Origin of the sequence: Parasphingorhabdus sp. JC815 (assembly GCF_040717415.1) — a bacterium.
Lineage (GTDB): Bacteria > Pseudomonadota > Alphaproteobacteria > Sphingomonadales > Sphingomonadaceae > Parasphingorhabdus.
The window spans coordinates 470,048-515,645 of record NZ_JBFEFM010000002.1 but is presented as its reverse complement, the minus strand read 5'-3'; the positions used below and the strand labels follow the sequence as shown (position 1 = coordinate 515,645).

Genomic DNA, 45,598 nt, shown 5'->3' with positions numbered 1-45,598 from the left:
AATGCATGACGCCGCAGACTGGCTATTGGGCGAAGCCAAAACGCATGGTGGCCGGATGCTGCCGATGCATATCACGCCTTATATCATGGGGCTGCCTTACCGGATTGCGGCTTTTGAGAAACTGATCGCTGATTTTGCTGGTCGCGCTGATATTGCTTTTGCGCGCGGTGATGAAATCCTCGATACATGGAAGGAACAGCAATGAAAGTCGTCAACCCCCGCACCGAGAAAGCATTCGTATAATGAACATGAAAAATTATAACAAACAGGTGCCTGAACATTGCGTCCGGATAGACATTAAGCACCTTTCATTGGAAAGAAAGGCGAGAAAACACGCGGCTACCCATTGATTTAACATATCCAAAGTTGGAGAATGAAAGGTCCACGCAAAAATCATGAGATAATGCTTGCCCTGCCTCATAAAGCGTAAGGGGTTTCTTGGTTATTGTATAAGCAAGGCAATAGGAAGGCCAACAGGGCCCGCTACCAAAACCATTATTGCTCGATATATCTCATCATGGTTCAAACTCTTGCAAACTGATTTGTACTAGATATAAGACTATTGACTTCTCGTAGTTGCATATTGCAATAATGGCAACGCGAGACCGGCAAGCATATAACTGCGGATGATTGCGCTTAAGAGGAGAGATCACGGTGAGTAATAAAGACGCATCTTCCGAGCACAAAAATTCGGCTATTCCGGATATTGAGGCTTTGCCTAAGCCAACCGTTGAAGAGCGAGGAAGACAACGTTTCTGTAGCGCACTTCGCAGTTTCGCCATCCAGGATATGTCCGAAATGGTCAGCAAGGATTTTAGCGAACGTGTCGCGCCAGCGCTCATGGAAAGCGGAGCGACCATTGAAGATGCAGATGCTATTGAGAGTGTGATGAAAGGGGAGGCTTCGTACAGGCTTTATAGCACCCTTCGTTACAATGCGCAGGAAATGTGTTTTCAATCAGTACAGCAGCCGATTGAGCGCGCACTGCACGACATGATCGAAGTCGCCAAGTCTGCGATTGAGCGCAATCCGGCGGGGGGGACTTTAAGGCTCGACCCGGAGCTTTCTATTCCCTCTTATGTGTCTGATCTTGATGTCCATTTGACGCCGGGCTGTTTCCACAAGGAATGGGTCGAGGACGATGTGGCTCAGGGAGCGGTTGTCGCTCTTGGCGCTCGTGTATTCTCTGCCACAATGAGTCATAGAAGTTGGGGCGGTGTAGCACAAGTAATAAGCCGCTGGCTCAAGCATGAGCGTCCGGATTTTAATCCAGAGCGAATGCTTGATATCGGGACATCTTCAGGTAAAAATTTAATGCCTTATGTGCGGGTGTTCCCAAGTGTTGAGGCACATGGTGTGGATATCGCTGCCCCGCTGTTGCGATATGGTCATGCTGTAGCAGAGCATGAAGATATAGCTCTCCATCTCTCTCAGCAAAATGCAGAATCTCTCAAATTTCCTGATCAGCATTTCGATCTGATTGTGTCGAGTTTTTTCTTCCACGAGATTACTGTTGAGGCAACGCGGAAAGTGTTGAAAGAATGTAGGCGGCTTTTGCGTCCGGGAGGTATTATGGTTCATCAGGAGCTGCCTGCGACAAGCTTGGTCGATCCGTGGGAGGATTTTTTCTGGAATTGGGACACTGAGCATAATAATGAACCGAATTACACTGATTTTCGGGCACAAGACCCATTTGATTTGCTTCTAGAAGCAGGCTTTGAACTAGATCGAAGTTTTGCGCACTTACTGCCGGATGCTGGCACATATCCTGATCGCACTAAAGCCTTTGACTGGGACGAGCCTGGTCGCCCGCGTCACGGAAAAGGTGCATGGTATGTTTTTGGTAGCAGTCTCCCGAACTGACCCAATTCTCATATACAAATGAAACGCGCTGATGCGCCCTTAAGTTAGGAATACCGTGTGAAAATTAACAAAGACAGTGTCTGGTATCGCTGGTATGTCGTTACGCTCCTCCTTTTTGTTTTCATTTTATCTTATTTTGATCGTTTTATCCTTTCACTAGTAGTTGACCCGATCAAAGAGTCTATGGGGCTCAGTGATTTCCAGATCGGTTTGCTGCTCGGTCCAGCTTTCTCAATATTCCATGTCGCTGTCAGTATACCGTTGGGTCTGCTTGCCGACCGATGGAACCGCAAATGGCTACTGATTGCGGGTATAGTGATCTGGTGCATGATGACGACAATGACCGGATTTGCCATGTCGTTTATTCCACTTTTAATTTTCAGGCTTGGACTCGGTTTAGGCGAAGCGGTGGTTAGCCCCTGCTCGGTTTCTATCATAAGCGATTACTTCAAAAGGGATGATCGTGCCCGCGCGATTAGTCTTTATATGGCGGGTCCGTATCTTGGTGCTGGCCTCGCTTTCCTTGTGGGCGGTATAATGTTCTCAATGTTGGAAGAGATAGGGCATGTTGATCTTTTTGGTCATAGCTTCGCCCCTTGGCAGATGATGTTCCTAGTCGTTGGTGCCCCAGGAATACTTTTTGCACTACTGATGCTGACAGTGAAAGAGCCACCGAAGACGGACACGATTAGTGTCAGTGTAGAGGATCAATCGAAGATAAGCGCTATTCGTTATATGCTTGACCGCTGGAAAGGGTACTCTGTCCTTTTTATTGGTTCGACGTGTAATTTTGCCATGGCTACATTAGCATTTTGGAATGTACCGTTGTTCTCGCGTGTTTGGGGCTGGGACGTTCTTACAACCGGCGCTGTCACCGGCATATTCTACTTCACAGCAGGCCCGATAGGGACTGCTATAGCATTATGGACAAGTAAACGGTTCGGGAAAGATAGCGATCTTGGTGGCATATACACGCTGATTCTTGGCCTCTGTATTACAGTTCCTATGAGTGCATTATATCCCGTAATGCCAACAGCCGAGCTAGCTATCGTGGGAATGTTTTTCGCTTTTATTGGGAAATCTGCGGCGACCGCTGGTGGCCCGGCGGCGCTTCAAATGATTACTCCGGGTGAAATTCGTAGTCGTTCTGTTGCTATTTTTAATACGGTAATCACTGTGGTAGGCCCATTGCTCGGCCCCCCATTGATTGGCGCAGCGACGGACTGGTCAGGAGATCCCGCGTCACTGGGAATTGTTTTGTGTGGTTTTGTTATCTGCGTCGGCTTGCCGACACTTGTTGTGATGATTTTTGGCTTCAAACATTATCGCCAACTTGTCAGGGAAATGGCTAGTTTAACGGCTGAGAGCAACAATCGAGTGACTGAGGTTGCTGCGCTAGTACCCAGAGCAGTGACTTCGTGACCATATAAGATTTCTGCGAATATGGTGGTGCCTTAATCAGGGCTGATGGTTGGGCTTCCCGAAGGATTCTTACCGACGACACCAACGACAATTGCTTCTTGTTTTTTCGAAAAGAAATGCAATGATTAATGATAAATCTAATTCCGATAATCTAGAGTATCGTAAACGCAAAGGTGACCAGCAGGGCCAAGGAACTTGGGATCTGGTCGTTGTTGGTGGTGGGTCTGCTGGTCTTCCTGCTGCAATCTTTGCAGCGCGGCGCGGCGCAAACGTACTACTTTTGGATAGCGCGAATGAACTTGGTGGATCGCTTTGGGTCGCAACCGGCCAAATGAGTGCTGCTGGAACAACTGTCCAGCAAAAGCGAGGTATAAAAGACACGTCCGATCTGCATTTTGAAGATGTGATGCGTATTAGCCGAGGTACAGCCAATCCGGAAATCGTCCGGCTTGCAGTCGATCATGCCGCTGACACTTTTGATTGGCTTATGCAAGAAGGCTTTGAGCCTCTACCGGAGCATCCTGTGAAAGGATTAGGTCATGAGCCCTATCGACAAGAACGATATTATTGGGGCGCTGATGGGGGTGTCAGCATTAAGAATATTTTAGTTCCCATCGTCGAAGAGCTTGAGGGTAAGGGAAAGATCACCCTTCGGCTCGGTCACCGTGTCACGCGATTGCTGGAAGACGGTGGAAACGTTATTGGCGTTGCTGCAAAAGCTTCCGACGGAGTCGAGAAAATCTACTATGGTAAGAAGGTGGCTCTTACATGTGGGGGCTATGCAGGTAATCCCGAGATGTTCGAAGAGCTTAACGGCTATCCGCAATATAACGCTTCACCCTGGCCCTTATCCCGTGGCGACGGGCTCCGGTTGGGTGAGGCCGTGGGTGGCTATGCTAGGGGACATAAGAATGTTTTTGTTAATTTCGGCACGCTTTTTGATACAGATGTATTTCCAGCCCGCGCGCTCGCGCGAGTAGAACATTTCCCAGAACGTCGACAGCCATGGGAAATCTACGTTAACAAGTCGGGAAATCGATTTGTCCGAGAAGATGTTGAGAGCGTCGACGCGCGGGAAATGGCTCTTTATCATCAAGAAGACTATCGTTACTGGATAGTTCTGGACAGTCGCATCCTCCGTACTGCGCCACCGATAATTAGCGGTTGGACACATGATCAGATGAGGAATGCTTTTGATAAAGGTAGTCCGGCGTTTATTTCTAGCGATACGATTGAGGGCCTGGCACTTAAAGCGGGAATTGAAGCGGCAGGATTAATCGCTAGCGTATCTTGCTATAACTACGGTGTATCGACTGGGAACGACTTTTTTGGTCGTAGTCATAAGCCGCTCCCAATCTGCAAGGCACCGTTTCATGCTATCCGCATGCAGGCGAGCGCTATCTCAAGTGCTATTGGGTTGGCGGTCGATAACAACCTGCGTGTGATACGTTCTGATGGTTCTCCGGTTGGAAATCTTTACGCCGCAGGCGAGATTCTTGGATCAAGCCAGACTATGGGAAAATCTGCTTGTGGCGGGATGATGGTAACACCCGCTATGACTTTCGGTAGGCTTCTGGGAGAATCTCTCATCCCGCTTCCTATCTCTACACAAGCGTGAGATAGCCTAGATGTCACTTCCTATCATGACTGCTTTGCCTGGAGAGCGCCGAGGCTATGTTGAGGGGGCTGAGGGCCAACTCCACTATAGATGTTGCGGCAAGGGCGCTCCAGTATTGCTAGTTCATCAGGCGCCATGGTCTTCGCTGCAGTTCCGTCATGTACTACCCCTCATCGCAAGGGCAGGATATCATGCTATTGCGATTGACCTGCCGGCGCATGGCATGTCAGACCCGCCAAAGAATCCAAGTATTGAATGTTATGCCGAAAATGTGGCGAAACTGATAAAGGCAATTGATTTGGGCCCCGCGATAATTCTAGGTCATCGCAGTGGCGGGCTTGTGGCTGGTCGATTTGCCGCCGAATACCCAGAATTGTCAAAGGCACTTATCTTAGACAATGCGCCCTTTTACACTAAGGCTGAGCGTGCCGCTCGCATCGGGAAATTCTTTGATAATCAAATTATCGCTGCCGATGGCAGTCATATTACTGATCGATGGGCCTGGGTTCGTGAGAAAGGAGATCCCGAGTGGAGTGACGAAACCGTCCATATATCCGTAATCACTTACTTCCTTCATGGCCCTTGGAAAGAGCACGGGCACAATGTTATCCCTCGATATGATTTCCGAGGGGAGGTCCGTCGCATCACTTGTCCCACGCTTGTAATTGCGAGCCGTACGGACCCACTTTTCCCTTGGGGTACTCAGATCATTGAAGCTAGACCTGATTGGTCTTATTCAGAGTTGCCAGGTGGCCCTGGTATGGTGCTCGACCGGCCAGATGAGTGGTGTTCAGTTGTGATGCCCTACATCGCACAAGTTACTAATCCGAGTGGGCCTTACATATGAGCATATGCGATGGAATGACATTCAAACATTTTTCATATCATCGGCAAAAAACATTTGAAAATTAATTAATTTGATATATTGCTATAACAATTAATTTTGAGAGTAATTTGACTGGTGTCTGTTCCGTCAATGGAGGCAAAGGAATGAGAGCTGCTGAAAGTATTTGTACGGGCTAAATGATAATAAATCTTGAAGGCGCACCTGTATCACCGGTGCGGGGCTAATAGGTCTACCACGTAAATATTCTAAGCTCCCGTTATTAAATCACTTTTTCATTGCCAGCAGTCATTCTGTGGAAGATTCTTCCTGAATGGTTCATTTTTTGTCCCTTCATTAAAAACGGAGAGGGGCTGAAAAATAAAGCTACTGTGCAAGAAATTCCGATTTCTTGTGTTGGAGAAATCGCGGCGATGGTGTCGTTTAATCCTGATTTTAAAGGACGTAAATTTCATGGGGTACAAAGCGGACGAAAATTCGAAACCAAGTGTCAAGTTGCCGCGTTCCAGCAAAGGAGCGCGGTCGCGCTTTTATGATGACCCAGCAATCGACCAAATGATGACTTTCTTTCTTGAGATGATGGCAGAGATGAACGCGCTGCGCGAACGAGTGGACACTGTTGAAAGGTTGCTGGATGAGAAAGGTGTCATTACCCGAAGCCAAATTGAAGATTATAAGCCAGATGCATCTGCAGATGAGGAGCGTGCGGCTTGGAGCCAAGCTTTCATTAGGCGGGTGATGCGGATTCACAAGCCCGATTGAACATGACAGATTATCCTAATTTGTTCTCGCCATTGAATGTTGGGGCGCGAAGACTGCGCAACAGAATCGTCCACGCTTCTTCATCAACACACTATGCGGACCAGGGCCGAATAACTGAGCGATTAATTAGCTATTACGCCAGTCGTGCAAAGGGTGGCGCTGCTATGCTTGTGAGCGAACCGATGGCGATGCTAAGTTCGCAGGTCCTGCCTACGCGTCCGCACGTCCTTTCGGGGATTAATGACGATTTATTACCACGTTGGGCTGAAGCCGTTACACGCGAAGGTAGTCTGATGCTCGGTCAGATACAGGATAATGGACGCGGTTTTCGTGCAGGATACCGCAATCTTGAAGCGCGGGGAGTCTCTGCGCTTCCTGACGACCTAAGTGGGACAGTACCAATTGTCCTGGAAACTGATGATGTGCACCGGATGATTGATGAATTCGTTGACTCGTCCGGCAGGCTTGCGGATGCTGGCTTCGCTGGCGTCGAAATCTCAGCCGGACATGGTCACCTCTTCCATCAATTCCTCTCTGCGCATTCCAATCCCCGTAAAGACGAGTTCGGCGGAGACCTCAAAGGCAGGACGCGGCTTCTGGTTCTGCTAATGCAAGGTGTGCGCGCACGTTGCGGCCGTGACTTTTTGATCGGTGCGAAACTGCCAGCAGAGGATTTTACCGAAGGTGGAATTGGGCTCGAGGAAGCCGAAGCAATCACTGCTTTGTTACGCCGTGATGGTGACATGGATTATCTCACTTATTGCTGGGGCAGCCACTCGACATCTCTCTACAAACACCTTCCTGACAATCACGGTCCACGGACCCCCTATGTTGAGAAGATCCACCAACTGGGTCGGGCAGCTGCGCCTGACGTGCCACTCGGTGCGTTGGGCCTTATCACTGATCCTAATGAAGGCGAACGGATCATCCGCGATGGGCTTGCTGATTTAGTCATGCTTTCACGACCTTTAATCGCAGATGCTGCCTGGCCGCTCAAAACACAACAGGGGCGTGAGGCGGATATCCGCTATTGCGTATCGTGCAATACATGTTGGCATATGATTACGACGGGTCGCGGTCTTCTATGCGATAACAACCCGCGCGTTGGCACGTCCGATGAAGCAGATTGGACTCCTGATCTTGCGCTGGAACCAAAACGGGTTGCTGTGATCGGGGCGGGTATTGCCGGGATGGAAGCTTGTTGGGTGGCTGCCGCTCGCGGACATACTGTCCGAATATTTGGAACCTCACCTGAGCCAGGCGGTAAAGCACGGCTCCATGCCGACTTACCGGGCGGTGAAGGAATTAGTAGCATTTTTGACTACCAACATCTCGCGGCGATTAAATATGGTGCAGAAATGTGCTTTGGTTTCAAAGCGTCGCTTGAAGAAGTGCTTGAGTTTGAGCCCGACATAGCAATTCTGGCGACAGGATCTACGCCCTCTTGGCCATCCGGTCTGCCACCAGAGTGGGTTGAAGATGGCGGCATCACTGATTTGCGAGAGTGCGCAGCTTTTTTTCGTGACCACAAAGCGCGCAATCGAGGCACAGCGGTTATTTATGACGAAGATTGTACTGCATTCGTATACGATGCGGCTGAGATGTTGACTCAGCGCTTTGATAAAGTTGCGATTATGACGCCGCGTGAAAGGTTAGCGAGTGATGAATCAATCGTAGTGCGACAAGGGGTCTATCATCGATTATATCGTAAGGGTGTGGATATTATAACCTCGGTACGCCCTCTAAAGAGTTCGCAGCTCGAGGATGCGGAAATAGCGTATGAAAATATTTATAGCGGCGAGCAAAGTGTTGTTAAGGATGTCGCTCTTTTTACTTACGCCACCGCACGGCTTCCAAATACGTCTCTTGCCGGCCCTCTCCGGGAAGCTGGTGTTACAGTGCACTGCATTGGCGATGCTAAAGCCCCGCGTATTCCTTTAAGTGCGACTAGTGAGGGATATAAGCTCGCGATGGAAATTTGAAATAAGGAAATAACACATGTATTCAGACCTAGAAGGGAAAGTCGCTGTTGTGACTGGTGCTGGCCGACGCAATGGGCTGGGAGAAGCGATTGCTAAAAAGCTGGCTGCTAATGGAGCCAAACTGGTCATACACGACTTAGGCGATGCTGGTGGGAACAAAAGTCCCACCCACGATGTCGACGCATCAGAAGAAATTGCTGAAGTTGTCAACGGGGTCCGAGCAATAAATCCTGATGTTACGAGCTTTGAAGCAGATATGCGCGACGAGCAACAGGTCGAGGCGCTTATCGAGCATGCTGTCGAAACTTATGGTAAACTCGACATCCTCGTTAACAATGCAGGTGTCGGCTACCTTTTTGGCCCTCTTGTTGATGCTACGCAGGAAATGTGGGACACTGTTCTTAACGTTAACTTGCGTGGAGCATTTTTTTCGATGAAATATGCCATCAGGCAGATGCTAACGCAGGAAATTCAGGATGAATGGGGCCGAGGACGTGTCGTCTCTATCGGAAGTCGAGGTTCCAAATCAGGATCTGCGCTAACCTCTTCATATATTGCATCTAAACATGGTCTTATTGGTTTAACCCGTTCTGCAGCGATTGAGTATGGCGGTGATCAAATCACAGTCAACGCGTTGTGCCCGAACCATGTGACGACTGGTTTAGGATCATGGCAAAACGATTATATGGCTAAAATGCGCGGACAAAGCGTGGACGAATATCTTGCCGCAATGCGAGCGCGCATACCGCTTGGAAGAGTTGGAGAAGTTGATGACACCGCCAATGCCTGTACATTTTTATGCTCGGGGCAAGCGCGTTACATTACTGGAGAGTCTATGAATATTTCAGGCGGTGAAGAAATGCACTGATTAGTAACCCTTCAATATGTGTAGTTTGCACTACGAAGCTCACTGCCATATTGTTCTAGTCAGATATTGTTATCTAGAAAGTAGCGGCGAGAAAGTTGGCGGGAATCTACTGTGTCTTTGCTGGCAAGATAGCGCAGGATTATACAGCGGAAAATAGTTTGTCAGACATCTTAGAAATAATTATGCGATGCTGATTGCTGAACTGGGGATGCTTGTCTTGGTTATCGTGCAGTGCTTCACTGCTATAGCGGTAACCATAAGCGCTTTCTCCGCATAATTCCTAGCCGATGCAGGATGATTGATAATACTGCCAGCTCTCAATGTTGCCGTTCATATTTTTGCGGCAAGAATTGAGGTAGATGTGTATTGGCTATATCAGACAGCGGCGCTTTCTTTGTAATACAGGCACGTCGCGAACCTTTTTGGGTTCATACGGAACTTTTCTCGTTCGCTATGTGCCTGCCTGTTAGTCCGATTGCTTAATCCAACTGCAACGCCGCCAGTCCAGCTTGACCGACCCGCTCATCCTGCTCAGGGGTTCCGCCTGACACACCTATGGCCCCTACACAATGGCCTTGTATGATTATTGGTAAACCGCCGGCCATTGGCAAATAATCCGTCAAGCGAAGTAACGCTACATCGGTGGTGACACGGTCAGCGAGCATACGGCTTGGCGCACGCAATAATGCTGCGGTCCGGGCTTTGTCGCCAGCTACCTTGGGTGTCATAAGTCCTGCATTATCCATGCGTTGCAAGCAAAAAAGATACCCTCCCTCATCGACGATTGCGACACTCATATTATGTTGTTCAGTCTGAGCCGCTGCGATTGCTGCCTCTAGTGCAGTGCGAACAATGGCGGCGGTTAGCACTGGTTTAAATGAAATCATGTGTATATCCTTCTTGGAATTTAAATTCATAAAAGACATAGAAAAATACATCTTTAGCTCAACTTACCATTTCAAATAAGAAGGCTGAACTAGTGAACGATAAGATCGATAGCAATGCCGCCGTAGACCGCAAACAGGCCGTGCCTTTATATCACCAGATATATCTCCAATTGCGAGAAGAGATTACGAGTGGGGAGCGTCCTTTGGGTTCACGCTTACCAACTGAGCATGAATTATCCGAAGAATATGATGTCTCTCGAATTACCGCGCGCCGAGCTCTGGACGAATTGGCTGATAATTCTTTCGTTGAACGTAAGCGCCGGGTAGGCACTCACGTGATCTACCGTTCACCGGCGAGTCCGATCCAGGGCAACATTCATCAATTATTACAGTCACAACTTGATTTCGGACACACAACAGAAGTGAAATTTCTTGAAACGGAGATGGTGTCTGCTCAGCCGCCTATTAATGAGGTACTCAAACTACCTATTGAGACACCTGTGTTTCGGGTCGCACTTGACCGTTGGCTTGATGGCTTGCCACTAGGACATTTTGTTAGCTACCTTCCTTCTCGGTTCGCTAAAAGCATGACACGAAAGAAGCTCAAGACGATGTCGATGCTTGCGTTACTAGAAGATGCCGGGGCAGAAATAGGGGCAGCGCATCAGACGATTTCAGCTACGTGCGCTGACCCTCCTCTTTCGTCCAGCTTACAAGTCGGTATTGGATCGCCCATACTAAGGGTTACCAGAACAGTTTTTGATATACACGGGCAGCCGGTTCAGCATATTTTTGCCCAATTTCGACCTGATCGTTATCAGATTCGTCTGGATCTCGATTCTCCTCATGGTTTGAGATCATCGCACACTGGCGAGGTAGACGGCAATTCAAAGAATTGATATAGACTTATAACAAATACTTCCTTATATACGTAGGCGTAGGTAAGGGGGGATTTGAAATATGAGTGACTGGACCACTGATTCGCAACCTCAACTGCTTCGAATTAGTTCTATAACATCTACCGTTCCAGACATGATAGCAGCTCAAAACTGTTATAGGGAATTACTTAATTATAGATTGGTGGAAAGTGGCTTTATAGATAAAGCACTTGCTGCGCGTTGGAACACTCCCGCTGCATGCGGTGCAGCTTTTTGCACACTGGTTCCGCAGAATGAAGATAATGTCTTTATCAGGCTAATTGAAGGACCGTCTGTCATGGGATATCGTCCATTGACTAGCTTTGGCTGGGCAGCCTTCGAGATCATAGTAGACGATGTTTATCACTTAGCAGACCGCTTATCTAAATCACCTTTTCGGCATCTCGCTGGCCCTGCACCATTGCAATTCATGCCCTCAATCGTTGCTATGCAGGTTGAAGGTTTGGGCGGGGAGTGTCTGTATTTTACAATGGAGACCGGCGATCGTAATAAATCGATTTTGCCCCAGCCATCTGGCTTCGTCGGCCGGCCATTCATAGTTGTTGCTGCAGGAGGCGAGTTTGATCCTATGCTGCGATGGTATGTTGATAACTTTCAACTACGTGAAAGGCCAGTACGTCAGAGTAAAGTTGCGATTTTGCAACAAGCCCAAGGTTTGGGAGCTGATCACGAAATTTTTCTAAGCGCTATTGGTATGGCACAGCATGGCAACCTTATCGAACTTGATGAATATCCCACTGGACTTGATTTCATTGCCGGCCCTCGTTCGCGAGCAGATGGGCATCTGCCACCTGGAAATGCAATTGTGAGTTTTGAGGTTGATGATCTCGAGCCCTATATAAAGTTAGCGGATGGGCCAGTAAATATATCTAAAGGTGTATGCTATGGTGGTCGCAGATCACTAGTTTTAACGGGGATGGCAGGTGAATTAATCGAGTTGATAGAGTCAGTTTGAATTGTAATTTATATAAGTCATATTGTATTGGTGACTTGATCGTCTTTCAGGATAATAAGGGGTAAGAAAGTGAAAGTTCGGGATATCCATCATGCTGTTCTACCTGAAACGAATGTTGACGAATTGTGTAGGCAGAATGCTGTTGTATCGCTTCGCCGATTACTGAATAATAAAGTTAGACCACGTAATGTTAAATTGTTCGAGAGCGAAGCTGCGCCGGCATTTGCGGAGTGCTATGGGCGTCAACCACATTCAACTGAGGAGATACGTGAAGCCTTCATGTTGTCCCCCTCTTACCGAATGTGGAGCGCTGTAAACCGAGCCGCACAGGAAATGATCTGGGTGTCAGTGGGAGAGCCGATCTATCGTGATTTACAGCGAATGGAGCAGGTGGCTAAAGAGCTTGTAGAACGCGATGACAAGCTTGGTAGCTTGTCGCTCGATCCGCTATATAATCCGTCACCGGAAGTCGCAGATATTGACATTCACCTCCAGCCCGGGGGGTATGCGCTAAATAAGAGTGACATAGATATCGTGTCGGGTGCGCTCTATGAATGCGGCGGCAATGTTTTTTCTTTTGGACAAGGAATTGGTCGAAACGACAGCAAAGCAGCAGTCATCACTCGTCTACTTGAGCAAGAGTTCAATGGCTTTATCCCAAAAAAAATACTCGATATTGGCTGCTCTGCTGGTGCTGCCTCAGCTGCATATGCCGACAAATGGCGTGATACTGAGGTTCATGCTGTCGATCTTGGGGCCGGCATGTTGCGCTATGCTCATGCACGAGCGGAATCACTTGGGGTGGCTGTGCATTTTCATCAGATGGACGCCTCAGCCATGAAATTTGAGGATGGTAGTTTTGATTTCGTTGTTTCACATAACCTGATGCACGAAATTGGAGAAGAAAAGCGCCGAGCAATGTTTCGTGAATCTTTCCGTCTGGTCCGTCCTGGGGGAATTGTAATACATCAAGACGTTCCCATACGTAATCAGCCTACACCCATACATGAAGTTGAACGCGACTGGGATACGCATTATAACGGTGAGGCGCACTGGAGCACCTATGCTCAAGCAGACCTATATAGTGACATGATCTCCGCCGGTTTTTCGGAGGGTTCTGTAATAGAGCATGATCTTACTACACTGCAGGGCCTAGCCAATAGTCGCTGGTATGTGATTAGCGGACGGAAGCCTTTCTGATGACGAACCAAGTTCAGGCAATCGCCGCGTTGATCCAGTCTGCGCGTGGCAGTCGCCCGCAGAGTCTTGGCAGCCGGGAGGCAGAAGAAACTCTCAATATTGCCCTAGCGTTACTTGTGGAGCTGTCGGTCGCTAATGACAGGATTGACAGGCTTGAGCGACTGGTTGCGGAATCCCGTGGAGAAAACGTTAAAAAATTAAGGGATATCCAATATGAGGGCGAAATCGCTTTGCAGCGTCAGGCGGAAACGGATGCCTTGCTGATGCGCACTCTACGAATTTTGTTAGATCCTCGAGCGCAAGAGTTACCATAATCCGCTTCTGGGATACTTTACTAATTTGTGAGTTTAGCAATTTGCGAATTTCTAGAATTCTATATTTTGCGATGGTTATGTGAGGCGCCTGGTACTCAGCAGAGCCCAGATTTTAGCACTAAAATGCAAGGAATATATTTTTAATTGACATTACCCCTGTCAACGATATTAATTGATATAGACATATATCAATTAATAAAATTTGGTCTTTAGGGAGCGTGTAATGAAAAATATTTATAACACTGTGTCTGGCGCAGTCTTGGCTGTTGCTATGTTAACCGTTGGTGGTGCGGCGAGCGCGCAGCAGAGCTCTGAAGAGCTTGGTGAGAATATTTACTCCGATGCAATTGTGGTAACTGCCCGTAAGCGGGATGAAAAACTGCAGGACGTGCCACTTGCGGTATCTGTTGTGACTGCTGAAGACATTTCGCGTAAAGGGGTGAGGGATGTCGCCGCAGTTTCGGATTTCACACCAGGTGTACAGCTTGACCGTGCGAACAGATATGGAACGCAGGGCGGTTCAAGTCGACCAGTTATTCGTGGAATGGGTAATATTTTAGGAGAGCCAAACGCTCAAATATTTATTGATGGAGTGCCATATTCTGAGTCCATTCTTTCTTTCCCCTTCGACCTGGTTGAACGCGTTGAAGTAATTAAAGGTCCCCAGGCAGCCCTATATGGTCGATCAACATTTGCAGGAGCGATTAATCTAATAACAAAAAGGGGTTCGAATGACTTTCGTAATTCTGTTTCTGCCCGTCTAGCGACGCATAACGATTATGAAGTTAATTTTCTGTCACGTGGACCTATAGTTGAGGACAAGATATTCTATACAGCGCACGCACGCTATTATGATTTTGGCGGTATGTATCGTAACTCGCTTGACAATCAGAGGGTTGGTGGGGAGCAAAGTCTTAACCTTAATGGATCACTCGAATTTCGTCCCTCAAGCGATCTTTCGATTTTATTGAGTGGTGGCTACATACGCGATAGAGACGATCATCCCGCCATCGTTACCCAAGATCGTTTTGCCAATAATTGTTATCTTGACTCTCCCCGTCAATATTATTGCGGCAAGGTTAAAGAGTTTGATGAGGTCACTCTTGATTTGGCCAGTCTAGATGGGGATATCGGTCTCTCACGAAATAGTTACCGTGGTTCTCTTATTATAGATTATAAAATCGGTGACTTTACGATAACATCGAACAGCGGTTATTTTAAAACAAAGACCGAGTTTGTACATGACTCCACATATCAGGGGGCAACCGCTTTAGGTCGCACGACTGTTCCTGGCGCTCCTGGATATTTGCGTCCGCCAAATAATGGTGTTCGGTCTGGAGCTGTTTTACGGAACGAGGTAGGGGAGCGTGAAGAAATCTTCACTGAGCTTCGTGTCCAGTCACCTCGTATTTCTAATGCTTTTGACGTTATGGTTGGAGGTGCATATTATCAGCGCCGTCGCCCGTTGGAGGAGCGGCATTTTGATGATACAGCGCCAACGATAGATTCTGGTACAGATCGTATAAATAATATAGCTGTTTTTGGTTCGATTAACTGGGATATCACTGACCGTTTGGCGGCATCAGCAGAAATTCGCTACGCTGAAGACACGATTGGCAATTATAAGAAAGCCACTGGAGTGTTGGCAGAGCGTAAGTTTACATCCACCACTCCCCGCTTCACTATAGACTATGACATCAGTGATAATTCCATGATTTATGGCACCGTCGCAAAGGGTAATAAGCCCGGTGTCTTTAACTCTGATCCACGGTTTCCTGTAGAGGTGCAATTTGCTGAGGAAGAAACTAGCTGGAATTATGAAATCGGATCAAAAAATAGTTTCTTTAACAACCGCTTAACCCTGAACCTCGCTGCATATTACGTTGATTGGAGTAATCAGCAATTAAGTACGTCCTTCACATTCCCCGATAGCTCGACGAGATCTTATATCGTTAATGCTGGTACCACAGAGGTGAAGGGCGTGGAGATAGAGCTGCAAGGACGTTTTTCTGATGAACTGACTGCTGGTGTCTCATATTCTTTAAACGATGCCACCTTTGTGAAGTTTGATGATGCTGAAGCAGGGGATCTTTTTGGTGATCCCTCTGTTGCTGGTAAACTAGTACCGAATGTTGCCAAAAACCAAGCCTCTGCATTTGTTAATTATATACGACCAGTTTCAACGAGCCTCGATTTCTTTGCCAGGATAGACGCTGCTTATAATGAAGAGAAGTTTGCGCAGATTTATAATTTGGCATCGACTGGAGATCAATATCTGGTAAATTTGAGGGCAGGTATTCAAGGTCACAATTGGAAAGCTACTTTCTTTATTGATAATGTGACAGATGATCGAACACCAAGTACCGTCATCCGTTGGGTCGATCAATTGAACCTCAATGTCCCTCAGTATGTTAACGCAAATCCTGCTCAGAATAATGTTCCTGGGTCGACAACACTAGAGCGCGGATTTCAAGTTCCGCTTGCGCGAAAGCGTCAGTTTGGTGTGACTTTGAGCTATGATTTCTAATTTAGGGAAGCAAATATGTTTACTCAAAACAAAGTATCGCATTCGTCTGCGTTGATACTGACGGGTATTGGCTTGTGCCTAGCTGCTCCATTGGCTGTCGCGAATACTCCGTCCTCAGCGGATTTGGTGGCAGCTTGTGATGCTGTAGCGGCTCATCCGGATGATCCTGATAGTATTGGACCACCTCATGTGAAAGCCGAAATTGATTTGCCTAAAGCAATTGATGCCTGCCACAAGGCGAGCGAAGCTGAGCCTGATAATATGCGGATCCGATATCAATATGCGCGCATGTTATTTTATAGCGGCGAGAGAAATAACAGCATTAGAGAAATGAAAACTGCAGCGGATAATGGCTATAGGCAAGCCCAATTTGTCTATGGGGTATTTGTAAATTATCAGCGTGAAGGTGCTCCAGCCGATTTATGCATTACCGAAAAATATTGGAAAAAATCAGCTGCACAAGGTCGTCAAGCGGCAATAGTAAATTATGTAAAAGAGAGGATTAAAGGACGTTTTGCCGGCTGTGATGATATGGCTTCAAAAGAAGAAATGAGTAACTGGCTTAAAGAAGCTGAGTCAGAATCTGGTAGCTATTATGAGACTTTATTTATTAAAGATCTTTCAGAACGATTAGCTGTTAAAAATTCGGATATCACCCCAACATCAAGCCAGGATAATGAGCCGAAATGGTGATCTCCTTAACCCTCTTTCACGTGATCCTGGTAAATGTGCGAGGGCATAAAACCGATTTGAGTGACGCGGCTTAGTTAAAGAGGTTTCATTGCTATGGATTATTGCGTGGAAGCTTCCGTCCTGAGACAGGCGCTGCTACTCTACGTGCCTATTTGCGAAAACGTGCACGTCTGATCGATAAAAAATGAGAGTTCACAATGACATAACACCATCATAGGGGCTTTTTTGGGGGCCTTATTGATTCACTAGTTATATTTATATATATAAATCAGTGGGTTATTGCAATATTTCGAGTCCTCTTCTGGCACCATTTATACTCTTCTTGCGCTCCTAAATAGTTTATAAAGTCAGCACATAGCCCTTGGTTATGATTCGGGTTGTTATTAACTTATTTCTTTAGACCCAAGCCCCAAGCCAGATATGGCCGGGGGCTTGAGTATCATTGTCAGATACGTTCGATTATAATAGCCGGAGCCATGCCGCCTGCTGCGCACATGGTGACTAGGCCATAGCGGCCCTTTGAGCGTTCCAGTTCATCAAGAGCGGTGCCGATCAGGATTGATCCTGTTGCACCAATCGGGTGGCCAAGCGCACATGCTCCGCCGTTGATATTGACTTTCTCTCGCGGCAATTCGAGGTCGCGGATGAATTTTTCAGCAACCACAGCAAAAGCCTCGTTAATTTCCCAAACGTCAATGTCATCCTTGCTCAATCCTGCTTTTTCGAGGACTTTCTTCGCGGCTGGAACCGGGGCATTCAGCATAAGTGTCGGGCAATCACCTGCATTGGCATAAGCGACGATGCGTGCACGGGGTTTCAGGCCGCTTTTATCAGCATATTCTTTCGATGTAATTAGCAAGGCCGCAGCGCCATCGACAACGCCCGAGCTATTTCCGGCATGATGTACGCCTTCCCATTCAAGGTCCGGATAAACCCGTTTGATCTGCTGTGCGAATGTCGCGCCTCCGCCAAGATCGAAATCTTTTAATGTGCTGAAACTGGCTTTGAGTCCGGCCAGTCCTTCTGCTGTTGTCTGGGGGCGCGGAAATTCTTCATGATCGAGAGCAACGCTGCCATCTTCGTTATGAACGGTAACCAAAGACTTATCGAAACGCCCTTCCGCGATCGCGGTCGCTGCGCGTTTCTGGCTTTCCAGAGCCAGCGCGTCCAATGCTTCCCGGCTGATACCTTCCATTTCTGCGATCGCATCGCCGCATACGCCTTGGTGTGACTGTGGGTGGATGGCATCAAGTGCGGCATTGCCCGACCCCATGCCGAGAGGCTTGATTCCGGCATTGGCTTCTTCGGCCATGATTTGGGAAGTATAGCTCATCATTTCGGTCCCGCCAGCGATGACGCAATCTTCCATGCCCGACATCACTGTTGCGGCTGCAAAGTTGACCGAGCTGATCCCCCCGCCGCAGAAACGGTCAAGAGTGGTGCCGGATGCTTTTGTATCATAACCGGCGGCAAGAGCGGCCATGCGGCCCAAATCGCCGCCTTGCTTGCCCTTCTGGGTCGAGGTGGACCAGATGATATCGTCCACTTCGGCTGTGTTCAGATCGTTACGATCCTTGATTGCTGTCAGCACTGTAGCGGCCAGATGCTGTGGATGGAGGTGAGAGAGTGCGCCCTTGCCGGGCTTGCCAATTCCGCGAGGAGTGCGGACAGCGTCGATGATATAGGCTTCGGTCATAATCTGCTTTCTGCTGGTTGATTTAATCGGTCAATTAAACCGGAATCTGATGAAACGCAACGCTCTTATGAAGATGATTTTCCGGACAGGCCTATAGCGCCTGTTCAAATGCCTCCATTAGCCATGTGGTCGCAGGCCCCGGTAAACGGTCTTTTCGCCAAAGCGCATGGAGACGATAATCGACATTGGTGCTTTCCGGTAATTTAATTATGGCAAGACGTCCTGCTTCTATGTCATTTTCTACGGCGTGATATGGCATATTGCCCCATCCACTTCCGCCAATCAGAAGTTCACGCTTTGCGCCCAGATCGGAAAGACGCCAACTTCGCGGGCTGAGAACTGAAAACTCCTGTCCTTTGGTATAGTCTGAGCGGTCGGTCAAAACGAGCTGAAGGTAATTGCTAGCCTGACCGGACCGAATCTCACGCATCTGGGCGAGTGGGTGATCGGGAGCCGCCACAGGAACCAGCTCCACGCATCCAATTTCCTTGTAGTCGAGCTCAGGCAAATCCAACACCTCGGGACCGGCTATTGACAAATCCACGACGCCGTCGAGCGCTAGAGCAGCGACAGCCCCCAGAGCCTCAACGTGTAGACGCAAATCGACTAGCGGAAATGCCAGATGAAATTCGCGGAGAATAGCTGAAACGGTAGCGAATGGGACCATGACATCCAAGGCGATAGACACTATTGTTTCAACACCCTCATTGATACTGCGTACACGCGCAATCAGATTGTCCGTTTCTTCAATCACTGCGCGCGCCGTAGCCAGCAAGGACCGCCCTGCATCGGTTATCTCTGGTCGTCGCGACCCCTCGCGATCAAATAGACTGATACCAAGCTGCGCTTCCAATGCGCTGATACCATAGCTGATTACCGAAACCGCGCGACCCATTTTACGCGCGGCAGCATTAAAGCTGCCCTCGTCATGCACCGTTAGAAAGATACGGAGCTGATCAAGCGTAGGGCTACCTATATTCACTATACAATCTCCTCGAACATTTTGTGCAACTTTATCCGGGTTATCAGAACATTCTGCAAGCTCTATATAGTTTTCAAATGATATGGAGATAAAAATATGATCGACATCAGACCTTTTGATACACTTGGCGCCGCCAACCATGGTTGGCTGAACGCACGCCACCATTTTTCGTTTGCGAATTATTTTGATGAAGCGCGCATGGGTTTCGGAAATTTGCGCGTGTGGAATGACGACGAGATTGCAGCGCAATCCGGTTTTCCTCAGCACCCTCATCGTGACATGGAAATTATTACTTATGTCCGCGAGGGCGCAATCACCCATAAAGACAATCTGGGCAATGAAGGCCGGACCGAAGCGGGGGATGTTCAGGTTATGTCGGCAGGCAGCGGAATAGCTCATTCCGAATATAATATGGAAGATGAAAAAACACGCATCTTCCAAATCTGGATTGAGCCAAGATCGAAAGGTGGTGAACCCCGCTGGGGCGCGAAACCGTTTCCGAAAGATGATCGGACCGGAAACTGGACCATCCTTGCAAGCGGACTGGATGAAGACAGGGACGCATTAATGATCCGCGCTGATGCACAGGTTGCCGGTATAGCGCTGAAAGAAGGCGAAACGGCTAGCTGGACATTAAAGGAGGGTCGTAAGGCTTATCTTGTCGCGGCGACGGGGAGCATGATGGTTGGCGGAGAGTTCGCCAACGAGCGTGACGGCGTTGCGATTGAGGATATCGAGACAATCGAGATTAAAGCGCTGGAAGACACCGAGATCGTTCTTGTCGATACAATTTAACCAAATGATCATTTGAAAAGGAATTATAAATGTCAAAAAATTACAAAATTGCTGTCATCGTCGGTAGTTTGCGTGAAGAATCCGTCAACCGCAAATCCGCAAAGGCGCTTGGCCGGCTGGCTGCCGATAATCTGGAATTTAACTTTATCGAGATTGGGGATTTGCCGCTTTATAATGAGGACATTGATACTGCCGATGCGCCTGCCCCTTGGAAACGCTTTCGCAAGATAGTATCGCAAGCGGATGCGGTGCTGTTTGTAACTCCTGAATATAACCGCTCTGTTCCCGGCGTCTTGAAAAACGCTATCGACGTGGGCTCGCGTCCTTATGGCCAAAGCGTTTGGGAGAAAAAGCCAGCAGCGATAATGAGCGTTTCTCCGGGCAATATTGGTGGATTTGGCGCCAACCACCATTTGCGCCAATCGCTGGTTTTCCTTGATATGCCGATCCTTCAACAGCCCGAAGCCTATGTAGGTGGTGCCTATGATATGTTCGACGAGAAAGGCGAGTTCCAGACAGACCGCAGCCGCGACTTTTTCCAGAAATTTATTGATGCCTTTGGCGCATGGATCGAACGCTTTGAGCAATGATATTATTGCCATATATTCAGAGAGATTATTATGACCGATATAAAGCTAACTGGACGCGCTCCCATCATGCTGAGCGTGCTTCGTATCATGTCCGGGCTTCTTTTCTTTGCACATGGAACGCAAAAATTTCTGGGCTTTCCCGGTGGTGAGCGCGCTGGCTCGGGATGGGCGTTTGATGGACCGGGTGCTTATGCCGGTATCATCGAACTCGTCGCGGGCGCTCTCTTAGCGTTGGGGCTGTTTACACGTCCCGCTGCATTTATTGCTTCGGGCACAATGGCCGCTGCCTATTTCATAGGACATGCTTCCCATAATTTCTTTCCAGTGAACAATGGCGGTGATGCAGCCATCCTGTACAGCTTTCTGTTCCTCTATTTTGTTTTTGCAGGATCAGGGCCAATCAGCCTGGATTCCCGGCGATAATTCCCTTGCTTGCAACCACTTTGACGCCAGTTCGTTGGTTTAGTGCGGTGAGAACAGGAGGCTGTCTCTATTGCAAAAGGCCTCCATCATAAATCAAGGAGAGTTACAGTGCCAACCTTATACACAATGCCCTGAACATGCTCGCTTGCAGCCAATATTGCTGTAGCGTGGCTGGACGCTCCGGTTGACGTAGAAAATATGGCCTATGGCGATCACAAGAAAGACGCCTATCTCGAAATAAATCCAAAAGGCAAGGTGCCAGCCATCCGGTTTGAAGATGGCTCTGTGCTGACAGAATTAGCAGCAATTCTTTCGTGGCTAGGGGCAAAGCATGGCTCAGCAGAATTTGCTCGCGATACCGAGCTAGGCCGCAAGGAAGCAGAAGCATTGTCCTATATGACATCGGAAGTCCATGCGACTTATGGTGGCCATTTCGGCACAGGAAACTTTGCCGACAGCGAGGCTGCACAGGATGAAGTCAAGCGCAAAACATACGAAAAACTCGACCGCCAATATAAGCATCTAAATGATCAGCTATCAGAAAATGGCGGCAAATGGTATCTTGGCCAACGTTCATTTGCGGATGCATTTCTATACGTTTTGACACGGTGGCTCGACCAAACACTGCTTTCGATTGATGATTATCCAGCGCTCAAAAAGTTCCGTGAAAACATACAGACCGATGCGGGCGTTAAAAAAGCACTTGAGCGGCAAGATATGGAAGCAATTTTATGACAAAGGATACGCTGAATTGGCCCGCAATCCCTTTCGATAACTGGGAAAGCACATGCAATGCTCTACATTTATGGACCCAGATTGTCGGTAAATATCGACTATCCCATACGCCATGGATCAATCACAGTTGGCATGCCACATTATATGTGACGCCCCGTGGTCTAACCACAGGGCCAGTGCCGGACGGGAATAGTAGCATTTCAGTTTCGCTGGATTTCCACGATCATATTCTGGTCGTGGAATGTATATCGGGCAAAAAATCCACAGTTCCGCTGGAGGCCATGAGCATTGCCGATTTTAACAGACGGTTAGCCAAAGCGATTGAAGCTGTGGACGGGACGTTCGACATACATGGTGCGCCAAATGAGCTTGAAGATGCTACGCCTTTTGAGGTCGATACAAAAACACGCCCTTATGATGCCGATGCTGTCTGGAAATTTCATCGCGCACTGGTCTCGATAGAACAGGTGTTTTCGCGATTCCGTACAGGATTCTGCGGCAAAGTTTCCCCGGTCCATCTGTTTTGGGGCTCCTTTGACTTGGCCGTCACGCGCTTTTCTGGACGCACCGCACCGATACATCCCGGCGGCATCCCCAACCTTCCGGATGATGTAACAAGAGAAGCCTATAGCCATGAAGTGTCTTCTGCCGGTTTCTGGCCGGGACAGGGCAAGGGTGAGCCAATGTTTTACTCTTATTGCTATCCCGTCCCGGATAATTTCAAGGATCAATCAGTTACACCCGATGCGGCATATTGGGATGATGACCTAGGCGAATATCTGCTATCCTACGAGGCGGTACGCAAGGCGGACGATCCAGGGACTATGCTGATGGAGTTTTTGCAATCGACCTATGTTGCAGCTGCTGAAACCGGAGACTGGGACCGTGATGCACTAGAATGTGAAATCGGCGAAATTGGTAAGCCGCATGATTTGGGAAAATTGTAATGACCTATAACAGCAGCGACCTATAAGAAATATTCCCGACGCATTAAACTGAAGGAAGGCAGGTAGCGTTTCTTTTGGACTATAAATGACTGACATTATACACCTTGCTGCGAAGGCGAGCGTTGAATATGGAAAGCGATAGCCACGTATACTTCATCAGCTGAACCAGGATCGCACCGCTATGTTTATTGTTTCGAACGCGTGGTCAACTTGACAAGCTCTCAAATTCACTTAGTCAAACGATTAATTGAGACGTCAATCAAATATCTTGATAATCAGATGGAGAGTTAAACATGCGTGAAGCAGTCATCGTATCTTATGCCCGAACCGGGCTGGCTAAAGCAGGGCGTGGTGGTTTTAATATCACGCCGCCGATGACAATGGCTGCACATGCGATTAAACATGCGGTTGCCAAATCGGGCGTTGAAGGGGATTTTGTTGACGATAGCCTGATGGGCAATGTCGCGCATGGTGCTCCGAATATCGGGCGTAATGCTGCGCTTTTGGCCGGGCTCCCCAAAACTACGGCGGGCGCCACCATAAACCGGTTCTGTTCGTCGGGCATGCAGGCTATTGCAATGGCTGCCAACCATATTCGCGGCGACGGCGCAGATTGCGTTGTTGCGGGCGGCGTTGAAAGCATCTCGATGCAGGGCGCAAGAGCTCCGGAAGGCAGTATCGACGATGAAATCCTGAAAATTGCTCCGGCGATTTTCATGCCGATGATCGACACAGCTGATATTGTGGCAGAACGCTATAATATCAGCCGCGAATATCAGGACGAATATTCCCTGCAATCACAGCAGCGCATGGCTGCGGCGCAGGAAGCGGGTCTTTTCGCCGATGAAATTGTCCCGATGCAGACCAAAATGAAACTGGTCGACAAGGAAACCAAGGAAGAAAGCATTGTTGATTATACGGTCGACCGCGATGAATGTAATCGCCCCAATACGACATTGGAAGGTCTCGCCAAATTACCGCCGGTCATGGGTGAAGGCAAATATGTAACAGCCGGTAATGCCAGCCAATTGTCAGACGGGGCTGCTGCTGTCCTGTTGATGGAAGCCAAAGAAGCGGAACGGCGCGGGCTGGAACCACTGGGCCGTTTTGTTTCATGGGCCGTTGCGGGTTGCGAACCGGATGAAATGGGTATCGGACCCGTCTTCGCTGTGCCAAAACTGTTGGAACGGCAGGGGCTGACGATTGACGATATTGATATCTGGGAGCTGAATGAAGCCTTTGCGAGCCAGTGTCTTTATAGCCGCGACCGCTTGGGCATTGATCCAGATAAATATAATGTCAACGGTGGCTCTATCTCGATTGGCCATCCCTTTGGCATGACGGGTGCGCGATGTGCCGGACATCTGTTGCAGGAAGGACGCCGCCGCAAAGCAAAATGGGGCGTTGTAACCATGTGCATCGGCGGTGGACAAGGCGGTGCCGGACTGTTCGAAATATACCCCTGAACAACCGGATTTTTAAGCCTATAATCTCTTAAGGAATAACAGCAGTTTTGAAAAAACTATCAGACGAACAGGTCGAGCGCCGGTTATCGGAAGCTTTGGGCCACTTCTCCTCCGTGTCACCGCAAAAGCTTGTAACCGGATTGCTCCGCACCCTTGATCTCACGGCGGCGGATGTTGATGACGAATTTTTGTTTCCCGCTTTGAGTTCAACCAGCCGGGAGCGCATTTTCGGCGGGCAGGTGATTGCTCAAGCTATTGTGGCGGCGGACCGAACAGTGGACGATGAGAAAAATATTCATTCACTTCACGCTTATTTTTTGCGGGCCGGTGATGAAACAAAACCACTCCATTTCCGCGTTCACCGCGACTTTGATGGACGAAGCATATCCAATCGCAGGGTTGTGGTGCGACAGAATGAAAAAGTCATATTCAACTTGACCGCTTCGTTTCAAAAGCCCGCCGAGGGGTTCCATCATCAAGTGCCTTTGGGCGCTGATATTTTACCGCCAGATCAATGCATGGGTGCGATGGAAGCTATTGCCCGCAATCCGCACATCTCTGATGATCATATAGTTCGGATGAGCACGCCGCGACCCTTTGAAATTCGCAGCGCAGGACCACAAAGCAAAGACCGGACGGCCCATCAATATCAATGGTTCAAAACCGCTACGCCGTTGCCGGATGATCCGCTTACCCACCGTGCGGCACTGGCCTTCGCATCGGATATGGGACTGCTGTCAACGGCGATGATCCCGCATGGATTAAACTGGACCACGCCCGGATTATTTTCCACCAGCCTTGATCATGCCATGTGGTTCCATGATGATTTCCGGGTCGATCAATGGATATGCTATGTGATGGATAGCGATTGGGCCGGTAATGCGCGCGGTCTTAACCGTGGCTCTCTTTATACACAGGACGGCAAGCTGGTCGCATCAGCGGTTCAGGAGGGCCTTCTTCGCGTGACACCGAAAAGCGGCTGACCCTCAAAAGAGGGATTTCAGCTCGCGCTTCAATATTTTACCATTGGCGTTACGGGGTAAGCCTTGGGGACGGAACAGGATCTTTACCGGCACTTTGAAATTGGCCAACCGTTCACGCACCCATGATTGCAATTCCGCCTCGGTGGCGGTTTTCCCTTCTACAAGCTGGACGACAGCGGCCGGTTCTTCTCCCAGTGCTTTGTGGTCTATGCCGACCAATGCGGCATCCATTACAGCCGGATGATCATATAAAACATCTTCAACCTCTGACGAGTAGATATTTTCTCCGCCACGGATAATCATGTCTTTTGCTCGGTCAACAATATAACAAAAGCCTTCCTCATCCAGTCGCGCCAGATCGCCTGTACGGACCCACCCATCGACAAAGGTTTCGGCGGTCGCATTGGGGCGGTTCCAATATCCTTTCACAACCATCGGGCCACGCGCCCATAGTTCGCCTATTTCGCCAATTGGCATTTCGGTGAGGGCATCATTATCCATTATTTTAAGATCGGCTGCCGCCACGGGCGGACCGCAACTGGTCGGACGATTAAGATAATCCTCGGCGCTGTTTGAAGTAACCGTTGCCATTGTTTCGGTCATGCCCCAGCCATTACCAGGTAGTGCGCCAAAAACTTCATAAATCTTGCGGGCCAGTTCCGGCGCAGAAGGCGCTCCGCCATAACTGATGGCGTCTATGGAACTCAGGTCAAATTTTTCCCGATCCGGATGTTCTATCAATTGCCATGCGATAAAGGGCACGCCGCCCGTTGCATTGACCTTTTCCCGTTCAATAATTTCCATGGCCCGCACTGTGTCCCATTTATGCAAGAAAATCATTTTATGCCCGCCTTGAACGGTCGGCATCATGATTGCGGAACAAGCGGTGCAATGGAACATCGGCACAACGGTTAATCCGACCCGGATAGTAGGCTCAGGCATTTCATTTCCACGACGCAAAGCCGCTGCCGCGGCGGAATATGCAACGGTTATAGCATTGGTGGTCAGGTTACGATGCGTTCCAAGAGCGCCCTTTGGCTGACCCGTGGTGCCGCTGGTATAAAAAATAGTCGCCGGATCATCGGGAGCAATATCTGTTGCCGGAAGATCAATATCCGGCAGACTGGCATAATCATTCGGAAGGCCGATAATATCTTCAAGCGAACGAGCCGGTTCGTCCAGCTTGGCGGGGCTGCGTGCGACGATGATATGTTTCATATCCGGTAGTTGTGACAAGTGCGGCGAAACGCGGTCCCATCTTTCGCTATCACACAATAACACAATGGCTCCGGAATTTTCCAATCCGAAAACCAGCTCCTGATCCGTCCACCATGCATTTAACGGGACAGCAATGGCCCCGATTGACGTGGCGGCAAAGAATATCACCGGCCATTCGGGCAAATTACGCATGGCCAGCGCCACCCGGTCACCCTTGGAAACGCCAAGATTTTGAAGCTCTACGGCCAGATTGGCGACCGCGCGATACCAGTTTGCATAGGTAACACGCTCATCTTCGTAGATCAGGAATTCATTGTCCCCGTGACCGCGTGCATGTTCAGCCATGGCGGCCAGACTGGGAAAAGCATTTTTCCACACACGAGTCGCTACGCCGTCAATATCAACCATTTCCATTTCAAACGGCTGACCCGGCGCGCATAATATTTCTTTGACCTCTTTAAGCGATCGAACGGGCCATCCTTCAGCGGGCGCCCATTTTTCCAGTGGGTCTATAGCTTGCGTTGACAAATGATTCTCTCCTAATCAGTCGGGCTAGTCGTTGAATTTGCTGCCCGATTTTGCTTTTTCCCGGAGCATATCTGCAACCGGCAATCCATGTTTTTCCAAACCGGCGACGATTTTGTCCAAACCGACCGTGTCGGCCCAGAACATTGGACCACCCGTATATAGCGGCCACCCATAGCCGTTGATCCAGACGACATCGATGTCGCTCGCGCGCTGTGCCATGCCTTCTTCAAGGATTTTCGCGCCTTCGTTAACCATCGGGTAGAGCAGCCGTTCGCGGATTTCGTCTTTTGAAATGTCACGTTGCTCCTTGCCTGCTTTGGCAGCGAAATCGGCAATGATTTTTTTGACCTCATCAGAGGGCGTCCGTTGACGCGCTTCATCATAATCATAAAAACCTTTGCCGACTTTCTGGCCCCAGCGTCCAGCAGCGCACAGGGCATCGCGCAAGGTTTCAATGCGTTCGGGATCTCGGTGCCAGCCAATATCAACGCCCGCCAGATCGGACATCTGGAACGGCCCCATCGGAAAGCCGAAATCGAGTAGCACATCATCAACTTCCCAGTAATTCGCGCCTTCCATAATCATCAGATTGGCTTGTTCCTGACGCGGGCTGAGCATCCGGTTGCCGATAAAGCCGGGACAAACGCCGGAAACAGCAGCAACCTTACCGATTTTTTTGGACAGCTTCATCGCGGTCATCAACACGTCATCAGCGGTTTTTTCTCCGCGCACGATTTCCAGCAATTTCATGACATTGGCAGGTGAGAAAAAGTGCAAGCCCAGCACATATTCGGGCCGCTTGGTCACGGCGGCAATTTCATCAATATTCAGATAGCTGGTGTTGCTGGCGAGGATCGCGCCTTGCTTTACAATGCCGTCAAGTTTGATGAATACTTCTTTTTTGACATCCATATTTTCAAAGACCGCTTCGATGACCAGATCACAATCGGCCAGATCGTCATAAGACAAGCTGGGCGTCAGAATATCCATTGCAGCGGTTACCTGCTGCTCCGTCATCCGGCCCCGTTTGGCGGTATTTTCATAATTTTTGCGGATCACGCCAACACCGCGGTCAAGCGCTTCCTCTTTCAACTCGACAATGGTTACTGGAATACCGGCGGAAAGAAAGTTCATTGCGATACCGCCGCCCATTGTTCCAGCCCCAAGAATACCGACTTTCTTGATCGGGATGAGGTCGATTTTAGGGTCGATACCGTCAATTTTATTAGCTGCGCGTTCGGCAAAGAAATAGTGGCGCATAGCAGCGGACTGCGTTCCGGACATCAGTTTCATAAACAGTTCACGCTCTTTATTCACGCCATCTGCGTAAGAAAGTTCGCCTGCTGCTTTGACTGCCTGGATAGCTGCTTCGGGTGCATCAAAGCCACGAATTTTGCGAGCGTGTTTCTGGCGGAATTCGTCGAATATAGCCGGATTTCTGATACCATCTTCATTGGCCATTCCTTCGGAAGAGCGTGGCGGCATTGTGCCAATCTGCTCCCGTGCGAATGCGATGGCATCGTCGGCCAGACTGTCTTCCCCGACTAGCTTGTTGACGAGACCAATTTCTTGGGCTTTTTTTGCAGAAATCGGATTGCCGATCACCACCATCGGCAAGGCCGCTTCAGCGCCCACAACCCGCGGCAAACGCTGGGTTCCGGCGGCACCGGGGATCAGCCCGAGTTTCACCTCTGGCAAGCCGATTTTCGCCGATGGCACCGCAACCCGGTAATGACAGGCCAAAGCCACCTCGCACCCGCCGCCCAGGGCAGTGCCATGAATAGCCGCAATAACAGGCTTGCTACTGGCCTCCATTCGATCCAGCGCCTCTCCCAGATTAGGCCCCTTCATCGGCTTGCCAAATTCGGTAATATCTGCACCGGCAAAAAATGTCCGACCCTCACAGCGGATAACCACAGCCTCAATCGCATCATCCGACAATGCTTCTTCTATACCGTCAACCAATCCCTGACGAACCGCAGCACCAAGTGCATTGACCGGAGGATTATTCGAAACGATCACCAATATATTTCCATGCTTCTCAGTGGTAACGACAGACATTTTTTTCCTCCTCCAAAATCAATCTCGTGCGACACAACTGCACGGGATGACGATATTATCCGATTATCAGACGCGATTATCGGGCAAGCTGTTTGACTATCATAAAGGCTAATTATTTCAAATCAGGCATTTTCGGCGATAGTCCATATTTTTGTCAAAACAGACTGACAAACCTATGAAGACACAGGGCGATGCAGAGAAGTTTAAAGGCGAAATACACCGCACTTATTGTTATAATCTTCGGCTCCAAAATACCGATTATTGCTTTTTAGGATGAATTTTCTTATATACCCCCCACAGGTATGCAAAGGCGATGATTTCATGACTACAAAAAGTCCCGAGAAAAAGATCAACCGGCTCAAGCGTATTGAAGGTCAGGTGCGCGGTATCGCCAAAATGGTCGAGGAAGATCGCTATTGCATTGATATATTGCATCAAATTCAGGCGGTGCGCTCCGCCATAACCAAGGTGGAGAGCGCAGTATTAAAAGATCATGCGGCATGCTGTGTTGCAGAAGCAATTGCCAGCGGCGATGAGGCCGAGCAGAACGAAAAATTCAGCGAGCTGATTGATTTGTTTGAGAAAGTGCAGCGCTAATGGGCGCAATTTGCTCTCTTTCGCTTTCTGGTTTCTGTGCCGGCTTACAAAGCATCCCTTCTACTGCGGCAATATCTCAATATTGATGAAGCACTGGTTATCATTCGTTAGCAGAGTACTCCGCCAAGATGCGGCGCCGATTATAAATTAGGAGTTCACATGGTTGAGAAAAGTCACGGCAAGGCAGATGACCAATATGCCGGCCCTGAAAAAGGGCAGCATGATGGAGACTGTTGCAATCATGATGTCATGGACCCTGTATGTGGGATGACAGTGGATCCGGGCAAGTCCGTACATCATAGCGAATATCAGGATAAAGAATATCATTTCTGTTCTGCCGGATGCAAAAGTAAATTTGCCGCCGAGCCCGAGCGATATTTGTCTGGCGATCACATGTCCGCGCAGGAACCTATGCCTGCCGGAACAATTTATACTTGTCCCATGGACCCGGAAATCCGTCAGGAAGGGCCCGGCACTTGTCCGATCTGCGGCATGGCGCTTGAGCCTGAGACATTCTCGCTCGATACTGGCCCAGACCCTGAATATATAGATATGCTCCGCCGTTTCTGGATAAGCGCGCTGTTCACTATACCTTTGTTCATTTATGCGATGGGTGATTTAATACCGGGAAAGCCGTTTGATGCGCTAATTCCTCCGAGCTTTTCACAATGGCTGCAATTATTTCTTTCCGCTCCTGTTGTGGTGTGGGGCGCAAAGCCATTCTTTGTCCGCGCTTACCAATCCATAAGGACGATGAACCTGAATATGTTCACGCTGATTGGTATTGGCGTCGGCGTTGCATTTCTGTTCAGTTTGATAGCGACGGTGTTTCCGGCCCTATTCCCTAACTCGTTCAGGGACCCTGATGGCAATGTTGCGGTCTATTTTGAAGCTGCTGCAGTAATCACCACTCTTGTTCTGCTGGGGCAGGTGCTGGAACTGAAAGCTCGAGGGCAAACGACCAGTGCATTGCGTGCGTTGCTTGAACTTGCTCCGCCTACAGCGCTGCGTATTGATGGCAATGGCTCGGAAGAAGAAATAGCACTGGATGACGTGGTCACTAATGACCGTCTGCGTGTCAGGCCGGGCGATAAAATTCCTGTTGATGGCACAATTGCAAAAGGCTCCAGTACCATTGATCAATCAATGATAACAGGCGAGCCCATGCCGGTCAGCAAGTCACAAGGAGATGATGTGACTGCCGGGACAGTTAATCAAACCGGCAGCTTTGAAATGATTGCAAAGCGGGTTGGAAAAGACACGTTATTGGCGAAAATCGTGCAGATGGTCGCAGAAGCGCAACGGAGCCGTGCGCCTATTCAAAAGTTGGCCGATACAGTGTCCGGCCTGTTTGTTCCGGCCGTGGTCGCAGTTTCCATCGTTACTTTTGTCATCTGGTCTGTCTGGGGACCTGAACCGGCTTTGGCATATGGGCTGGTAAATGCGGTTGCTGTGCTGATAATCGCCTGCCCTTGTGCGCTGGGACTGGCAACGCCGATGTCAATCATGGTTGGCACGGGAAAAGGCGCGCAAAATGGTATTTTAATCAAAAATGCCGAGGTTTTGGAAACTTTTGAAAAAGTGGATACCATCGTTGTCGATAAAACCGGAACATTGACGGAGGGAAAACCAAAACTGGTTCTGGTTGAACCAGAGGGTTCGCTTGAAGCCGATGAGATGCTGTCGCTTGTCGCTGCGGCGGAAATGTCCAGCGAGCACCCTTTGGCGGCAGCGATTGTGGCGGGCGCGAAGGATCGTGGACTTTCGTTTGCAGCAGCCGATGATTTTCAGTCGGTCACGGGGGAAGGCGCGGAAGCGACTGTAAATGGTCGGCGCGTTGCTATTGGTAATGAGAAAATGATGGAACGGATGGAGACGTTCAGCCCTAATCTTTCTGCCAAGGCACAAGATGGCCGCTCGCAGGGGCAAACAGTAATGTTTGTTGCAATTGATGGCAAACCGGCGGGCCTTATCGGTGTTGCCGATCCGATAAAATCCACCACGGCCCAGGCTATCAAGGATCTGCATGAGGCCGATATGCGCGTGGTCATGCTAACCGGTGATGCGGAAGCAACGGCCAAAGCTGTTGGCGGTGAAATTGGGATTGACGAAATCCATGCCAATGTGTCGCCAACCGATAAACATCGTGTAATCAGTGAGTTACAGGCATCGGGCAAGATTGTCGCTATGGCGGGGGACGGGATTAACGATGCCCCCGCTTTGGCGAAAGCCGATATTGGTATTGCCATGGGCACCGGCACGGATGTAGCGATGGAAAGCGCGGGCATAACTTTGGTGAAAGGTGATTTGAACGGTATCGTCAAGGCGCGTCGTCTGAGCCAGCTTACCATGGGCAATATCCGCCAGAACCTGTTTTTCGCATTTGTCTATAACGGTCTGGGTGTGCCCGTCGCAGCCGGTATTCTTTATCCGTGGATTGGTATATTGTTAAGTCCGATGATCGCGGCGGCGGCGATGAGCCTGTCGTCCGTTTCGGTGATCGGCAACGCGCTGCGGTTGCGTCGCAAGACTTTATGAGGTTGCAGGCATAAGCGATTCGCTTCTTTGATTGATCTGATTTAAGCTTTCCCGACAAGAATCATTGGTCGATCCATGGGGCCGATCATAAGGAGAGTGATAATGCAGCAATTGGGCGCGCTCGATGCGATGTTTGCTTATACGGAGACGCGCAATACACCGATGCATATCGGCCAAATGCTAATTTATGATCCTGCCACGGCTCCGGGGGGCAAGGTCGGGTTCAAGGATATATTACGCTATATTGAAGGCCGGTTGGATGGCGCGGGGATGTTTCGTCAAAAACTGGTGCGTGTGCCACTGGATCTGGATCATCCCTATTGGATTGAGGACGAAAATTTCGATCTTGAATATCATGTCCGTCACATCGCGCTACCGCAACCCGGCGACTGGCGGCAACTTTGCATACAGGCAGCCCGGATATATGCACGGCCACTGGATATGGAGCGGCCTCTGTGGGAGTTTACCGTCATAGAGGGGCTAGACAATGTGCAGGGCGTGCCAAAGGGCAGCTTTGCCGTGCTGCATAAATTTCATCATGCCGCCATGGACGGGCAATCGGGGGTGCAAATGACCGTGGCGTTGCACGACCTTGATGCCAAGATGACGCCGCGCCAATGGCCTACGAAGTGGCAGCCGGAGACAAAGCCCGGTGATTTGACTCTGCTTGCTTTGGCGCAGATCAACAATATCGCCAATCCGGTTCGCGGGCTAAAAACTTTGGGAAAGCTTTTGCCCGTGCCCAAACAGATTTTCAATTTTGCGCGCGATAATAAACAGCAAAAAGGATCTGGCGCGGCAGTGCCGAAAACCCGGTTGAACCGGAAAATGTCACCGCACCGGGTCTTTGATGCGACACTGTTTACATTGAATGATATCAAGACAATTCGTTCCGCATATCCGGGCGTTACCGTAAATGATGTCATGTTGACGGTCGTCGGCGGAACGCTGCGCGCCTATCTGGACAGCAAAGGTGAATTGCCGGACGTAACGTTGAAAGCCGGTGCACCTGTGTCCCTGCGTGATAGCAACGGCGATGCAGCAGGCGGTAATCAGGTCGCAATGATGCAGGTCGGATTAGGAACGCATATTGCGGATCCGGCTGAGCGGCTTGCCTTTGTCGCCAGAGAAACCAGCCGGTCGAAAGAAATGAACGAAGCGGTCGGTGCAAAAGCCTTGATGGAATTGAGCGGTGCTATGCCTGCCGGTTTGACCGCCGCAGCAGCGAAGCTGGCCACTCGCATGGGATTGGGCCAAACGACGTTTCCGCAGATAAACACGGTAGTTACCAATGTGCCGGGGCCATCAGCCGCGATGTATTTTGCCGGCTCCGAACTGAAACGCAGTTTTGGTATGGGATTGCCGACCGATGGCATGGGCATATTCCACACTGTGACCAGCTATAACGGCGACGTTATGCTGACAATCACGGCGGACCGGGACATGTTGCCGGACCCCGCCACCTATATCGCTATGGCAGATAAAAGTTTCGCCGCACTTATGGCTGCGGCAAAGAAGACCAGCGCCGCTAAAAAATCCAAGCCTATAAAAACTACGGCAAAAAAACCGAATAAACCCCTAACCACATCTTCCGCTACGGCACGCAAGGGGCGCAGGAAAGAAACTGTTATTCCGCACCGATGAACTAATCGCCACCGCTTGACTTGCTGGATTTGTTTGCCCATCCATCGCAGCAAATATTTCATCCTATATTAAAGCGAGAGGCGAAAATCCCATGAGCAAAGTAGAATTTAATGATCGCGTAGCCATTGTCACCGGCGCAGGCGCAGGGCTTGGCAAGGAACATGCTATGGAACTGGCGCGGCGCGGTGTGAAGGTTGTCGTCAATGACTTTGGCGGCGCGCGTGATGGCACCGGCGGTTCGGCAACAGTCGCTGAACAGGTGGTAGCGGAAATTGAAGCCGAAGGCGGCGTGGCTATGGCGGCTGGATGCAGCGTCACCGATATGCCTGCGGTCGAAAAAATGGTTGCGGATGCCATCGAAAAATGGGGCCATGTTGATATTCTGGTCAATAATGCCGGTGTTTTGCGCGATAAAAGTTTCCACAAAATGAGCCTGGAAGATTTCAACTTCGTCATGGATGTCCACCTGACTGGCAGTGTCAATTGCACCAAAGCGGTGTGGGAGCATATGCGTGAACGCCAATATGGCCGGATCGTGATGACGACTTCCTCAACCGGTCTATACGGTAACTTTGGGCAAGCCAATTACGGTGCAGCAAAGCTCGCGTTGGTCGGCTTTATGAACACATTGCATCAGGAAGGTGCGGGCAAGGGGATTCACACTAACTGTATTTCACCTGTAGCCGCGACTCGCATGACCGAAGACATCATGCCCGAAGAAGCATTGAAAATGCTGGTCCCTGAAGCGGTGACCCCCGCGGTGGTTTACCTGTGCAGCGATGGCGCGCCATCCAAAACCATATTGACCGCCGGTGCCGGCGGCTATGCCGCAGCAAAAATACTGGAAACCGAAGGCATCTGGCTGCCGGTTGAAAAACGCAGCGCAGAAGCGATTGCGGAAAATATTGACCAGATACTCGATGAAACCGGAATGCAGGAATATGCCAATGGCGGCGGACAGGGCGGGAAATTCTTCCGCCGGATGCAGGAAGTCATGAAGGGCTGAGAGTTTTTATCGGATAAACGGATTTAGGAGAGAAAATATGCCAACGATTATGCCAAGTGAACTGGAAAGCTGGAAAGGCAAAGAGGTTGGCGTGTCCGACTGGTTTGAAGCCAGCCAGGACCGGATCAACAAATTTGCCGACTGCACCGAAGATCACCAGTTCATCCACATTGATGAAGAAAAAGCCAAGAACACACCCTTCGGTGGGACCATTGCCCATGGTTTGCTGACATTATCAATGTTGCCTGCTATGTCTGCCGGATGCACATTGGGTCTTAAAGGCACAGTGATGGGCATCAACTATGGCTATGACAAGGTGCGTTTCCTGAACCCGGTTCGCGCCGGTTCCAAGATACGCGCGCGGCATACTCTGGTCGATGCAGTAGAAAAACAGCCGGGCCGCTGGTTGATCAGCTATGATGTGACGGTGGAGATCGAAGGCATTGAAACGCCGGCATTGATTGCCCGTTCGCTGGTCATGGTTGTTGTGGGCTAAATGTTGTAAACTGCGTTTAGTTTATGCTTTGATCTATGAATGGCTCCGGATTATTTCCGGAGCCATTTTTTGTGCGTAATAAAATTATATTTTACGAAAAAGCAGCCTTACTCTAAAGTATTTCATTCTGTTGACTACGCCACTGCTTTTGCCCGGACACGGACGGGAACGCTGCTCATCACCGGAATACCTGTCCGTTTGTCATAGTCACGGTCGTTAAACGAAAGGCGCCCGGTATTACCACCATCGCCCAGCGCATCCTCTTTCTCGTCCGGGTTGGTACCCCAACTATGAGGCATGGACACACATCCCTGCTTCACGGTTATATCTGCTTTGGCGACGCAGCTGATATAGGCGCGTTCCGATTCCACTTCGACCGGCTGGTCTTCACTCAGGCCAAGATTTTCCATATCCGCTGGATTCATAAAAGCGGGATGATGCGGGACACGTTTGCGCTGGGTGGGTTCTTCATGCCAACTACTGTTAAGCATCGCGGTCATCCGCCGGCCAATCATACGCAACGGAAATTCCGTATGTTCCACCGGTTTGCCCAAGCGCTGGGCATAGTCGTTTAATTCATCCATCATGGCGACATTGCCGACCGAAAGCTTGCCTTCCCATCCAGCCGGTTTGGGCTGGATCAGCATGGCCTGTGCATCAATTATTTTTCCTTTATGGGCATCGGGATCGGCAAATACTTCTTCTACCGGAACGGGCGAACCTTTGAGGGCAGCGCTCCAAGCGGTGATCGGATCGGGCGTTTTGCCCGGTTCGAAAGTCGTAGTATTTTCTTCTCGTTCCTCTGGATAAGAAGCAAGCGCCCAGCTTTTTATTTTCAGTGGCTTGCCCATGGAACTGGCGACCGCGTGGATAAATTGATATTCCTCGCAGAGATCGGATCCTTCCGGTGCTTCCATGATCGGTTTGCTGGCTTGGGCATAATTATTTTCAAATCCCCAACCAGCGCCAAATCCGCCATAAAGTTCGGGTGCGGCTGTGCTGCCATGGACTTCATAATGCAGCTTTGGCGAAATGACATAATCGGCAAGCTCCGCTGTCTTGGACATGCGCGGATCGACACAGACAAGGAGGTCCAGAGCTTTCATCGCCTCGAATGTCTTGAGCTGGTCCGGCCATGCCAGCATCGGATTGCCACCAAGGCAGATCAGTGCCTTAACCTGTTTGTCACCGGGGGTAAGGATTTCGTCAGGCAAGGCGGATGTAGGCATGCCGGCGATACTTTGTTCCAGATCGCGACTATGTAATTTCCGGCCAAACCCCCAAGCCTGCATCGGTCCCGGAGAGGCCGCTATTGGCGGTGCGGGCTTCATGAATACCCCGCTGCGCCGGTTGATTTCTCCCTCGCGTCGCCAATGGCCCATGATTGAGGTCAGCGACAGATTGAGATATTCGGCAATATTGCCGCCGCCCGCCATATTGGGTCCTGTGCCGACACTGATACTGCCTTTTTTCCAGCGTCCGTACATACGTGCGGCCTGAACTATTTCATCCGCCGTCAGATCGGCACGCTGGGCGGCTAATTCAGGGTCGAACGGCGCAACTGCTTTTTTCAGCGTTTCAAGGCCATCCACATCATTGGCGACGAAATCCTTGTCGTACAAGCCTTCCTCAATCACCACTTTGGTAATGGCGGCAAGGATTATCGGGTCTTCACCGGGGCGGCATTGCAGATAAAGGTCGGCTTGGCGGGCGCTTTCCGTCTTGCGCGGATCAATGACTATGAGTTCCATTCCGCGTTTTTTTGCATCATGAAGTTTCTTAGCCGGATTCATGCCAAGGCCACCATTCATGGAAACGACGGGATTTGTGCCCACCAGCATCAGACCATTCCATTCGCCAACTCTGGGTGGGCCTGCAAGCCAGGGGCCGACCAGTGCGCGAGCAATGCCTTTTCCGGGTTGGTCGATAGTCACACTGTCATAAAGTGAAGTCGAACCAATCGCATCCATCAGGGCTAGCATGAAAGAATGGGCATTGAGGTTGTTATAACCAAAGGTACCGACATAGGAAGCAACGCTATCAGGCCCGTGTTCGGCGATAATCGCTTCCAGCTTTTCAGCAATTTCCCGGGCAGCAACTTGCCAATTTATTGCTTCTCGCCGGCCGTGTTTCATGCCTTTGTAACTGGTTAGTAAACGCGATTCCAAACTATGATAATTGGCGAGCTGTCGCCCTTTGATGCAGCTATAACCTTCATATTCGGGATTGTTCTTGTCCCCGTGGGTTTTGACTGGAACACCATTTTCAAAATCAACTATCAAACCACAATGGGCATGACAGGCACGGCACATCACATGTTTTTGCTCGGTAGACATTTCGCTCTCCTTCTGCGGATAAATGATCATTGCTTTTTGCAATTTAATCGTTCAGTTAACCGGCTATTGCTTTTAACTATATGGCCGAGCAAATTGCTCTGCCACTGACCCTATTGATAAGAAACGTTTAGGAAAACCAATATGGCCGACAAACCCAGTGCTTCCGAATTAAAGGAATATAGCGAAGCCGCCGATGCGTGGTTCAAGGAAAATACCGTTCGCGATCCCGGTTTTATGCTGCCACTCACTTTTATGGAGGTCGGCACGGACCAGCAGTTCGACTTCCTGCGTGAATGGCAACGCAAAGTCTACGAAGCAGGCTATCTGGGAGCAAGCTGGCCAAAAGAATATGGCGGCGGTGGCCTACATACCGATTTCCAGCGGGCAGCGACGCGGGCGATGAAAAAATATGATGCGCCGATCATGCTCAACGCCATTGGCAATGGCTGGGCCGGGCCGCTTATTCTTGATCTGGGTACAGAGGAGCAGAAACAGAAATATATCAAACCGATGCTCAGCGCTGAAGATATCTGGTGCCAAGGCTTTTCCGAACCGGAACATGGTAGCGACCTTGGCAATGCACAGCTTAAAGCCGTGCGGGAGGGGGATGAATATGTCCTAAACGGATCAAAAATATGGACATCGCTTGGCGATCGCGCAAAATATATGATCCTGTTGGCGCGCACCGATTTTGATGCACCGAATAAATATGCCGGGCTTAGCTTCTTCCTCAACCCGATGAATATTGACGGGATTAGCACCAGCCGGATCAAAAAGCTCACCGGCGAATATGGCTTTGTTCAAACCTTTTTTTCGGATGCGCGTATTTCCGCCGATTGTTTATTTGGCGGAGAGGGCAATGGCTGGTCCATGGCAATGAAGACGCTGGAATATGAACGGGGCGCGAAAGTGAAACCGGTCGGCGGCTATTTCGTCAAGGAACTGGATGTCATGCAGATTATCGAGTTGGCGAAAAATTCTGTGCGAAATGGCAAGCCGTTGCTTGATGATCCGGTAATGCGCGACAAGATGACCCAATTTATGATTGATATTCAGGCACTTAACCTTAACAACACCCGTCGCCGGATGCCGCAATTGATGCAGGACAGGCCCATGGGGCTACCGCTGATGAACAAGCTGGCGCGTACTGAACTCATCCGCGAACTGACAGAATTTTCTTTAGGGTTTCAGGGGACTAAGGCCGGCTATTATGTCGGTGATGAAAATGCGGTGGACGATGGTTATTGGCATCGCAGCTATCTAAACAGCTTCTCGGCAACCATAGGTGGCGGGACCTCGCAAATACAGCGCAACATCATTGGCGAGCATGCGCTCGGCCTTCCTAAAACGCGATAAATCAGGATCAGAAAAATGGATAATCTAGGCACAATCGGCACGACCGAAGAGCAAATAGAATTGATGGATGTTGCAACCAGTTTTTGCCGTGACAAGTCCCCTATCGACAAGGTCCGGGCACTTATGGATGATGAACTGGGATATGATCCACAAGTCTGGCAAGAGATTGGTGAACTGGGTTGGCTGGCGATTGCCATCCCCGAAGCCCATGGCGGCGTAGGTCTGACCATGGCTGAAGTGGTCCCGATCGCGGAACAAATGGGGCGTAACCTTTTGAACACGCCCTTTGGCACCACGACGCTGGCTGCACAGGCGATCTTGGCGGGAGGAAACGAAGCTCAACAGGCCAAATGGCTACCGAAGATAGCGTCGGGTTGCGCGGCAACTGTTGCACTTTCCGAGGACAATGGTGACTGGGACCTGACCAATATAACATGCTCTGCAAAACAAAATGGCGACAAGATCATTTTGTCTGGCAAGAAGCAGCTGGTCAGATGGGCAGATAGCGCAGAACTGATCATCGCATCGGTAAAGATGGATGGTGATGTTCGTTTCGCTTTGATCGAACGGTCTATATTGGGTGAAACCGCATTGCGAAGAGAGTCGATTATCGATGAAACTGCTCGCAGTTTTGAACTCACATTGGATGGCGTGACAATAGCATCAGATGATCTTCTTGATGCGGGCCGCACGCGCGAAACCATTGAAAAAATTGATCTGGCAGCAGGGTTGATTCATGCCGCTGAAATGTGCGGCGGAGCTCAGGCTGTGATTGACTATACGCTCGAATATCTCAAGACACGCAAGCAGTTCGACAAGATTATCGGTAGCTATCAAGCGCTGAAACATCCCACAGTTGATAATTATGTGGAATATGAAAAAGCCCGCACTCACCTTTATAGTGCGGCCCATAGCTGGGGTGAGCAGGGCCGCGGGGAAGTGGCGGTTCGTATGGCGGCGGCACAGGCCCATACAAGCTATAGCCGCGCTGCCGATCGTTCCATCCAGTTTCATGGCGGGTTCGGCTTCACCCATGATTGCGACGCGCAACTCCATCGTCGCAAAGCAATTTTTGACGGTGCGCTTATCGGCGATGCTGCATATCAGCGGTCGAAATTGGCCGGAATGCTATTCGATTAAAATTTAAAGGAGATACCCAAATGTCAGAAGTGCTTACAGATATTCAAGATGGCTTTATAATTGTCACCATCAACCGACCCGATGCCAAAAATGCTATGACCAAGGCCGCTGCCGAAGGCATTCGCGCGGCGATGGAGCAGCTCGACAATGACAACAGCCTCAATGCCGGAATTATCACCGGGGCAGGCGGAACCTTCTGTTCCGGTATGGACCTTAAAGGTTTTTTACGCGGTGAAACTCCAAGCGTAAAAGGATATGGTTTCGGTGGCATAACCGAGAAAGGGCCGGAAAAACCGATTATCGCAGCAGTGGAAGGTTATGCTCTTGCTGGCGGATTGGAACTGGCGCTGGCCTGTGATCTTTGCGTTGCAAATAATAAAGCGAAATTCGGAATTCCCGAGGTCAAGCGCTCCCTTGTTGCAGCGGCAGGCGGTGTTTTGAAATTACAGCAACTTGTGGGTAAACGAATTGCTATGGAAATGGCGCTGACAGGCGATTTCATGGATGCCCAGCGTGCCTATGATGTCGGTTTCGTCAATCGCCTGACCGACGGACCTGCGCTGGATAGTGCAATTGAGCTAGCGGCAACTATCGCAGCCAATGGTCCGCTCGCGCTTAAAGCGACCAAGAAAATCATCAATGAAAGCTATGACTGGACCAGTGAAGAGGCGTGGAAGAAGCAGGCGGAGATTACTGCTCCGGTGTTCACTTCACAGGATGCTAAAGAAGGTTCTTTGGCCTTTGCCGAAAAGCGTAAGCCAAATTGGCAGGGGAAATAACTCTCTCTATGGCGACTACAGACATATCAAAACTGTGGGCAGACCGGTTTGATCTGCCGTCATGGTTTACTGAGGCATTAAGCGTTCCTCGAGAGGAAGGCTTTGTTGATATTGACGGCAGCAAGGTGCATTATTTCCGCTGGGGTAAGCGCGGGAATCCGCCATTGTTGATGACCCACGGTTTTCTGGCCCATGCCCGTTGCTTCGCTTTTATAGCGCCGTTTCTGGCCGAGCAATATGATATAGTCGCCTATGATTTGGCCGGGATGGGCGATAGTGACGTCCGTCCCGGTTGTACCAGTGCCTTGCGGGGTTCTGATATGATTGCAGTGGCCAATGCTTTTGATTTCTTTTCGGGACCGCATAAACCCACGATTATAGCGCATAGTTTTGGCGCTGGTGTAGGATTGACCGCTATGGAGCAGGAAGGCGAGAGGTTCGCCGGCCTGATCATCTGTGATTTGATGGTTATGCGGCCCGAAAAGCTGAAAGAGCGATGGGAAAAAGAAGGTCAGGGGCGTCCGGGATCCGGTGATGCTAACCGGCCTAGTAATATTTATCCTGATTACGAGACAGCACTTGGCCGTTATGTCTTGTCTCCTCCCCAATCTGTCGGAGAGCCTTTCCTGAAGGATTATATGGCTTATCATTCGCTTCGTCAGGTTGATGGCGGATGGACATGGAAGTTTGATCCGCGTGTGTTTGCACCAACGGATGATGACCAGGAAGGATGGCTGCAAGCAGGGAGCCGAGTAGCAAAATTACCGCATAAGACTGCGATCATATATGGGGAAAACAGCAAACTTTTTGACACCGATAGCGCGGCTTATATTCGCGAGATGGGTGGAACGCATATTCCGATCATTGCCGTTCCGGAGGCTGAACATCACTTGATGTTAGACCAGCCAATCGCTTTTGTCACAGCGCTGCGCTCTGTGCTTGCCATGTGGGACAACGGCTGAAAGTGACGTTAATACGCCAGAACCGCCGAGCTAAAGGCCGCATTTTTGACCGCGATAGCATCCGATTATCAAGTCTCTGACAACCCGCGCGACTATCGCTGGGTCTGGTCAGGAAATGATGCCGTTCTGATAGATATATCTAGCGGTATTACCGGTGCCGTAATGTGATAATATGTTAAACGGCTATGGAAAACCATAGCATATAGAGCCCCCGATGGTTCGGGGGCTCCTTAGTGTTTTCTATGCTGTCAAGAAGCCCTCTAAACGACCCCGGATAATTTCTTCGGCATCGTACATGATCCGGTCGATCAGTTCTTTCACGGTGGGGATGTCATTGATGAGGCCTGCAACCATGCCGCAGCTCCAAGCGCCAGCATCCATAGTGCCTTCCATCATGATTTGCGGATAAACACCAGCGACCTGCTCCATAATGTCAGTGAACTTCAGGTCGGCGCCTTTCTCTTTCTCGATCTCAAGCAGCTTTTCGACAGCTTCATTAGTCAACACCCGTTCGGTATTGCGTAGCGGGCGCATGACGAGGCGGGTGTCAAGTTCGCTGGCTGCGACGATCGCGTCCTTGACGTTCTGATGCACTGGCGCTTCCTTGGTAGCGATGAAGCGGGTGCCCATGTTCATACCTTCTGCGCCCATGGCGAGCGAGGCAACAAGCGAGCGCGCATCGGCCTGACCACCGGAGCTGACAAACGGGATGTCCAATTCGTCGGCAGCGCGGGGAAGCAGGATCATGTTCGGCACATCGTCTTCGCCGGGATGGCCACCGCATTCAAAACCGTCTACAGAAACCGCGTCACAGCCGATGCTTTGGGCTTTTAGCGCGTGGCGAACGGCGGTGCATTTGTGGATTACTTTTACGCCGTTTTCCTTGAGCTTGGGCAGATATTTCTGCGGGTTATTACCGGCGGTTTCTACGGCCTTGATCCCGTTGCTGATAATCGCGTCGATATAGCCGGGATAGTCGGGCTCGTTGACAATGGGCAGGAAGGTCAGGTTTACTCCGATAGGTTTGTCGGTCAGTTCCTTTGCTTTCTTGATTTCCTTGTCGAGGTCTTCAGGTGTTTTCTGGGTCAGGCCGGTAATGATACCAAGGCCGCCTGCTTCGGATACTGCGGCTGCCAGTTCGGCAAAACCGACATAGTGCATGCCACCTTGAATGATCGGATGCTCAATACCGAAAAGCTCTGTAATGCGTGTTTTCATGGACTGTTGCTCTCTTGCTATGGAATGGATGGAGTCTATCTTGGTCTTTCGGGAATCGTCTTAATCAAGCGGTTAAATAGCAGCCCAGTTGCCCGTTGTCACGCCTTTCCAGATACGATCTGTTGAACTATTGGTCACTGAATTGCTGTCAGATGACCCTTCGGATAGCTCTTCGCCCAGCACTTTGGACCAATGATGTTCATTGCCCATCTCATCGCGCCACGCCCACAGGCGGCGGGTGTAATGGTGGAGGTCATATTCCTGCGTATAGCCCATCGCGCCGTGCACCTGATGAAAAGGCACGGTCACGGCCTCTACGCTGTGGCCAATCTGCACCTTTGCGACGACCGCTTCATGCCATGCTTTTTCTGGATCATCCTTGTGCAGCGCGATGCTGCTTGCTGCCTGTGTCGCCGCCATGGTGGCCGCTGCGCTTTCCGAAGCTGCCACGGCTAGTTGCTGTTGAATGGCCTGAAACTTGGACAGGGGCCGGCCAAATTGTTCGCGTTCGGACACATAGGCGATGGAAAGGTCGAGAGCGGCCTCGATCATGGCGGCCATTTGAACCGCCCGAACCGTTAGCACAAGCGCCTCGACCGCGCGCCGCGATATATTGGTTTTCGCTGATGCCAGCGCCCGTTGACCGGAAAATACAAACCGCGTCGCGCCATCGGGGGAGAGAGCATCCACGGCAATCCGGCTTGCCGCTACATTATCGAACAGTGCGATTTCACTTTCGCCATCGCCGGGCATTTCATCAAACAACACAATCTGGTCAGCGTGCATGCCAAAGGGAATATCGGCTGTGGGCTGCGCTCCGTCTGTTCCGCCGAGCAGGGCAAAGCTGGCCGAGCCTTCCACCGGCGCAAGGCCCGCCCGGTCGAGCAACCAGTTGGCGATCAATGTTTCGGCAAAGGGAACCGGCGATGCCGCCTGCGCCGATGCCCAAATGGCACCGAATACTTCAGCATAATCCGCGCCAAAGCCGCCGTTATCTTCACTCACCCACGCCAGCGACAGTCCATTTTCAACCAGTGCGCCCCAAAGGTCCTGTGGATATGTCCCGGCCTCTGCCTGATGGGGCACATCGCGGCCACATAGGTCGGTATATATTTTCGTCGCTGTTTCAGCGACCATGCCCAATGTATCTATCATCTCAATTTTCCATCATGCCGGGCGATTATCTCAGCCCCAGTTGCCGTGCGGTAATACCGCGCATCACTTCGGTTGTGCCCCCGCGCAGTGTATTGGGCGGGGATCGTAATATCCCGATATTTACAATCCGGTGGAGTTCATCACTCCATTCCCCCGCAGGTAAGTCGTTGAGCAAGGCCCGCACCTGTTGGGTGAGGTCATTTTCCAGACGGTTCCCCAGATCCTTGACCAGCGCCGCTTCGGTTTCCGGTGACACGCCCTGATGCAACAGATTGGCTATGCCCCATGACATGCCGCGCAAGGTGCGTAGATTGGCAACCAGCTTGCCAAGGCGGGCATGGGAATCAGATCCCAATTTCCCCTGCAATTGATCAAGCGCCGTTTCCAATGTGATATAGCTCGACAAAAACCGTTCCGGGCCAGAGCGTTCCATGGCCAGTTCGCCCGTCACCTGTTTCCAGCCGCCTCCTTCTTCACCAAGCAGGCAATCGTCCGGCACGATGACATCTTCAAAGTAAACCTCGTTAAAATGGGCATCGCCTGACAGGTCAACAATCGGTTTCACCGTGACACCCGGCAGGTTCAGGTCGATCATTATCTGTGACAGGCCGACATGGCGGTTGCGTCCGTCAGCAGGGGATGTGCGGAGCAAAGCAACCATATAATGACAGATATGTGCGCCGGAGGACCAGATTTTCTGGCCATTGATCTTCCAGCCTCCATCCACTTTTTCGGCTTTGGTTTTTACATTAGCCAGATCAGACCCCGCGCCGGGTTCCGAAAGTCCAATGGCAAAATAACATTCCCCCGCAGCGATACGCGGAAGAATATCGCGTTTCTGCTCCTCTGTGCCATGGGCCAATAGCATGGGTGCATGTTGGCGGTCGGCAATCCAGTGCGCTGCGACAGGGGCGCCGGCGCGTAATGTTTCCTCGGTCACAATATAGCGTTCCAGCGCGCTTTTGTCCTGTCCGCCATATGCGCTTGACCATGTCAGGCCAATCCAGCCACGTTTTCCCATTTTGCGGGAAAACTCGGGGTTTGAACATGCCATCCAGCATTCCGGTTCGGGAC

General features: G+C 50.1%; 39 protein-coding genes and 2 pseudogenes (1 of these 41 only partly in view). 32 read left to right on the top strand and 9 right to left on the bottom strand.

All coding sequences use genetic code 11. The features are described from left to right. The 8 genes and pseudogenes from AB1K62_RS08150 to AB1K62_RS08115 all read left to right on the top strand — a co-directional run. A pseudogene (locus tag AB1K62_RS08150) lies at positions 1–205 on the top strand (polysaccharide deacetylase); the annotation flags it as partial. A 449-nt stretch (positions 206–654) separates the two neighbouring features. Beyond that, positions 655–1,863, top strand: a complete 1,209-nt coding sequence (locus AB1K62_RS08145) for a class I SAM-dependent methyltransferase (RefSeq protein ID WP_367002783.1) — start codon at positions 655–657, stop codon at positions 1,861–1,863. 57 nt (positions 1,864–1,920) lie between these two features. Next, positions 1,921–3,285 (top strand): MFS transporter, encoded by a 1,365-nt coding sequence (locus AB1K62_RS08140; RefSeq protein ID WP_367002782.1) that lies wholly within the window; start codon positions 1,921–1,923, stop codon positions 3,283–3,285. Between the two features lie 121 nt (positions 3,286–3,406). Continuing rightward, positions 3,407–4,903 carry an FAD-dependent oxidoreductase gene (locus AB1K62_RS08135; protein WP_367002780.1) on the top strand — a complete coding sequence of 499 codons (1,497 nt, stop codon included), beginning with the start codon at positions 3,407–3,409 and terminating at the stop codon, positions 4,901–4,903. A gap of 10 nt (positions 4,904–4,913) precedes the next feature. Next, a complete protein-coding gene (locus tag AB1K62_RS08130; RefSeq protein ID WP_367002779.1) occupies positions 4,914–5,750 on the top strand; it encodes an alpha/beta hydrolase in 837 nt (278 codons plus the stop codon). Between the two features lie 450 nt (positions 5,751–6,200). Continuing rightward, entirely contained in the window at positions 6,201–6,509 is a 309-nt protein-coding gene (locus AB1K62_RS08125) for a hypothetical protein (RefSeq protein ID WP_367002777.1), read from the top strand. 2 nt (positions 6,510–6,511) lie between these two features. Further along, positions 6,512–8,491, top strand: coding sequence for an FAD-dependent oxidoreductase (locus tag AB1K62_RS08120; protein ID WP_367002776.1), 1,980 nt, complete (start codon positions 6,512–6,514; stop codon positions 8,489–8,491). 16 nt (positions 8,492–8,507) lie between these two features. Continuing rightward, a complete protein-coding gene (locus tag AB1K62_RS08115; protein WP_367002774.1) occupies positions 8,508–9,359 on the top strand; it encodes an SDR family oxidoreductase in 852 nt (283 codons plus the stop codon). 479 nt (positions 9,360–9,838) lie between these two features. Here AB1K62_RS08115 and AB1K62_RS08110 read toward each other — a convergent pair whose 3' ends face one another. Then, entirely contained in the window at positions 9,839–10,246 is a 408-nt protein-coding gene (locus tag AB1K62_RS08110) for a heme-binding protein (RefSeq protein WP_367002772.1), read from the bottom strand. Between the two features lie 92 nt (positions 10,247–10,338). Between AB1K62_RS08110 and AB1K62_RS08105 the strand changes: the two genes are divergently transcribed. The 6 genes from AB1K62_RS08105 to AB1K62_RS08080 all read left to right on the top strand — a co-directional run bounded on the left by AB1K62_RS08105 (position 10,339) and on the right by AB1K62_RS08080 (position 16,873). Next, positions 10,339–11,145, top strand: coding sequence for a GntR family transcriptional regulator (locus tag AB1K62_RS08105; protein WP_367002770.1), 807 nt, complete (start codon positions 10,339–10,341; stop codon positions 11,143–11,145). A 61-nt stretch (positions 11,146–11,206) separates the two neighbouring features. After that, positions 11,207–12,139 (top strand): hypothetical protein, encoded by a 933-nt coding sequence (locus tag AB1K62_RS08100; RefSeq protein ID WP_367002768.1) that lies wholly within the window; start codon positions 11,207–11,209, stop codon positions 12,137–12,139. Positions 12,140–12,208: 69 nt separating this feature from the next. Beyond that, positions 12,209–13,339: a class I SAM-dependent methyltransferase gene (locus tag AB1K62_RS08095; RefSeq protein ID WP_367002766.1), complete on the top strand. Its 1,131-nt coding sequence runs from the start codon at positions 12,209–12,211 to the stop codon at positions 13,337–13,339. Next, entirely contained in the window at positions 13,339–13,653 is a 315-nt protein-coding gene (locus tag AB1K62_RS08090) for a hypothetical protein (protein WP_367002764.1), read from the top strand. The genes AB1K62_RS08095 and AB1K62_RS08090 overlap by 1 nt, the downstream gene beginning before the upstream one ends. A 223-nt stretch (positions 13,654–13,876) precedes the next feature. Further along, positions 13,877–16,180: a TonB-dependent receptor gene (locus AB1K62_RS08085; protein ID WP_367002763.1), complete on the top strand. Its 2,304-nt coding sequence runs from the start codon at positions 13,877–13,879 to the stop codon at positions 16,178–16,180. Positions 16,181–16,195: 15 nt separating this feature from the next. Further along, positions 16,196–16,873 carry a hypothetical protein gene (locus AB1K62_RS08080; RefSeq protein WP_367002762.1) on the top strand — a complete coding sequence of 226 codons (678 nt, stop codon included), beginning with the start codon at positions 16,196–16,198 and terminating at the stop codon, positions 16,871–16,873. A gap of 445 nt (positions 16,874–17,318) precedes the next feature. Here AB1K62_RS08080 and AB1K62_RS08075 read toward each other — a convergent pair whose 3' ends face one another. Together AB1K62_RS08075 and AB1K62_RS08070 are read right to left on the bottom strand one after the other, a co-directional pair. Next, positions 17,319–18,569: an acetyl-CoA C-acetyltransferase gene (locus tag AB1K62_RS08075; RefSeq protein ID WP_367002760.1), complete on the bottom strand. Its 1,251-nt coding sequence runs from the start codon at positions 18,567–18,569 to the stop codon at positions 17,319–17,321. A gap of 91 nt (positions 18,570–18,660) precedes the next feature. Beyond that, positions 18,661–19,551 (bottom strand): LysR family transcriptional regulator, encoded by an 891-nt coding sequence (locus tag AB1K62_RS08070; protein WP_367002757.1) that lies wholly within the window; start codon positions 19,549–19,551, stop codon positions 18,661–18,663. Positions 19,552–19,647: 96 nt separating this feature from the next. Between AB1K62_RS08070 and AB1K62_RS08065 the strand changes: the two genes are divergently transcribed. From AB1K62_RS08065 to AB1K62_RS08030, 8 genes and pseudogenes are all read left to right on the top strand, one after another. Further along, the gene (locus tag AB1K62_RS08065; RefSeq protein WP_367002755.1) at positions 19,648–20,346 is read left to right on the top strand and encodes a pirin family protein; all 699 of its coding nucleotides are present in this window, start codon (positions 19,648–19,650) and stop codon (positions 20,344–20,346) included. Between the two features lie 29 nt (positions 20,347–20,375). Then, positions 20,376–20,936 (top strand): NAD(P)H-dependent oxidoreductase, encoded by a 561-nt coding sequence (locus tag AB1K62_RS08060; RefSeq protein WP_367002753.1) that lies wholly within the window; start codon positions 20,376–20,378, stop codon positions 20,934–20,936. A 30-nt stretch (positions 20,937–20,966) separates the two neighbouring features. Continuing rightward, a complete protein-coding gene (locus tag AB1K62_RS08055; RefSeq protein WP_367002751.1) occupies positions 20,967–21,359 on the top strand; it encodes a DoxX family protein in 393 nt (130 codons plus the stop codon). A gap of 150 nt (positions 21,360–21,509) precedes the next feature. Continuing rightward, positions 21,510–21,683 (top strand): annotated as a pseudogene (locus AB1K62_RS08050) (glutathione S-transferase N-terminal domain-containing protein); the annotation flags it as partial. Positions 21,684–21,755: 72 nt separating this feature from the next. Further along, the gene (locus AB1K62_RS08045; protein ID WP_367002814.1) at positions 21,756–22,094 is read left to right on the top strand and encodes a glutathione S-transferase family protein; all 339 of its coding nucleotides are present in this window, start codon (positions 21,756–21,758) and stop codon (positions 22,092–22,094) included. Continuing rightward, a complete protein-coding gene (locus AB1K62_RS08040; protein ID WP_367002750.1) occupies positions 22,091–23,041 on the top strand; it encodes a DUF5996 family protein in 951 nt (316 codons plus the stop codon). The genes AB1K62_RS08045 and AB1K62_RS08040 overlap by 4 nt, the downstream gene beginning before the upstream one ends. Positions 23,042–23,334: 293 nt before the next feature. Further along, a complete protein-coding gene (locus tag AB1K62_RS08035) occupies positions 23,335–24,507 on the top strand; it encodes a thiolase family protein (RefSeq protein WP_367002748.1) in 1,173 nt (390 codons plus the stop codon). Between the two features lie 47 nt (positions 24,508–24,554). After that, the gene (locus AB1K62_RS08030) at positions 24,555–25,490 is read left to right on the top strand and encodes an acyl-CoA thioesterase II (RefSeq protein WP_367002747.1); all 936 of its coding nucleotides are present in this window, start codon (positions 24,555–24,557) and stop codon (positions 25,488–25,490) included. Positions 25,491–25,493: 3 nt separating this feature from the next. Here AB1K62_RS08030 and AB1K62_RS08025 read toward each other — a convergent pair whose 3' ends face one another. Together AB1K62_RS08025 and AB1K62_RS08020 are read right to left on the bottom strand one after the other, a co-directional pair. Further along, positions 25,494–27,236, bottom strand: coding sequence for a class I adenylate-forming enzyme family protein (locus AB1K62_RS08025; RefSeq protein ID WP_367002745.1), 1,743 nt, complete (start codon positions 27,234–27,236; stop codon positions 25,494–25,496). Positions 27,237–27,260: 24 nt separating this feature from the next. After that, complete coding sequence (locus tag AB1K62_RS08020) at positions 27,261–29,297, bottom strand: 3-hydroxyacyl-CoA dehydrogenase NAD-binding domain-containing protein (protein ID WP_367002744.1); 2,037 nt, start codon at positions 29,295–29,297, stop codon at positions 27,261–27,263. Between the two features lie 321 nt (positions 29,298–29,618). Here AB1K62_RS08020 and AB1K62_RS08015 point away from each other — a divergent pair, with 321 nt between their 5' ends. The 5 genes from AB1K62_RS08015 to AB1K62_RS07995 all read left to right on the top strand — a co-directional run bounded on the left by AB1K62_RS08015 (position 29,619) and on the right by AB1K62_RS07995 (position 35,578). Next, positions 29,619–29,894, top strand: coding sequence for a metal-sensitive transcriptional regulator (locus AB1K62_RS08015; protein ID WP_367002742.1), 276 nt, complete (start codon positions 29,619–29,621; stop codon positions 29,892–29,894). A 249-nt stretch (positions 29,895–30,143) separates the two neighbouring features. Then, positions 30,144–32,432, top strand: coding sequence for a heavy metal translocating P-type ATPase (locus tag AB1K62_RS08010; RefSeq protein ID WP_367002813.1), 2,289 nt, complete (start codon positions 30,144–30,146; stop codon positions 32,430–32,432). A gap of 102 nt (positions 32,433–32,534) precedes the next feature. Beyond that, on the top strand, positions 32,535–34,076 hold the full coding sequence (locus AB1K62_RS08005; protein ID WP_367002740.1) for a wax ester/triacylglycerol synthase family O-acyltransferase: 1,542 nt from the start codon (positions 32,535–32,537) through the stop codon (positions 34,074–34,076). 91 nt (positions 34,077–34,167) lie between these two features. Then, positions 34,168–35,082: an SDR family NAD(P)-dependent oxidoreductase gene (locus AB1K62_RS08000; protein ID WP_367002738.1), complete on the top strand. Its 915-nt coding sequence runs from the start codon at positions 34,168–34,170 to the stop codon at positions 35,080–35,082. 37 nt (positions 35,083–35,119) lie between these two features. Then, positions 35,120–35,578, top strand: a complete 459-nt coding sequence (locus AB1K62_RS07995) for a MaoC family dehydratase (RefSeq protein WP_367002737.1) — start codon at positions 35,120–35,122, stop codon at positions 35,576–35,578. 134 nt (positions 35,579–35,712) lie between these two features. Here AB1K62_RS07995 and AB1K62_RS07990 read toward each other — a convergent pair whose 3' ends face one another. Then, positions 35,713–37,914, bottom strand: coding sequence for a molybdopterin-dependent oxidoreductase (locus AB1K62_RS07990; RefSeq protein ID WP_367002735.1), 2,202 nt, complete (start codon positions 37,912–37,914; stop codon positions 35,713–35,715). 141 nt (positions 37,915–38,055) lie between these two features. On the opposite strand from AB1K62_RS07990, the gene AB1K62_RS07985 reads away from it, so the two are divergent. Genes AB1K62_RS07985 through AB1K62_RS07965 form a run of 5 tightly spaced genes read left to right on the top strand, consistent with a single transcriptional unit; the run spans position 38,056 to position 42,319 of the window. Next, positions 38,056–39,270, top strand: coding sequence for an acyl-CoA dehydrogenase family protein (locus AB1K62_RS07985; protein WP_367002734.1), 1,215 nt, complete (start codon positions 38,056–38,058; stop codon positions 39,268–39,270). A 15-nt stretch (positions 39,271–39,285) separates the two neighbouring features. After that, complete coding sequence (locus tag AB1K62_RS07980) at positions 39,286–40,410, top strand: acyl-CoA dehydrogenase family protein (RefSeq protein ID WP_367002733.1); 1,125 nt, start codon at positions 39,286–39,288, stop codon at positions 40,408–40,410. Between the two features lie 20 nt (positions 40,411–40,430). Then, the gene (locus tag AB1K62_RS07975; RefSeq protein ID WP_367002731.1) at positions 40,431–41,189 is read left to right on the top strand and encodes a crotonase/enoyl-CoA hydratase family protein; all 759 of its coding nucleotides are present in this window, start codon (positions 40,431–40,433) and stop codon (positions 41,187–41,189) included. A gap of 8 nt (positions 41,190–41,197) precedes the next feature. Then, positions 41,198–42,151 carry an alpha/beta hydrolase gene (locus AB1K62_RS07970; protein WP_367002729.1) on the top strand — a complete coding sequence of 318 codons (954 nt, stop codon included), beginning with the start codon at positions 41,198–41,200 and terminating at the stop codon, positions 42,149–42,151. A gap of 45 nt (positions 42,152–42,196) precedes the next feature. Then, positions 42,197–42,319, top strand: coding sequence for an RcnB family protein (locus AB1K62_RS07965; protein WP_367002727.1), 123 nt, complete (start codon positions 42,197–42,199; stop codon positions 42,317–42,319). A gap of 72 nt (positions 42,320–42,391) precedes the next feature. Here AB1K62_RS07965 and AB1K62_RS07960 read toward each other — a convergent pair whose 3' ends face one another. From AB1K62_RS07960 to AB1K62_RS07950, 3 genes are all read right to left on the bottom strand, one after another. Then, on the bottom strand, positions 42,392–43,369 hold the full coding sequence (locus AB1K62_RS07960) for a nitronate monooxygenase family protein (RefSeq protein WP_367002725.1): 978 nt from the start codon (positions 43,367–43,369) through the stop codon (positions 42,392–42,394). Between the two features lie 72 nt (positions 43,370–43,441). Then, entirely contained in the window at positions 43,442–44,524 is a 1,083-nt protein-coding gene (locus tag AB1K62_RS07955) for an acyl-CoA dehydrogenase family protein (RefSeq protein WP_367002723.1), read from the bottom strand. Positions 44,525–44,549: 25 nt separating this feature from the next. Continuing rightward, positions 44,550–45,598, bottom strand: the 3' portion of a protein-coding gene (locus AB1K62_RS07950) for an acyl-CoA dehydrogenase family protein (RefSeq protein ID WP_367002720.1). The gene runs 106 nt beyond the window's last position; only the last 1,049 of its 1,155 coding nucleotides appear in the window; the start codon falls outside the window, past its right edge; the stop codon is at positions 44,550–44,552.

Bases quoted from the DNA above. Each gene is read 5' to 3' on its own strand.
- AB1K62_RS08135 (WP_367002780.1), top strand. From the start codon at position 3,407: ATGATTAATGATAAATCTAATTCCGATAATCTAGAGTATCGTAAACGC.
- AB1K62_RS08130 (WP_367002779.1), top strand. From the start codon at position 4,914: ATGTCACTTCCTATCATGACTGCTTTGCCTGGAGAGCGCCGAGGCTAT.
- AB1K62_RS08125 (WP_367002777.1), top strand. From the start codon at position 6,201: ATGGGGTACAAAGCGGACGAAAATTCGAAACCAAGTGTCAAGTTGCCG.
- AB1K62_RS08120 (WP_367002776.1), top strand. From the start codon at position 6,512: ATGACAGATTATCCTAATTTGTTCTCGCCATTGAATGTTGGGGCGCGA.
- AB1K62_RS08115 (WP_367002774.1), top strand. From the start codon at position 8,508: ATGTATTCAGACCTAGAAGGGAAAGTCGCTGTTGTGACTGGTGCTGGC.
- AB1K62_RS08110 (WP_367002772.1), bottom strand. From the start codon at position 10,246: ATGATTTCATTTAAACCAGTGCTAACCGCCGCCATTGTTCGCACTGCA.
- AB1K62_RS08100 (WP_367002768.1), top strand. From the start codon at position 11,207: ATGAGTGACTGGACCACTGATTCGCAACCTCAACTGCTTCGAATTAGT.
- AB1K62_RS08090 (WP_367002764.1), top strand. From the start codon at position 13,339: ATGACGAACCAAGTTCAGGCAATCGCCGCGTTGATCCAGTCTGCGCGT.
- AB1K62_RS08085 (WP_367002763.1), top strand. From the start codon at position 13,877: ATGAAAAATATTTATAACACTGTGTCTGGCGCAGTCTTGGCTGTTGCT.
- AB1K62_RS08080 (WP_367002762.1), top strand. From the start codon at position 16,196: ATGTTTACTCAAAACAAAGTATCGCATTCGTCTGCGTTGATACTGACG.
- AB1K62_RS08075 (WP_367002760.1), bottom strand. From the start codon at position 18,569: ATGACCGAAGCCTATATCATCGACGCTGTCCGCACTCCTCGCGGAATT.
- AB1K62_RS08065 (WP_367002755.1), top strand. From the start codon at position 19,648: ATGATCGACATCAGACCTTTTGATACACTTGGCGCCGCCAACCATGGT.
- AB1K62_RS08060 (WP_367002753.1), top strand. From the start codon at position 20,376: ATGTCAAAAAATTACAAAATTGCTGTCATCGTCGGTAGTTTGCGTGAA.
- AB1K62_RS08055 (WP_367002751.1), top strand. From the start codon at position 20,967: ATGACCGATATAAAGCTAACTGGACGCGCTCCCATCATGCTGAGCGTG.
- AB1K62_RS08045 (WP_367002814.1), top strand. From the start codon at position 21,756: ATGACATCGGAAGTCCATGCGACTTATGGTGGCCATTTCGGCACAGGA.
- AB1K62_RS08040 (WP_367002750.1), top strand. From the start codon at position 22,091: ATGACAAAGGATACGCTGAATTGGCCCGCAATCCCTTTCGATAACTGG.
- AB1K62_RS08035 (WP_367002748.1), top strand. From the start codon at position 23,335: ATGCGTGAAGCAGTCATCGTATCTTATGCCCGAACCGGGCTGGCTAAA.
- AB1K62_RS08020 (WP_367002744.1), bottom strand. From the start codon at position 29,297: ATGTCTGTCGTTACCACTGAGAAGCATGGAAATATATTGGTGATCGTT.
- AB1K62_RS08015 (WP_367002742.1), top strand. From the start codon at position 29,619: ATGACTACAAAAAGTCCCGAGAAAAAGATCAACCGGCTCAAGCGTATT.
- AB1K62_RS08010 (WP_367002813.1), top strand. From the start codon at position 30,144: ATGGACCCTGTATGTGGGATGACAGTGGATCCGGGCAAGTCCGTACAT.
- AB1K62_RS08005 (WP_367002740.1), top strand. From the start codon at position 32,535: ATGCAGCAATTGGGCGCGCTCGATGCGATGTTTGCTTATACGGAGACG.
- AB1K62_RS08000 (WP_367002738.1), top strand. From the start codon at position 34,168: ATGAGCAAAGTAGAATTTAATGATCGCGTAGCCATTGTCACCGGCGCA.
- AB1K62_RS07995 (WP_367002737.1), top strand. From the start codon at position 35,120: ATGCCAACGATTATGCCAAGTGAACTGGAAAGCTGGAAAGGCAAAGAG.
- AB1K62_RS07990 (WP_367002735.1), bottom strand. From the start codon at position 37,914: ATGTCTACCGAGCAAAAACATGTGATGTGCCGTGCCTGTCATGCCCAT.
- AB1K62_RS07985 (WP_367002734.1), top strand. From the start codon at position 38,056: ATGGCCGACAAACCCAGTGCTTCCGAATTAAAGGAATATAGCGAAGCC.
- AB1K62_RS07980 (WP_367002733.1), top strand. From the start codon at position 39,286: ATGGATAATCTAGGCACAATCGGCACGACCGAAGAGCAAATAGAATTG.
- AB1K62_RS07975 (WP_367002731.1), top strand. From the start codon at position 40,431: ATGTCAGAAGTGCTTACAGATATTCAAGATGGCTTTATAATTGTCACC.
- AB1K62_RS07970 (WP_367002729.1), top strand. From the start codon at position 41,198: ATGGCGACTACAGACATATCAAAACTGTGGGCAGACCGGTTTGATCTG.
- AB1K62_RS07960 (WP_367002725.1), bottom strand. From the start codon at position 43,369: ATGAAAACACGCATTACAGAGCTTTTCGGTATTGAGCATCCGATCATT.
- AB1K62_RS07955 (WP_367002723.1), bottom strand. From the start codon at position 44,524: ATGATAGATACATTGGGCATGGTCGCTGAAACAGCGACGAAAATATAT.